This window comes from Oceanisphaera sp., assembly GCF_048268965.1.
GTDB lineage: Bacteria > Pseudomonadota > Gammaproteobacteria > Enterobacterales > Aeromonadaceae > Oceanimonas.
Genome location: NZ_JBLWUK010000024.1, coordinates 1 through 55,418 on the forward strand (window position 1 = coordinate 1; position 55,418 = coordinate 55,418).

A 55,418-nucleotide genomic window follows, 5' to 3' on the forward strand; every position below is an offset into this window, starting at 1 on the left:
GTGTCGGTGGAGGAGGCCCTTTATCCGACCTTTATAGAGCAAGAAAATAGATCTGCTATTTAATCTGTTTGGTATCAGTTGCCATAAAAAAAGGCCGCGCTCTGTATGAGTGCGGCCTTTGTGTTTCAGCTTTTAACCGATGACATTAGGTCATCAAACGCGCCAGCCATAACCGGGCGTACATGCCGGGCAGGGTGGTGATGCCGGCGGTGGCGAAACGCAGTTGTCCTTTATGCGCCACCATTAAAGTAGGGGTGACGCTAATGGCCAGGGTTTGCCCCAGTCGGTGATCCGCATCGTTGATCACGCTGAAGTCGTAGCCTTTTTCCCGCACATACCCGGCCACCTTGGCATCCTGTCCCGAGGCCAACGCTATGCTGACGACCGGGGCGCCCACCATATCCACCATGGGCGACACCACACGGCATACGCCACACCAGGTGGCCCACACGTACACCAATACCGGTTGCTCCTGGCTGAGAGCATCCAAATCCAGCGTATCGCCGTTTAACGTGGTCATGGTGCCCAGGGCGGCAACCTCGGTGGGCAAGTCTTTACTGCGCCACAGGTCCACCGCGGTGACGATGACCATGATCACCAGCAGGTACACCAACCCCTTGCCTAGTTTTCTTCCTTTAGTCGCCGTCATTATTTCGCCTCATCCAGAGCGTCAATCACCTTGCTGGTGGTCAGTAACACCTCCAGCGCCTTGCCTTGGGGCAAGCCTGGGCCAAACACCTGATTAAAAGGAATGCCGGCTCTTTGGTTGGCATGCAGATAATCGGTAATGGCGGCATCGGGGCGGGTCCAGTCACCACGCATCAGCACCATGTCGTCTGCCTGCAGGGCAGAGTACACGGGGTCGCGCAGCGTCACGCCTATCTTGTTGGCCTGACAGGTAATACACCAGTCTGCGGTGACATCGATGAAGACGCGGTTACCGGCGGCCACTTCTTGCGCGATGCGATCCGCATCCAAGGGCTGCCAGTTCAGCTCGTCCTTCACCGGGTTGACCCAGTGCGACTGGGTGAACAGCGCAACCGTACCGGCGCCGGCGCCCAGCAGCAGCAGGCCCGCCACCCCAAAGATCAGACCGCGAGCGCCCGCATGGCGCAGCAGTGCCCACAGGGAGATCACAACCAGCAGCACGGCCAGGGTCAGGGTCATGCCATGGCCCAGGGTGTAGGTCAGCAGCGATAACAGCCACAAGCTGGTGGCCAGCATCATGAGGCCAAACAGCCATTTTACCTTTACCATCCAGGCGCCGGGCTTGGGCAGGGCACCGATCACCCCGGGGAACAGGGCGAGCAGCAGCCAGGGCATGGCCATGCCCAATCCCAGGCCGGTGAAGATGGCAATCAGCACCAGGGGCGAAGAGGCCAGCGCCACCGCGACCGCGGTTCCCAGAAATGGCGCACTGCACGGGGTGGCCAGCAGAGTGGCGAACATGCCTTGCAGCAGGTGGCCACCTCTACCATGACTGGGTCGGGTCGCCAGCCAGGTGTTGAGCCGGGTGGGCAGGCGCAGCTCGAACAAGCCAAATAAATTCAGTGTAAACAAGGCGGTGACCAGCAGCATAAAGCCGATAAACGCCGGTTGTTGAAACTGAATGCCCCACCCCAGCTGGGCGCCGGACCAGGTGAGGATCAGCATAAAGGCGGCCAGCGCCCAGAAGGACAGCATGATGCCCAGGGCAGACCACAGCAAGGAAGGACGCACCTCGGCGCGCGAGCGCTGACCCAGTAGCAGGCCGTTTAACTTCAGCCCCAGTACCGGCAGCACGCAAGGCATGATATTGAGCACCAGGCCGCCCAGCAGGGCATACAGTAATACCCAGCCCAGTGACGGCATGGCAGCCGTTTCTGGTGCCAGCGTGCCGGGCGTGATGGTTGCGGTCAGCTCTTCGGCCAGACCTTCATCGATGGCGGTGATCACCACCGCTTGCTGGTCAAGATTCAGTTCGTCATCCCAGCTGCCCACCTTGAAACGAGCGTGCAGCTGCTCATTGTTAATAGATAGCCTGGGTTGACTGAAAATAGCCTCGTCGAGCTCATCGACATAAATAGCCGGCTGTTGCCAACCGCGTTCATTATTCAGGGTGATCTCAAGCTGCTTGCTGGCTGCATCCCACACCAGTGACTCGGCACTCACCAGACTGGCAGGGCGGGGTACTCTTGCCACCGCCTGCTGGTAATGATGATTAAGGGTTTCGTCGCTGGCCATGGCCGGCTGCAGTGGCAACTGCAGCTGATAGTCGGTTAACACACAGATGGTGGTGCAGCTGGGCAGGGTCAGCCTGGCGTTGAAGGTCACGGGTTGAGCTGCGTCGGCTGGCGCGAGTTGCAGGGGAAAGTCCACTTCATGCTGGTAACCTAGGGTTTCTATGCCCAGCAAGGTAAAGCGCTCGGGTACCGGCCACTGCCAGTTTACGCTCTGGATATTGTCCGAGGCTTGCCAGTCGAGACGCGGCGCTATACCGCCTTCGCCAGGGGAGCGCCAGTAGGTTTTCCAGTCATCCGTCAGGCGCACCTGTAACAGGGCGGGATAATAATGGTTGGCCGCATCATAAGGGCCGGTTTGTAGCAGGCGCACCTGCACCGGCGGATGCTCGGGGGCTTGCTGCCAGCCGGTCTGTTGCAAACCGGGATCGGCCGCAAACAGCGTCAGGGGGGCACACAGCAATACTATCAATAGGGTAAAAAGTCTGGTCACAAATAAGTCTCCGATAAATAAACGCAAGTAGCAGTCCATACAGGCGTCAATCTCATTCTCGGAACACGCACAGCACCAGATGTCGGCGTCGACCGGCGAACGAGGGGGGAGGAGGGAAACGGCGGCAGTAACGGCTCAGTTGCGGGAGCAATAACCATAAAGAGAGCAAGAGTAAAATGGCGAATACTATCGGTTCGAGCTGGCTCCACACCTTGCTTAATAGCTGTTCCGACAAGCTGCAGCGCTCGTTATCTTCCGCCTTGCTCGAATCTGAACTGCTGACGGAAAGTGACAGTGGGCCGCTCTCCGAGGCGGAAGAAGCCTGAACGGCATGGCTGTCATGAGCCGCATAGGGGCAGGCTGTCGACAGGCCCATGCGCTGGCCCAGGCACAAACTGACGACCAATGCGACCAGCATCAGCGCCAACCAGGCCGGCTGGCGTGGCATTAACCGACTGCCAGCCACAGTGCCACACCCAGCATCAGGCTACCGGCGATGCGGTTCAGGAGCTGAACTTTTCCCTTTTGCTGCAAGACCCGGCTCAGGGTACGACCGCCGCTGGCATACAGCAGCATGCAGGTAAATTCGAGGGACAGGATAATGGAGACCAGGATCAGCAGCTGGCCGGCAAGGGGCGCCTGATTGTCGATAAAGGGCGGCAGCAGGGCGATAAAAAATGCCCAGCCTTTCGGGTTGGCAATGGCGGTAATAAAGCCCTGACTCACCAGGGTTCGTGCCGGAATATGGCGCGGGCCGGCATCCACCGGACTTAACGCCAGCTTGCCTCTCGAGCGCCACAGCTGAATGCCCAGCCACGCCAGGTATAGTCCGCCACCGTACTTGAGCAGCTGAAACAGGGTTGGGTATTGCAGCATGATGGCGGCCACCCCCATCACGGCCAGACAGGCTACCAGGCCCACGCCAACCAGCTCGCCCAGCATCATCCACAGGGTGCGGCGCACGCCGACCGTCATGCCCAGCGACAGGGCCAGCGTCATGCACATGCCCGGGGTGACGGATACAAAGAAAAAGGTGGGAATAAACACCATTAAGACTGCGTAGCTAATAGCACACCTACCTGTGGTTTGGGCTGAGGTTACGTATGTTGGCTGTCATTGTAGGCCAAATGCCGGATGATAGGCTATGGCTTTTTGTGCAGGGGAACGAGTGACGGGGGAATACCGCCTCCAATCCTGTTTTGCCACGGAATACACGGATGAAGCGCGAAAGGACCAGAGCGACAGTGCCTGTCTCCTGTCAGATCCTGCCAACGATCTTTTTCGGTATTCATCTTAATCTTTCAGTGGGTTCCGTGGATTCCGTGGCAAATATGTTTTGACCTTATTGGTGAGTCGACTTTTCAGTTAATCGCTGAAACGGGGGCTGAACACGAAGCGCCCGGGGGCGATCGACATGGCGACCGGCGCCTTGCTGAGCCAGGAATAACGGCTGTCGTCCAGGCGGTACACGGGTTGATTCTCCAGTACCGAGCGGATCAGCTGCATCATGCCACCGGAGGCGGCCGTCATGTCACCCTTGTAGCCAAAGGCGTCGACCTTGCTTTGCAGCAGGTTTAAATCGCGCAAAAATATTGCATTCTGTGTGCGGTCATAAACCGGGCGGCCTTCAATGGCCAGTTCGAGCTGGGCCGGAAAGCGGGCGATAAGGGCATTGATCGCGGTTTCCCCTGTCAGGTTGAGCCGCACCACATCGCGACTATCGGGACCGATCTGCAAGTCCAGTTTGTCGATCCGGGTTTCTACCAGCCCCTGGGTCAGGCGCGGTGCTTCCTGCTCCAGCAGGGTATAGAGCGACTTTTCAATTTCGCTTTCCGACACGCTGTACTGGCTAATGCTGGCACAGGCACTCAACAGCAAGGCACTCAGGGTAATGAGAACGGGTTTGAACATCACGGGCTTGAACATAAGTACCTCTGATTTAAAACGGGTGAGGTGTAAGAGGTGAGAAGTAACCCTGTCACTTCCGGGGGCGGCTTTTCACCTCCCTCTTTACGTCTTGCTCCTCACGGCTTTTATCGTAATAACTGATCCAGCTGGTTGGCAAAGGCTTGGCGATCGGCGGGGCTGAGTGTAGGTGGTCCGCCGGTCTGCACACCGCTGGCGCGCAGGGTGTCCATAAAGTCGCGCATGGTCAGCTTGGCCCGAATGGTACCGGTGTCAAACTTTTCGCCGCGAGGGCTGAGTACCAGGGCGCCTTTTTCCAGGGCTTCGGCCGCCAGAGGAATATCGGCGGTGATCAGAATTTCACCGGGTTGGATGCGAACCACAATTTCATCGTCGGCCACATCAAACCCCTTGGGCACCTGCAACTGTTTGATCAGCGTCGAGCCCGGCAGAGGCAGCGGGTGATTGGCCACCATGGTGAGTGGCGTCTGGGTGCGCTCGGCGGCCCGAAACAGAATATCGCGGATCACCTTGGGGCAAGCGTCGGCATCGACCCAAATATGCATCAGTTATGTCGCCCCAGCTTTTTCTTGCGGGCAAAGGCATCCTGCAGCTCACGGGGTTCAACTAGCACGCCGCTGGCATCCGGGGTGGGAAACACCGCCACCAGTAATTCATCGTCTTCCATGCCCGGTACCCAGCGAGCCTGCCATACCTTCAGGGTAATGGCTTCTGGCTTGCACTGGCTCCAGTCGTCGACTGCCCATTCTTTGGCATAATCGGCGTGTGGCCACACGGGAATGCAGTCTTCTTCATCGTCTGAGGTCAGCATCATGCAGCCGTGCTCGTCGGTTAAAATCCATAATTCTTCGTGCTGGCTCACCTTGTTAACGAAGTGATTGAAACGTTCGTCATCACCCAGGGTTTGCGCGGCGGCTTTGTCGGCATCGGTCAGAATATAGCTCATGATTGTTCTCATACAGGGGATCTGTTCGCATATTCCCATTGCATGACCGGTGTTGTCCAGTGGCAGGGCAGATCCGGTCATGCCGATGCAGACAGTGCAAGGAGGTATCACTCGTTTGCTAGCTCTATATTTCGACGAATACACTGCTTTGGTGCCAATTTACGGCTTTATGACAAACAATTGCCAGATAGCGCCAATTGAACGTTTACAGTCGGCCCTCGCTCGGGATAGATTAAAACCAGTATTTTCGACATATAGTGAGCCAGGGGCTCAAACATTGTAAGCAGGGTTGCTCATGCATTTTCAAACCGACGATATCCGTATTGATAAAATCAAAGAATTGTTGCCACCAATAGCGGTGCTGGAAAAATATCCAGCCACCGCCAAGGCCTCGGCCACCGTCTTTGAGTCGCGCCAGGCTATTCATCGTATTCTGGTGGGCGAGGATGATCGTCTGCTGGTGGTGATTGGTCCTTGTTCCATTCACAATACCGAGGCCGCCATCGAGTATGGCAAGAAACTCAAAGTGCTGCGTGATCGGTATGCCGACCGTCTGGAAGTGGTGATGCGGGTCTATTTTGAAAAGCCGCGCACCACTGTGGGCTGGAAGGGGCTGATCAATGACCCTCACCTGGACAACAGCTTTCAAATCAACGATGGCTTGCGCATCGGTCGCAAGTTGCTGCTGGATCTCAACGACCTGGGCCTGCCTACCGCCAGTGAGTTTCTCGACATGATCACGCCACAGTATATGGCGGACTTGATGAGCTGGGGAGCCATTGGCGCCCGCACTACCGAATCTCAGGTGCATCGCGAGCTGGCATCGGGGCTGTCGTGCCCGGTCGGCTTCAAGAATGGCACCGACGGCACCATCAAGGTGGCGGCCGACGCCATTGGCGCCGCCAGTGCCGCACACCATTTTCTGTCGGTCACCAAGCTGGGACATTCCGCCATAGTGCAAACGGCGGGTAATCCCGACTGCCACATCATTTTACGAGGGGGCCGCGAGCCCAACTACAGTGCCGAGCATGTGGACGCCGTATGCACCGCACTGGCAAAAGCCGATCTGCCACAAAAAGTCATGATCGACTTCAGCCATGCCAACAGCAGCAAGCAGTATCAGCGCCAGATGGTGGTCGCCGAGGATGTGAGCGCTCAGCTGGCCGCCGGACAGCAGGCGATTATGGGCGTCATGGTAGAAAGCCACCTGGTTGAAGGTCGTCAGGATCTTGTAGAAGGCCGTGAGCTGACCTATGGCCAGAGCATCACCGATGCCTGCATTGGCTGGGATGATACCGAAACCCTGCTGGCGCAGCTGGCCGACGCCGTTACCGCTCGTCGCCAGGCTTAATCACTTCTCATCCGTCACCCATAAAAAAGGAGCCGCAAGGCTCCTTTTCTGTATCTGACTGGCGTAAGGCTGATTTAACCGTAAAAGGGGTAGGTGTAACGCAACATCTGCAGATGAGGTGTTTTTCACCTCCCCCTTTACTCTTTGCCCCTCACGTAAGGGTTACTTAACTTCTATCCCCTGGGCTTGCAGATCCGCATGATAAGAGGAGCGCACGAAGGGGCCGCAGGCGGCGTGGCTAAAGCCGATGCTGTCGGCAAACTCTTTTAGCTCGTCAAACTCGGCTGGCGGCACATAGCGTTTCACCGGCAGGTGATGACGGCTTGGCTGCAGATACTGGCCCAGGGTCAGCATGGTCACGTTATGGTCACGCAGATCCTGGAGTACCTCGGCGACTTCTTCGTTGGTTTCACCCAGGCCCATCATCACGCCAGACTTGGTGGCGACCTGAGGGTGCATTTCTTTGAAGCGGCGCAGCAGCTCCAGCGACCACTTATAGTCGGCACCCGGGCGCGCCACGCGATACAGACGCGGGGCGGTTTCCAGGTTGTGGTTGAACACGTCCGGCGGCGTATCTTTAAAGATTTCCAGCGCCCTGTCCATGCGACCACGGAAGTCGGGGGTCAGGATCTCGATCTTGGTGTTCGGGCTTTGCTCGCGAATGGCGCGAATGCAGTCAACAAAGTGCTGGGCACCGCCGTCGCGCAAATCGTCCCGGTCAACCGAGGTGATCACCACATATTTGAGCCCCAGCTCCTTGATGGTTTTGGCCAGCTTGGCCGGCTCTTCCGGGTCGACGGCCAGCGGGCGACCGTGGGCCACATCGCAGAACGGGCAGCGGCGGGTACAAATAGCACCCAGTATCATGAAGGTCGCGGTACCGTGGTTAAAGCACTCGGGCAGGTTGGGGCAAGAGGCTTCTTCGCATACCGAATGCAGGTTGTTCTCCCGCATGATACTTTTCAGTTCCTGTATGCGATGATTACTGGGAGGAAGTTTGATCTTCATCCAGTCCGGCTTACGTAGCACTTCTTCGTCTGCCTCCGGCATGAATTTGACCGGGATAAGAGCCATTTTATCAGCGTCACGTAATTTTACGCCGGGCTCGACGCGTACAGGTTTGTTCATAATTTCAGCTTCTCTGTGGTGTAGTAGAGATGTTGATACCCAAGCTGTTCTGCCAGCTTGGGTACCAGTCGGGACTGAGCTTCGTCAAGTGTTTGTGGGCCACCCAGCGCACAGCATTGTGTCATGGCCATGCCGGCATAGCCGCAGGGATTGATCCGTAAAAAAGGCGTCAGATCCATGTTCACGTTTAACGCCAGGCCATGAAAAGTGCAGCCTCTTCGCACTCTTAGCCCCAGGGAGGCAATTTTACTGTCTGCCACATAGACGCCCGGGGCATCGGGTTTGGCATAGGCTTCTATCTGGTACTCTGCCAGCAGACCTATGATGGCATTCTCCATGCTGGTCACCAGATGGCGAACCCCCAGTTTTTTTCGGCGCACGTCCAGCAACATATACAACACCAGCTGCCCGGGGCCATGATAGGTAACCTGGCCGCCTCTGTCGGTCTGCACCAGCGGAATATCACCCACATTGAGGATATGCTCTGACTTGCCAGCCTGGCCCTGGGTAAACACGGGCAGGTGCTCAACCAGCCAGAGCTCATCCTGGGTGTCCTGGTCACGCTGGTCGGTAAAGGCCTGCATGGTGTGCCAGACATGCTCGTAAGAGGCTTCACCCCAGTGTCTGACGATTAATTTGTCCTGCGCCATGGTGCTTGTCCTAGAGTACGTACTTGACCAGTTCCAGCTCACCCAGCTTTTGATACAGGGTTTCAATATGTTCTTTGCTGTTGACCGTGACCTGTACCGTGACCGCGTGGTAAGTGCCCTTGCTGCTGGGGCGCACCTGAGGGCTGTAATCCCCCGGCGCATGCTCTTGCAGCACTTCGACTACCATATCGGGCAGGCGTTCATCGGCGAGTCCCAGTATCTTGAAGGGAAAACGGCAAGGAAACTCAAGGTACTCATCAAATTTGGTGTTTAATTGGCTATTCATAGCAACCTTTACAACATGCAGTCATTAAAATGGGTGAAAATGCGTTTGCAACCCAGATCACATTTTTACCATAAAATCGGCGGCGCTTAAACCAGCAAATGGATAAGGCCGGGTCGACCGCTATTAAAAAGCCGGAAGCAAGCTTCCGGCCTGTGGCTTATCGGCCAGGACTTTGTATCAGCTGAACAGGTCTTTTACCAGCAGCTTGATGTAGTCGATCAGGCGGCTGAAAATGCCCCCCTGTTCAACGTCTTCCAGTGCCACCAGCGGCAGGGTGACCACATCCTTATCGTCCAGCTTAAGATGGAGCGTGCCGACACGCTCACCTTTGGCCAGCGGGGCACGCAGTGCTTTATCCAGGGTGAAATCGGCTTGCAGGCTTTGTGCCTGGCCGCGGGGAATGGTCACCGAAACGGCCTTGTCTACGCCAAGCGCCACCGTGTCTTTATCACCCATCCAGATTTGCTGATCCATCAACTTGCTGCCCGCCTGGTAAGGGGTCAGAGTCTGGTAGAAGCGAAAACCGTAGGTCAGCAGCTTCTTGCTTTCCGATGCGCGTACCCGCTCGCTACTGGCGCCGATGACCACGGCAATCAGACGCATGTCTTCCTTGGTGGCAGAAGACACCAGGTTGTACCCCACTGCATTGACGTGGCCGGTTTTCATGCCGTCGACCTGCAGTGAATTGTCCCACAACAAGGAGTTGCGGTTATGCTGAGTGATGCCGTTATAGGTAAACGACTTTTCGGAGTAAATTTTATACTCTTCGGGAACATCGCGGATCAAGGCCTGGCCCAGCAAGGCCATGTCATGGGCGGTGGTGTACATTTCGTCGCTGTGCAAGCCGTGCGGGGTAACGAAGTGACTGTTGTTCATTCCCAGGCGAGCCGCCCAGGCATTCATCAGGTCGGCAAACGAATTGACGCTGCCGGCCAGGTGCTCGGCCACCGCGACCGAGGCATCGTTACCGGACTGAATGATAATGCCCCGGTTCAGCTGGTCTATGCTGACTTCTTTGCCGACTTCCAGAAACATCACCGACGATCCGGGAAAGTTCTGCGCCCAGGCGGCTTCGCTGATGGTCACCATGTCGTCACGCTTGACCTTACCTTCCTGCAGGGCCTGGCCCAGTATATAGGAGGTCATCATCTTGGTCAGACTGGCCGGCGGCAGCTTTTCATCGGCATTATGAGAAACCAGTATCTGACCGCTGGCATAGTCCATCAGTACATAAGACTTGGCCGCAATGGAGGGGGCTTCCGGGATCATGGGGGCCAGCGTTTGCGCCTGGCTCGAAAAAGACACCACGGCGGCGAGCAAAAAAGTGGGGAGAATGTTAACCATGCGCATACGTCTATGAAAACCTTGTATTTAAAGAGGCAAATATTGCCGATGATAAGTTAAAAAAGCCGATCAGTTAATAAAATATGCCTGCTCATAGCCATCGGCAACCAGTCGAGACAGGGTTGCCTGTGTTTTGTTGCCGGGGATGGGGCCCATCTGCAGGCGGTACCACTCGGCCTTGCGCTCAACGCGGGCGGGAAAGCCATACTCCTTGCTTAGCTGGGTGGCAAGTTCCCTGGCTTTTTCGCCTGAGCGGATGGCCAGCAGCTGGATGACTTTGCCATTCCCCTTGCCGGTTTGGGCCAGTTGTTGCTCCTGGCCGCTGGGGGCGAGCTTGATCAACTCTATTTTAACCGGCGCTGTGCCGGTGTTCAGCATACCCAGCTTATAGGCGGCCGCATAGGACAAGTCGATCACCCGACCTCCGTGGAAGGGGCCACGATCGTTCACCCGCACTATCACCTGCTTGCCGTTTTCCTGGTTGGTGACCCGCACAAACGAGGGCAGGGGCAGGTTTTTATGGGCCGCCGTCATGGTGTACATATCGTACACCTCGCCGTTAGAGGTATGGTAACCGTGAAACTTGGCGCCATACCAGGAGGCCAGGCCTTCGTCCTGATAGCTCTCTACGTCTTGCCAGACCTCATAGTCCTGACCCCAGACATTGTAATCCTTGTTGCCTTGACGGGTATAGGGTTCGTAACGGGGAATGGCATCCTTCACGTGATCCAGGTTGGGCGCCACCGCGGGGGCCTTGTCCTGGCGCAGGCTATAACGGCCGCCGGCGGTTTCCCGATCGTAGCTGTCATCCTGTGTTTGCTGCTGCTCAGGCGTTGGCTGACTGCTGCATGCCGCCAGCACCAGGGCTGCCAGTGGCAAAAGAGGTTTAAAGAGACTGTTCATAGGCCTGCTTGAGTTGTTCGCTGAGTTGATAGACCGCCATGGCGTATAAAGGGCTGTGATTATAGCGGGTAATCACATAGAAGTTATGTCTAACGACCCAATATTCCGGGCCTTCGGCGCCATCCAGTCGAATAAGCTTGACCGGCGTATCGGCATTCAGCTCTTTTTCGAGGACGACACCGGCCGCCACCAGCTCTGCCCAGCTGTGATTAAGCGCGAGAGCCGGGTTCAGCAAGGCCTCGGCAGCCTCGGTATTGGTCACCTTGGCGGGGTAGGCGATATCTTCACCTGGCTGCCATTTATGTTCGTAAAAATAGTTGGCGACACTGCCAATGGCATCATCGACTTTAAAGAGGTTGCGCTCGCCGTCAGAGTCGAAGTCCACGGCGTAGTGACGATAGCTGGAGGAAATAAACTGGCCCATGCCCATGGCACCGGCGTAGGAGCCTTTGGGTTCATCCAGCGGCCAGCCTTGCTCTTTGGCCAGCTCCAGGTAGTGGCCAAACTCGGAGCGGAAGAACTCCCCTCTGGGCGGGTAATGAAACCCCAGGGTATAAAGCGCATCCAGCACCTTGTGGCTGCCCATGTTGGCGCCATAAAAGGTTTCTACGCCGATAATGGCGGTAATGATTTCTGCGGGGATCTGCAGCTGCTGCTCGGCACTGGCCAGCAACTCCTGGTGTTGCTGCATGAATGCCACCCCTTGCTGCAGCCGTTTCTCGGTCAGGAATATGGGCCGATACTGGTGCCAGGGCTTGGCTTCGGCCGGACGGGTCATGGCATCAATAATTGACTGCTGGTAGCTGGCCTGGGCCAGCGCCTCGTTCAACTCGGCGATGGGGAGGTCAAACTTGCCAGCCAGTCCGTCGAGCCAGGCTTGTTGTTCAGGACTGGTATCTGCGGCCAGCACCGAGGTGGAGAGCAATAAGCCGGCAGAAAGAAGAGCAAGACGCATTCGATAATCCTTTTATTTAGCCAACAGGCGCTTGTGGGTATGCACAGACATCAGGATGCCAAATCCGGCCATGAGAGTCACCATGGAGGTGCCGCCGTAACTGATTAACGGTAGGGGGACTCCAACCACGGGTAACAAGCCGCTGACCATGCCGATGTTAACAAATACATAGACAAAAAAAGTGAGGGTGAGGGCGCCGCCCAGCAGACGAGGAAAGGCTCCTTGTGCCTGCATCGAAATGTAAAGACCGCGCCAGATTATAAAGAGGTACAGCAGCATCAACAGGCACACGCCGACCAGGCCAAACTCCTCACTTAAAACGGAAAAAATAAAGTCGGTATGGCGCTCGGGCAGAAACTCCAGTTGCGACTGGGTGCCCTGCAGCCAGCCTTTTCCCCAGAGGCCGCCGGAGCCAATGGCGATCTTGGACTGAATGATATGATAACCCGCGCCCAGAGGATCACTTTCCGGGTTAAGCAGAGTCAAGACCCGTCGCTTCTGGTAGTCGTGCATCAGAAAGTACCATAACGGCGGCAAAAAGGCGGCGAGGGCCACCAGGGCTGCCAGGATCAGGCGCCAGGACATGCCGGCCAGAAAAATCACGAAAATGCCCGATGACGCCACCAGCAAGGCGGTGCCCAGGTCGGGCTGGCGGGCAATCAAGAGCGTGGGGATCATGACCAGCCCCAGCGCCAGAAACACCCGCAGCAGGCTCGGGGGCAAGGGGTAGCGGCTGATATAGGTGGCGATCATCATCGGCATCACCAGCTTCATGATTTCGGAAGGCTGAAAGCGAAAGGATCCCAGTTCGAGCCAGCGCTGGGCCCCCTTGCCCACATCGCCGACCATGAGCACCAGCACCAGCAGCACCCCGCCTAAAATAAACACCGAGGGCGCCCAGCGGGCATAAAAGCCCGGTGGTAGCTGGGCCAGCGCCATCATGACCACCAGCGCCATACCAACGCGTATTCCCTGGCGGATCAGGGAGTCCATGTCTTCCCCCGTGGCAGAGTACAGAATGGCCAGGCTGGCGCTCAGCAGGGTCAGCAGGGCCAGCAGCAGGGGCCAGTCCAGATGCAGTATCTCCCACAATGGGCGACGGTGCTGATGGTTACTCATCGGTTTGCTCCTGAGGGTCTGGAGTAGGGAGTGAGTCGGGGATCATGTAGAGATCGAGCAAGGAGCGCGCCACGGGGGCCGCGTTAGAGCTGCCGCCACCGGCATTTTCCAATACCACGGACACCACTACCTCGGGATCTTCATAGGGCGCATAGCCGATAAAGAGGGCATTGTCTCGCAGGTGCTCCTTGGTATCGGCGTGACTATATTGCTGGTTTTCCGCCAGGCCGAACACCTGTGCCGTGCCCGATTTGCCGGCCGCCGTGTAAGGGGTACCGGCAAAGGCGCGTCTGGCGGTGCCTTCTCTGCCGTTTACCACTCTGTGCATGCCGGTGAGTGCCACGTTCCAGTAGCTGTCCTGCTTGAGCGTGATGGGTGCATCCTTGCTGATGGGCATGGGAATGATGCCGTTCGGGCCGCCAATGCCATGCAGCAGACGTGGGTGTATGGTTTCGCCATGATCCACCAGGATGGCGGTGGCACGCGCCAGCTGCAGTGGCGTGGCCGTCCAGTATCCCTGACCGATGCCAACCGATATGGTATCCCCCTGGTACCAGGGTTGTTTGTGCCGGGCCTGCTTCCAGTCGCGCGAGGGCAGGGTGCCGCTGGCTTCTTCGCGCAGATCGATACCGGAAAACCGACCGAAACCAAAGCGACCCATGTAGTCGTTGATGTTGTCGATGCCGACTCGGTAGGCCAGATCATAGAAAAAGGTATCCGCCGAAATTTCAATCGCTCGATACACATCCATCCAGCCGTGACCCCAACGGCGCCAATCACGAAATTTTCGTTTGGTATTGGGGATCTGGAAATAAGGGCCGCCAAAGAAGCGGGTGTTGGGGGTAAAGGCCCCTTCATTCAGCCCCATGACGGCGAGCATGGGCTTGACGGTGGAGGCCGGGGCATAAATGCCCTGACTGGCACGGTTGATTAAGGGGCGGTCGGGGTTATTGAGCAGTGCCCGATATTCCGGGCCGCTAATGCCGTGCACAAACAAATTCGGGTCGTAACTGGGGCTGGAGATCAGCGCCAGTACCTTGCCGTCTTTGGGGGTCATGATCACCGCCGCGCCACGCCGGTTGGCCATCAGCTTCTGGGCTTTCAGCTGCAGGGCAACGTCGACATTGAGGTAGATATCGCTGCCCGGTATCGGTGGCTGATATTTCAGGGTGCGAATAACGCGGCCCCGGTTATTGACCTCCACTTCCTGATAGCCGGTCTGGCCATGCAGCACGTCTTCGTAATAGCGCTCGACACCCAGCTTGCCGATGTCGCGGGTGGCGGCGTAGTTGGCCAGCTTGTTGTCTTCTTTGAGCCGTGCCACGTCCTTGTCGTTAATGCGGGCCACATAGCCGATAACATGGGTAAAGGTGTCGCGATAGGGATAAAAGCGTTTCAGGTAGGCTTCAATGGCCGCACCCGGATATTTGTGCTGATTGATGCTGAAGCGGGCTACCTGATGTTCGTCAAGGCGATTGACCAGCACCACGGGCGTAAAGCGACGCTGGCGGCGCACTTCGGTAAAAAAACGGCTTTTAACGCTTGGGTCGAGTTCGAGCAGGGCAATCAGCTCGTCGACGGTCTGATCCAGATCCTGAACCTGTTCGGGGGTGATTTCGAGGCTGTAGATAGGGCGGTTTTCTGCCAGCAGGATGCCGTTGCGATCATAAATCAGGCCGCGAGTGGGGGCCACGGGCAACACCTTGATCCGGTTGTCGTTGGAGCGGGTTTGATAAGTCTGGTGTTCGGTAATCTGCAGGTGGTAGAGGTTGGCAACCAGTACCCCCATCAATACCACTATGCCCATGAAGGCAATCACGGCACGGCGCCAGTACAAGGATGACTCGGCGCCATGATCGCGCATCTTTACCCGAGACTTGGCCATGATTATTCCCGGTGGTAAGGATGGTTGTTATTGATGCTCCAGGCACGGTACAGGCTTTCTGCTGCCACGACACGCACCAGCGGGTGTGGCAGCGTCAGTGGCGACAAAGACCAGGATTGCTCGGCTGCCGCCTTACAGGCCGGGGCCAGGCCTTCGGGGCCACCAATTAAAATGGCCACATCCCGGCCGTCCAGCTGCCAGCGAGTCAACTCGGTGGCCAGCTGGGGCGTGGTCCAGGGACGGCCGGGAATATCAAGCGTAACCAGACGGGCCGATTTGGACACGGCCGCCAGCATTTGCTCCCCTTCGCGCTGCAAAATGCGCTCTATATCGGCATTTTTACCGCGTTTTCCCGCCGATATTTCTATCAGCTCCAGGGGTAAATCCCGGGGGAAGCGTCGTTGATATTCCTGAAAGCCGGTAGTGACCCAGGCGGGCATTTTGGTGCCCACAGCCACCAGTTGCAGCTTCATCAGGCCGAGGCTCCAACAGCGGTGCCGCCCCAGAGTTTTTCCAGCTGGTAGAAGTCGCGGGTTTCTTCCTGCATCACATGGATGATGACGTCGCCCAGATCGACCAGTACCCACTCGCCGGCGTCTTTACCCTGCAGGCTGAGAAAGTTCAGGCCTGCATGGCGGGCTTCGGCGGCGACGCTTTCGGCAATGGCGTTAACATGGCGGCTGGAGTTGCCGGAGCACACTATCATGCAGTCGGTAATGGTCGACTTGCCGGTAACGTCCAGCACTTGTATATCACGGGCTTTGCTGTCGTCGAGCTTGTCGACGATAAAGGCGTACAGTTCTTGACCTTGCAAGGGGGGCTCTCCTCAATAAAAAATGACGGCAGATTATAACACGGGCGATTGATAGAGTCCCTTTTCTCGAATGTAGTCCGCGACCGGTTCAGGCAACAGATATTGCGGATTGTTCCCCTGCTGGATGTGATGGCGGATCTGTGTGGAGGAGATATCCAGCTCCGGGTTGTCGAACAGGTAGATGCAACCGGCCAGACGACGCTGTAATTGCTCGCTGTCCCGAGTGCCGCGAGCCTGGTACAGCGCGCTGATGGTCGGGTTGAACTGAGGCTGCCAGCCGGGCCTGTGGCTGACCACCAGGTGCGCGTACTCCAGCAGCTCCTGCCAGCGGTGCCAGCGATCCAGGCTACACAGAGAGTCCATGCCCATCAAAAAACATAACGGCGTATCCGGCAGCTCTCGGCGCAATTCAATCAGGGTTTCCACCGTATAAGAGGGGCGATCCCGCTTCAGCTCGCGGGCATCGACCGTGAGCCCCGGGGTTTGTGCAGCTGCCAGCCGTACCATGGCCAGCCGATGCGCGGGGGCGCTGTCGGGGCTGGCCCTGTGAGGGGGAATATAATTGGGCAGCAGACGCACCTCGGCCAGCTCCAGTTGCTCCAGCAGCTGAATGGCCGGGCGCAAGTGACCGATATGCACAGGGTCAAAGGTGCCACCCAGCAGGCCAATGGCTTTTTTCATTGCACAGATCCTACGTTAACAGTGAAGGGTGAAGAGGAAAGGCTCAACACTAAAAACATTCTCGCCACGGAATCCACGGAACCCACAGAAAAATTAAGATGAGATAAGAGCAAAAAATTATTGGGTTACGATTTTATACATCACACCGCTTTCCTGACTCAGGTCAGGATCCGTGGTGATGATATTGTAGGGTCCAATTCATTGGACCAAAAGCCATAGCACAGTTCAAAAAAGGCGGTTGAACTCGCCCCTCACCCCTCACCCCTCACCCCTCACCCCTCACATCTCACATCTAACCCATCACGGCTCTATCACCATTAACCGCTCGTCGAGAAAGCCGACACAAATACTGTACAGCCAGCGCCAGGCTTCATCGTCATCAAAGGCGGCCACGGCCCGGTCGGCGGCGGCGAGCATGGTTTGCAGTTGCTGCAGTTTTGCCAGTGGTACCCGTGCCAGTGCCGACTGCATCAGGCTCTGACGGCTGGACCACACATGCAGGCTGGCGGCCAGCTGCTGAAACGACTGCCCGCTTTGCACGCCCAGCTGTAACTGCTGCAGGGTGCTCAGCTCTCGGGCCAGCAGGTGACACAGCATGCCGGCTTCTATGCCTTCCTGGCGTAGCTGCAACAAAATGCGGCAGGCGCGTTTAACCTTGCCCTGCAGCAAGGGATCGAACAGCTGAAACGGGTTGAACTGATGGTGAGGCTGCACCAGCCGTTGCAAGCGCTGCAGCGTTAAGGGCTGCGGCAGCTTCTGCAATGCCAGCTTTTCTATTTCCCCGTTCACCGCCAGCAGATTGCCTTCAAAGGCATAGGCCAGCCATTGCAGGGCTTCGGGCTCGGCGCTCAGGCCATGTTGTTGCAGGCGCTGAGCCAGCCAGCGGCCAAAGTGCCGGGCATCGGGCGTCACCACGGGGATCACCGGGCCGGCGGCAGATAATGCCTTGAACCAGGCGCCTTTTTGCTGTTGCTGATTCAGCTTGGGGCCGGTGATCAGCAAGAGTAAATCCGGGTGACATTGCTTGAGTAATTCGCGCAGCCGCTCCGAGGCGGTTTTATCCAGTTTTTCGGGCAGGTGCAGCTCGATAATCTGCCGTTGACTGAACAGGCTCAGGGTTTGGCTGGCAGAGAATATCTCGTCCCAGTCCAGCCCAGAGTCGGCATCGAAGCGTTGGCGGTCGTCAAACCCCTGTGCTCTTGCCGCCTGGCGCAGGGCGTCCAGCGCTTCCTGCTTTAACAGCGGCTCTTCACCATAAATAAAATAGCAGGGAGCCAGCCCTGCCTGCAGGTGTTTTGCCAGTTGTTCGGGGTACAGACGCATTAGAAGGAAAGTCGATTGAGCTGACGCACGATTTGCTCGGCGGCTTCATGTTCCATTTGCTCGCGCAGCTGAAACTGCTCACGGCTGGAGGCCAGTGCCTGAGCCGACTTGTCAAGAAAGCTGCGGTTGAAGGTAACGTTGAATACCTGACGAGGCTGGTCCGGCATATCCAGGGTAAAACGGGTGCCAAAGCGGGTCGCGTATTCCAGTGCATCGGCGCGGTTGTTGACCGAGGCCACGCTGTTGCTCTGGCCCAGGCCGGAGATGGTCAGCACGGGCGTCAGCGCACTGGGCTCGACCAGTTGGGCTCCGGCCCGTTGTAACCGGGCAGACACCAGACGATAGAACTGGCTTTTGTCGTCGCCCACCAGGGCTAAACGTTGCAGCTCGGGAGCCAGGTTGTCGCCCCCCCTAAGCTGAAAGCCACAACCGACCAACAGCAGGGTGAGCAATACCAGTACGCCAGCTTTTATTCGAGTGAGCATGAAAACTCCTTTAAATGTCGAAGTGAGGGGCGAAGCGTGAGGAGTGAGGTGTAATCCCTCACGCCTGACTCCTCACCCCTCACGTTTCTTAGTTAGCGACTATGTTCAGCAGCTTGCCGGGCACATAAATAACCTTGCGTACGGTTTTGCCATCGAGGTGACGCGCCACGTTTTCGTCCGCTTGCGCGGTGGCGTCCACTTCATCCTTGCTGGCATCGGCGGGCACGGTTATTTTACCTCTGACCTTGCCGTTCACCTGTACTACCACCAGCTTTTCGTCTTCCACCAGGGCCTGGGCGTCGACCACAGGCCAGGGGGCATGGTCGATATCGCTATGACCCAGCGCCTGCCAGAGTTCAACACAGGTATGCGGTATGATGGGGTGCAGCATCACTGTGATGGCTTCCAGGGCTTCTTGCAGCAGGGCACGGTTTTGCGCATCCGCCATGTCGGCCTTGGTCAGCTTGTTCATCAGCTCCATCACGGCGGCAATGGCGGTGTTGAAGGTTTGACGACGGCCTATGTCATCACTCACCTTGTTGATGGTTTTGTGCACGTCACGGCGCAGCGCCTTTTGCGCGTTGTTCAAGCCGCTCACATCCAAGGCGGCAGCCGGGCCGTGAGACTGATGCTCAAACACCAGACGCCACAAGCGTTTAATAAAGCGTTGTGCGCCTTCTACACCGGAGTCGGACCATTCCAGCGTCATGTCCGCCGGAGAGGCAAACATCATGAACAGACGGACCGTATCGGCACCGTACTTGTCGATCATCACCTGAGGATCGATGCCGTTGTTCTTGGACTTCGACATCTTGGTCATGCCGGTGTGCACCAGCTCATGGCCGTCTTTGTCCTGGGCACTTTTCACGCGGCCTTTCTCGTCGCGCTCCAGGGTGACATCCAGCGGGCTGACCCAGGTGCGGGCACCTTTCTCGTCGGTGTGGTAGAAGGCGTCGGCCAGGACCATGCCCTGACACAACAGGCGCTTGAAGGGCTCGTCGGACTCGACCAGACCGGTGTCGCGCAGCAGCTTGTGGAAGAAACGCGCATACAGCAGATGCATACAGGCGTGCTCTATGCCACCAATATACTGGTCGACGGGCAGCCAGTAGTTGGCTTTTTCCGGATCCAGCATGCCCTGATCGTAATCCGGGCTGCAGTAGCGGGCGTAGTACCAGGACGACTCCATGAAGGTGTCGAAGGTGTCGGTTTCACGCAGCGCCGGCTGGCCGTTGTAGGTGGTTTTGGCCCACTCGGGATCGGCCTTGATCGGGCTTTGAATGCCGTCCATCACCACGTCTTCCGGCAGTACTACCGGCAAGTCTGCTTCGGGTACGCCGACTACTGAGCCGTCTTCCAGGTTGAGCATGGGAATGGGCGCGCCCCAGTAACGCTGGCGGCTCACACCCCAGTCACGCAGGCGATAGTTAACGGTGCGCTCGCCGAGCTTGTTCTCGATCAGCTTGTCGGCAATGGCATTAAACGCCTGCTCGAAGTTCATGCCGTCGAACTCGCCGGAGTTGAACAGTATGCCTGGCTCGGTATAGGCCTCGCTGCTGATATCCAGTTCGCTGCCGTCGGCGGGCTTGATCACGGGGGTGATCTCCAGGCCGTACTGGCTGGCAAATTCGTAGTCACGCTGATCGTGGGCCGGTACCGCCATTACGGCGCCGGAGCCGTAATCCATCAACACGAAGTTGGCAACCCAGATGGGAACCTGTTTGCCGGTCAGCGGGTGCACGGCGTAAAAGCCGGTGGCCATGCCTTTCTTGTCCATGGTGGCCATGTCGGCCTCGGCCACTTTATTGTTGTGCTTGCACTCGTCGATAAAGGCGGCCAGTGCCGGATTATCGGCAGCGGCTTTGGCGGCCAATGGGTGACCGGCGGCAATCCCCACATAGGTCACCCCAAACAGGGTGTCGGGGCGGGTGGTATAGACGTCGAACAACTGGTCCTGCTCGGCAACGGCAAAGCTCAGGGTCACGCCTTCGCTGCGGCCAATCCAGTTACGCTGCATGGCTTTAACCTGCTCGGGCCATTCGTCCAGGTTATCCAGATCGCGCAGCAGCTCGTCGGCGTAGTCGGTGATCTTGATAAACCACTGGGGAATCTCTTTACGTTCAACCGGGGTATCACAACGCCAGCAGCAGCCTTCGTTCACCTGCTCGTTGGCCAGTACGGTTTCGTCGTTGGGGCACCAGTTAACCGATGAGGTCTTCTTGTATACCAGCCCCTTTTCGTACAACTTGGTAAAAAACCATTGCTCCCAGCGGTAATACTCGGGGGTACAGGTGGCAAACTCCCGGTCCCAGTCGTAACCAAAACCCAGGCGCTTGAGCTGGTTTTTCATGTAGTCGATGTTTTCGTAGGTCCAGGGCGCCGGCGCCGTCTTGTTATTGATGGCGGCGTTCTCGGCAGGCAGGCCAAAGGCGTCCCAACCTATGGGTTGCAACACATTTTTACCTTGCAGCCGTTGATAGCGAGAGATAACGTCACCTATGGTGTAGTTACGTACATGCCCCATGTGCAGTCGGCCCGAAGGGTAAGGAAACATGGATAGGCAATAGAACTTGTCTTTACCCGGCTGTTCGGTGGCCTTGAAGGTCTGCTGTTCTGCCCACAAGCGTTGCACCTTGGGCTCTATATCTTGGGGAATGTATTGCTCTTGCATTAGTGACATCCGGATCTGTGAAATGGGTGATAAACCACGGCGATAAATCGCAATAGAATACCCTAGGGGGCGAAAGGCAACAATAGCTACCCCTTTGGTGCTCACTATCATAGGGGAGATCGAGCATGGATAACCACGATCACAAAAAGAAAAAAGGCTACGACGCTTTCGTTGACGAGCTGCACAAACGCTGGAAAGAAAGCGAAGACACCAGCATTAAAGAGCTGGTTGAAACCACGCAAGCCTATATGGAAGCGGCCAGTGACCTGACCAAAGACGAGCTGGCGCTGATTGCAGAATATGTAAAACGGGATCTGGTGGAGCTGGAAGACAGCGGCGATGAATTTCGGGACAGCCTGTTTTATCGGCGCATTAAGGCGACTATCTGGGGCTGGCTGGCTGACATTACCGATAAAAGCCAGCTGGAGTGGCACGAGCTGGCCACGGAATTAACCCACCACGGCGAGTATCAGGCCGGTGAAGTCGTCGGCCCCGGCCGCTACGACTGCACCCTGTGCGCCCACTCCCACGAGGTCACCCACCCGGAGGTATTAACCACCTGCCTGGAGTGCAACCACCGCAACTTCATCCGCCGACCTTTGGCGGTTTGAGTAATAGCCGTACGCTATACGCCGTACGTTAGAGCAAAAACACCGAATCGATAAGACTCGGTGTTTTTTCGTACAGCGTATAACGTTTAACGTACGGCGTTAACTTCTTGCCTTCATCCGCAGGTTTTCTTTTGCTGCCAGCTGTTGCTGGCGCCCGCGATGTTGCCGTTGGCCCAGAATGACACCCACCAGAACGCTGAACACCAGCCAGACGGCCAAAGGCGTGCTGCCAAAGCGCGCATAGGGGGTCAGGCCGGTCATGCCGGTGACCTCGGTACTGAGTACGCCGGGTTCAAACTGCGGCAGACTGTCGACGATGCGGCCTTTTTCATCGGTCACCAGGGTCACGCCGTTATTGGTGGCCCGGATCAGCGGCCGCCCCAGTTCGAGGGCGCGCATGCGCGCAATCTGCTGATGTTGCCAGGGGCCGATCGACTGACCGAACCAGGTATCGTTCGACAAGGTCAGCAAATAGTCGGTGTCGGGCTTCATGTTGCTGCGCACCAGACTGGGAAATGCCACTTCATAGCAGATAGCCACGCTCAGGTTGCGGCCAGCGGCGTTCAGATCCGGCTGGCCGGCCTCGCCACGGGAGAAAGAGGACATTGGCAGGTCGAAGAAGGGCGCCAGTGGTCGCAACAAGTCGCCAAAGGGAACAAACTCGCCCACCGGCACCAGTTGTTGCTTGTAATAGCGATTGCTGTGTTCCAGCTCGTAAGGAATGGCATTACGGCCCAGGGTGATCACGGAGTTATAGACATCCCCCGAACTGGGCTGCGACACCAGCCCGGTGATCAGACTCTGGTTGCGCTCGCGCATCAGCAGGTCGACTTGCTGCAGCCAGGGCGCCAGCTGTTGCTCGGAGGCGGGCAGGGCAGACTCGGGCCAGATCACCACATCGACCTGGCGCTGGGGCAGGGTCAGGCCCAGGTAGCGCTCCAGGCTTAATTCAAGCTGGCCCGGAACCCACTTCAGCGACTGTTCGATATTGCCCTGAATCAAGGCAAAGCGGCTGGTCTGGGTGGGCGTCACCCAGTGTATAAAGCCGCTGCCGAACGCCGCCGCCCATAATATGATGGCGGCAAACCCCGGCCACCAGGACCAGCCGGGGCGGCGCCGTACCACCAGCCAGAGGGCACCTGCCGAAAACGTCAGCAACCAGCTGATGCCCTGCACCCCGAGAATGGGGGCCAGGCCGGCCAGCGGACCTTCCAGCTGGCTGTACCCGAACCATAACCAGGGAAAGCCGGTGAGAACCCAGCCGCGCAGCCAGTCGGCCAGTATCAGCAGAGCAGGCAGCACCAGCAAGGCCCGCCAGCGAGGGGTGGGAGCCAGTCGTTGTGCCAGCCCGACCGCCGCCGCGGTATACAGGCTGAGGTAGGCGGCCAGCAGCGCGACCAGTAAAAAGGCGGCCAGCAAGGGCAGGCCGCCAAACAGAGTCATGCTGTTGTGGATCCACCACAAGCCGGGCAGATAGAGTCCCATCGCCCAGATAAAGCCGCGTCTGGCTGCCTGTCCGGGAGTCAGCTTCTGGGTCACGGCATACAGGCCGAACAGAGACAGAATCGCCAATGGCCAGTAATCGAACGGACTGAAGGCTAAAACGCCAAGAGCCCCGCTCAGCAGGGCCCCAAGGCTAGGTAGATAATGGCGCACGTTTATATGGTTTCCGAAGTGGAGGTTTCCTGATTGTTCGGTAGCTTAACCTGTAACTGCAGCAAACGTCGACGATCGGCGTGGGCCACCTTGAAAATAAAGCCGTTGATTTCAAGCTGCTCGCCCTTGGCGGGCAAGTGGCCAAAGGCATGCATCACCAGGCCGCCCACGGTATCGGCTTCTTCATCGCTGAAGTCGGTTTGAAAGAACTCGTTAAAGTCTTCGATATCGGTGAGTGCGGCCACCGCATATACCCGCGACGTAATCTGACGGATTTCGGCACTTTCTTCGGCATCGTATTCATCTTCAATGTCGCCAACGATCAGCTCCAGAATATCCTCTATGGTCACCAGGCCCGAAACACCACCAAATTCATCGACCACTATGGCCATGTGGTAACGTTGCTGACGAAACTCTTTGAGCAGCTTGTCGACACGCTTGCTTTCGGGTACCACCACGGCGGGGCGCAATACCTTGTCGATAGAGAAGTCTTCATCGGTGAGGGCGAAGCCGTACTGCAGCAAATCCTTGGCCAGCAGTATGCCCTCTATGTGATCCTTGTCTTCGTTCACGACCGGAAAACGCGAGTGGGTCGACTCTATGATCATGGGCAGAAAATAAGAAACCGGTTGGGACTTTTCGACCGTGACCATTTGCGAGCGAGGGATCATGATGTCCCGTACTCGCAATTCGCTGACATCGAGCACTCCTTCAATCATGTCTTTGGTGTCTTGATCGATCAGCTCGCGCTGACTGGCATCCATGATCACTTCCACCAGTTCTTCACGGTTCTTCGGTTCGCCCTGAAAAAGCTGCCCCAGCTTCTCGAGCCAGTTTTTCTTGCTGGACGAACCGTTTTCTGAGTTCGAATTATCGTCGCTCATTGATCTTGTTTAACCTTCATCATCTAGATAGGGATTGTCCATGCCGAGTGTTGCCAGGATGGCAATTTCTCTGGCTTCCATAATTTCGGCTTCATCATCCTTAATATGGTCGAAGCCGAGTAAATGCAAGCAGCCATGTACCACCATGTGGGCCCAGTGGGCTTCCAGGGGTTTATGTTGTTCGTTTGCTTCGCGCTCTACGACCTGGCGACAGATAACCAGGTCGCCCAGTAGCGGTAACGCTATGCCCGGGGGAGCTTCGAAGGGAAACGACAGCACATTGGTCGGTTTGTCCTGGCCGCGATAATCATAGTTAAGTTCGCGGCTTTCGGCCTCGTCAACCAGGCGTATGGTCAGTTCGGTTTCATCCCGTTCATTGCCCAGAGTGGCGACGAGCCAGCTTTCCAGCTGCTGCTGGTCGGGCAGGCCGGGGGCGTCATCACAGGCAATTTGCAGATCCAGCCACAAGGTCATGATGGGTTCTCGCTGCTGTTTTGAAGTTGCTTCTGCTGGGTATCGAAGGCTTCATAGGCGCGGACGATGCGTGCCACCACCGGGTGGCGCACCACATCTTCGGCACGAAAGAAATCAAAGGACAGCCCTTCAACACCGCTCAAAACCTCAATGGCGTGCCGCAAGCCCGACTTGGCATTACGCGGTAAGTCGATCTGGGTAATGTCGCCGGTGATCACCGCCCGGGAGTTAAAGCCGATACGGGTCAGAAACATCTTCATCTGCTCGACCGTGGTGTTCTGGCTTTCGTCGAGAATGATAAAGGCATCGTTCAGGGTGCGGCCACGCATATAGGCCAGGGGGGCCACCTCAATCACGTTGCGCTCGATCAGCTTTTCAACCCGCTCGAAACCCAGCATCTCGAACAGGGCGTCGTACAGGGGGCGCAGGTAGGGGTCGACCTTCTGGCTTAAATCGCCGGGCAAAAAGCCCAGTTTTTCGCCGGCCTCTACCGCCGGACGCGTCAGCAGAATTCGGCGTACTTCCTGGCGTTCCAGGGCATCCACCGCCGCCGCCACCGCCAGATAGGTCTTACCGGTACCGGCCGGACCTATGCCAAAGGTGATGTCGTGGCTAAGGATGTGGGCCACATAATGAGCCTGGTTGGGCGTACGGGGCTTGATCAGACCCCGCTTGGTCTTGATCACCACTTCCTTGCCGTACTGATAGCCCACATGGGGCTGGGCGTCCTGTTCGAGCACCCGGCTGCCCTTGATGGCCAGGTGAATGTCATCCGGGGTGATATCAGGCACAGCCTGGCCGCGCACCGACTGGGTTTCCACATAGAGATGCTGCAGCAAGTCGGCACCGACCTTGACCAGATTGGTGGGGCCGACCAGTTTGAAATGCTGATTGTGGTAATTGATTTCTATTCCGAGGCGGCGCTCCAGCTGTTTGATGTTGTCATCAAACGGGCCACAGAGGCTGGCCAGACGTTGACCATCGGCGGGCTGTAGTTCAAGTTCCAGAGTAGTGACGGCAGGTGTCAAAATAACTCCTATTGTTGGTTATTAATTACAGGTGAGGAGTAAATGGCGAGGCGACAGGGCTCACCCTTAGCGACGCACGCTTTACTCCTCACACTTTACGCCTTGTACCTCACCGGTGAATCAAGGGGTAAAGGTGGCCACACCTACTTCGTCGGCGACGCCATCGGGTCGACGGACCAGTATGCTCTTGGGCGACACTTGTACGCGCAGGCCCATTTCCTCTTCGCCGCGCAAGAATTTACCACGCAGGCTGTTGGGCATGGCTTCGGTGATTTCCACGTCGGCAAAGCCGCCAATCAGCGAATGCGGACCTTCAAAATTCACCACCCGGTTATTTTCGGTACGGCCACGCAGTTCCATCGGGTTCATCTTCGAGGGACCTTCTACCAGAATACGCTGTGTGGTGCCCATCATCTGCCGGCTGATCAGCTGCGCCTGATTGTTGATCTGGGTTTGCAGGCGATAGAGACGTTCTTTTTTCTCTTCCAGCGGTACATCGTCCGGCAGGTCGGCGGCCGGCGTTCCGGGGCGGGCGCTGAAAATAAAGCTGAAGCTCATGTCAAAGCCCACATCTTCTATCAGCTTCATGGTGCGTTCGAAGTCGTCGGCATCTTCGCCGGGGAAACCGATGATGAAGTCGGAGCTGATGGTAATGTCCGGGCGAGCCGCGCGCAGCTTGCGGATCTTGGACTTGTATTCCAGAGCGGTGTGCGGGCGCTTCATCAGCGTTAATATGCGGTCCGAGCCACTTTGTACCGGCAGGTGCAGGAAGCTGACCAGCTCGGGCGTGTCCTTGTAGACCTCTATGATATCGTCGGTAAACTCGATCGGGTGGCTGGTGGTATAGCGAATGCGGTCGATGCCATCGATGGACGCGACCAGGCGCAGCAGCTCGGCAAAGCTGCAGATTTCATCGTCATGAGTGGCACCGCGATAGCCGTTGACGTTCTGGCCCAGCAGGTTCACTTCTCGTACGCCCTGATCGGCCAGCTGGGCGATTTCATACAGCACATCGTCCAGCGGGCGACTGACTTCTTCGCCACGGGTATAGGGCACCACACAAAAAGAGCAGTACTTGGAGCAACCTTCCATGATGGACACGAAGGCGGTCGCTCCCTCGGCACGGGGTTCGGGCAAGTTGTCGAACTTTTCAATTTCGGGAAAAGCCACATCCACCTGAGCGCCGTTGCCTTCCAGCACGGATTTGATCATGGTTGGCAGTCGGTGCAGGGTTTGCGGACCAAATACCAGATCGACGAAGGGCGCACGGGCACGAATGGCATCGCCTTCTTGAGACGCCACGCAACCGCCCACGCCGATCACCAGTTTCGGGTTGGCGACTTTCAGTGGCCGCCAGCGCCCAAGCTGGTGAAACACTTTCTCTTGTGCTTTCTCGCGAATGGAACAGGTATTGAGCAATAGCACGTCGGCTTGCTCGGGGTCTTCGGTCAGCTCGTAGCCATGGGTGGCGTCCAGCAGATCGGCCATCTTGGATGAATCGTATTCATTCATCTGACAGCCCCAGGTTTTAATATGAAGTTTTTTGCTCATGGCACTCTTTAAATCACGGCAAGGGGACATGGGATCAGGTGTTGGATTCTACTCTCTTAAAGCGCCAGTGACCAGATAATATCCAGATTGCCGACCGGGTTAACAACAACAGATTCTCGCCGAAATAGCGCACCATTTGCGGTAGAATGGTCGAAAAATCGCGAGGTTAGCCATGGAACATTGTGATATTGCTATTGTAGGCGGCGGTATGGTCGGCGCCCTGGCTGCGGCCTTGCTGGCGCCAACGGGCCTGAATATTCGAGTGATAGAGGCCAGAGCGCCCGAGGCGTTTGCCGCCGAACAGGCCCCCGATCTGCGGGTGTCGGCGCTGAGTGCCGCCTCGGTGCGCCTGTTGCAACAAGCGGAGGCCTGGCCGCATATTCTGGCCATGCGGGCCTGGCCCTATCAACGCCTGGAAGCCTGTGAGTGGCAGGGGTTTCATACCCGGTTTGATGCCGGGGAGCTGGGAAGCGACTATCTGGGCTACATGATTGAAAACCGCATTATTCAATCCGGTTTGTGGCAGGCGTTGGCGCTGTGGCCCAATGTACGGCTCGACTGCCCCAACGGCTTGAATGCCTTGCAGCAAACCGATGCCGGTGCCGAGCTGACCCTGACCGAGGGGCAGCGTTTGCAGGCCAGGCTGGTGCTGGCCTGTGACGGTGGCGAGTCACTCACGCGCCAGTTGGCCGGCATTGGTGTCACGGCCTGGGATTACGACCAGCACTGCATGTTGATCGGAATAGAAGCCGACGATCTGGAGTCGGACACCACCTGGCAGCATTTTACGGCCAGCGGCCCCCGGGCATTTTTGCCCATGGGACCACGGCAGGGTTCTTTGGTCTGGTATGACCAAAAGGCTCGTATTAAAGCGCTGACGGCGCTGGACAATACCGCTCTGGCCGAACAGGTCAAGGCACACTTTCCCCCGCGGATGAGCAACCTTTCGGTGTTGAACAAAGGCAGCTTCGCGCTGCGCCGTCGTCACGCCAACCAGTATGTAAAGGGGGCCGTGGTGCTGCTGGGCGATGCGGCCCACACCATTAACCCGCTGGCGGGGCAGGGGGTCAACCTGGGCTTCAAGGATGTGGCGCGTTTAAGCGAGCTGATCCACCAGGGGCTTGAGGCCAGACTGGACTTTGCCGCTCCCGAGCGTCTGGCCCGTTATCAGCGCAGTCGTCGGCCCGACAACCTGCTGATGCAGACGGCCATGGATCTCTGTTATCACACCTTCAGCAATAACCATCTGCCGCTCAAGGTATTACGCAACCTGGGCCTGAAAGCCGCCGAGCACAGCGGACCGCTGAAGAAACGCGTCATGAAATATGCGATGGGGCTGTGAACAGGGCGTGGGGTGTGAAGAAAATCGTAAGGCGTAAGGCGTAAGGCGTAAGGCGTAAGGCGTAAGGCGTAAGGCGTAAGGCGTAAGGCGTAAGGCGTAAGGCGTAAAGCATGAAGGGAAAAACATGCCCCGTGCTGACGACTTATAGCCAGCGGCTTGCATAGTATTGCTGGCAAGCGATCGCTAAATTCTGTACAATTTCGCGCCCTTGTGGGCTCTGGTCAGTAAGCGTGAGGCAACCGAAATGAGTGAAACTAAAGTAAACCTGCTGGATCTGGATCGTGACGGCATGCGAGCCTTCTTTAACGAGATGGGCGAAAAACCGTTCCGTGCCGATCAGGTGATGAAATGGATCTATCACTTCGGTTGTGACGACTTTGAGCAGATGACCAACATCAACAAGGTGTTGCGTGCCAAGTTGCAGCAAAAAGCGGAGATCCGCGCCCCCGACATTACCGTCGAGAAAATATCGGACGATGGCACCATCAAATGGGCCATGCAGGTGGGCGACCAGGAAGTAGAAACCGTTTATATTCCCGACGGCGACCGTGCCACCCTGTGTGTCTCTTCTCAGGTAGGCTGTGCGCTGGACTGTAAATTCTGCTCCACGGCGCAGCAGGGCTTTAACCGTAACCTCAAGGTGTCGGAAATAATTGGCCAGGTATGGCGAGCCGCCAGTCGGGTCGGCTTTGTCCGTGACTCTGGCCGCAAACCCATTACCAATGTGGTGATGATGGGCATGGGGGAGCCGCTGCTTAACCTGAACAATGTCGTACCGGCCATGCGCCTGATGCTGGAAGACTTCGGTTTCGGGCTGTCGAAGCGTCGCGTGACCCTGTCTACGTCCGGTGTGGTGCCGGCACTGGATAAAATGGGCGACATGATTGACGTGGCACTGGCGGTCTCGCTCCATGCGCCAAATGACGAGCTGCGCTCCCGCATCATGCCGATCAACGACAAATACAACATCGCCACCCTGCTCGAGAGCGTGCGCAACTACATCTCCAAGTCCAATGCCAATAACGGCAAGGTGACCATAGAGTATGTATTGCTCGATCATGTGAACGACGATATGCAGCATGCCCACGAGCTGGCCGAATTATTGAAAGACCTGCCTTGCAAGATCAACCTGATCCCGTTCAATCCCTTCCCGGGCAACGATTATGGAAAGCCGAGCAACAGCCGTATCGATCGCTTTAACAAGGTACTGATGCAATACGGTAATACGGTCACTATTCGCAAAACCCGAGGCGACGACATCGATGCCGCCTGTGGCCAGCTGGTGGGCGATGTCATCGATCGCACCAAGCGCACCATGAAAAAACGGATGATGCAGGAACAAAATATCTCCGTCACCATGGTTTAAGAGCCAATTGAGTTAAACAAAGAAATGTGAGCCTTTGTTTGTTGTCACCCAGCGTTGAGGGCGTGATGATAAGGCAACCAGATTGTCGAGCGAGTGCCATACTCTTTATGGCAGCTGACGTCCGGTTAGCCCAAGGCGACATTTTCGTGATGTGCCGGAACGTTTTGGCGAACTGGCTGTCAGGGTTTAGAAGGCAGTGGTGTCACCTGACAATGTTAACGATAATGGGCATGTGCTGGAGCATGCTGCCTGTTATCACCAGCGGCACACACCCAGCCACAACGTTTATGGTTAACAGTGCGTACGGCAGCAACATCAGGTCATGAGGACCAGGCTAAACAGGCCGGTGTTAACCCGATACGCTTATTCCCAGATTCAGAACAGGCTAGGCGATTGTTATTAAATGAGTATAAATGAAGCAGATTCACAGCCACAGGCTGAACCCCTAGTTACGTCTGGGCCTGGTGCCCTGTTGCGTAAAAGCCGTGAAGCCAAAGGCTGGACTCAGGCCGAGGTCGCCCGCAGGCTCAACCTGCGCGTAGCGGTTATCGAGGCTATCGATAACGATCATCACAAGGCCGGGGTTGCACTCACCTTTTTACGAGGCTACGTGAAAGCCTATGCCAAGGTGGTGGGAGTACCCGAAGCTCAGGCGGTCGCGGCATTCGATGCCATGAGCGTTGCGCAAGCCCCCACCGATATCCCCATGAAAAGCTTCTCGAAAAAGACCCGCCAGCAAGCGAGTGACAAATGGCTGAAACGCATCAGCTGGCTGGTATTCACGGGTCTGGTGGCCTCACTGGTTTACTGGTGGTGGCAGGATGGTGGTGCCCAGCAAATGGGCCACGACCTGGCGCCGATCAGCGAACAAGGCGCGCCGCTGGAAGATACCCTGGCACAGCCCGAGCCGTCACCGGCGTTAAGCCAGGAATCCGGCGAGTTGGCGCCGTTGGAACCCATGCCGGCTCCCATCGCCAATGAGGATGCCAATATAGCACCAATTGAAAGCGACAGTGTCGAGCCGGCTCTGGCAGCCGAGCCTGAGCCACAGCCCGAGCCCGCTCCCGAGCCAGTCGCCAACCCCCGCTTACTGACCATGAGCTTTACCGATGATTGCTGGATAAAAGTGACCGACAGTCGTGGCCAGGTGCTCAGTGAGGGCTTGAAGAAGGCCCAGCAGACGCTCTCCCTCGAAGGCGAACCTCCGTTTCGCCTGATCCTGGGCGTGCCTGGTGCCGCCAGCGTCGAGTACATGAACCAAAAGGTGGACTTGTCCTCCTTTAGCGCCGGTCGGGCCGCCCGACTGACAGTTCCAAAAACCTGATTAAAGCAAGAGTAAATAATGTCCTTACATGACTCTCCCATCGTTCGTCGTCAATCCAAACAAATCCGCGTTGGTTCCGTGCTGGTAGGAGGCGATGCCCCCATCAGTGTACAGACCATGACCAATACGCTGACGACCGATGTCGAGGCGACGCTGGCCCAGATCCGGGCGGTAGAGAAAGCGGGGGCCGACATAGTGCGGGTCTCGGTTCCTACCATGGAAGCGGCAGAAGCCTTCAAGCTGATTCGCGCCGGTACCCGCATGCCGCTGGTCGCCGACATTCATTTTGATTATCGTATTGCCCTGCAGGTGGCCGAATACGGTGCCGACTGCCTGCGCATCAACCCGGGCAACATAGGCCGGGAAGACCGGGTGCGTGCCGTGGTCGATTGCGCACGCGATAAGGGCATTCCCATTCGTATTGGTGTGAATGGCGGCTCGCTGGAAAAGGATCTGCAGGAAAAGTACGGTGAACCCACGCCGGCCGCCCTGGTGGAGTCGGCGCTGCGACACGTCGATATTCTCGACCGGCTGAACTTTGACCAGTTCAAGGTCAGCGTCAAGGCGTCCGATGTGTTTCTGGCAGTCGGTGCCTATCGAGAGCTGGCTCGCCAGATTGAGCAGCCTCTGCACCTGGGCATTACCGAAGCCGGTGGCTTTCGCGCCGGGGCGGTTAAATCTGCCATTGGTCTGGGTATGCTGTTGGCCGAGGGCATTGGTGACACACTGCGTATTTCTCTGGCCGCCGATCCGGTAGAAGAAATCAAAGTGGGCTTCGATATTCTCAAATCGTTGCGCATTCGCTCCCGCGGCATCAACTTTATCGCCTGTCCCTCCTGCTCGCGTCAGGAGTTCGATGTGATCAGCACGGTCAACGAGCTGGAAAGCCGTCTTGAAGATATCGTGGTGCCCATGGACGTGTCCATTATTGGCTGTGTGGTCAATGGCCCCGGCGAAGCGCTGATCTCCGATCTGGGACTGGCCGGCGCCCAGCGCAAGAGTGCACTGTACGATGACGGCGAGCGCGTGGGCAGGCTGGATAACCTCACTCTGGTCGACACGCTGGAAAGCCGCATTCGCGCCAAGGTGGCCATGATGGACCCCAAGGCCCGCATTCCGGTGCAGGACAAAGACTGATACCGGGTCTTGATGCCATTCGTGTTAGGCAGTAAGCCTTACTGATTATTTTAAGCCGTTAAACATAGAGATATTTTCGTGGCCAAACAGATTCAAGCAATTCGTGGAATGAATGACTGCCTGCCGGAACAGACTCCGGCCTGGCAACAAGCCGAAGCGGTATTACGCAACCTGATGCAGGGCTATGGCTATGCCGAGGTGCGGATGCCGATCATGGAATCGACCGGCCTGTTTCGGCGCGCCATCGGCGAAGTGACCGATGTGGTCGAAAAAGAGATGTACAGTTTTGATGATCGCAATGGCGACAGCATGACCCTGCGCCCCGAAGGCACCGCCGGTTGTGTGCGTGCCGGCATCGAGCATGGCCTGCTGTACAATCAGGAACGCCGTATGTGGTACATGGGCCCCATGTTTCGCTACGAGCGCCCGCAAAAAGGCCGTTATCGCCAGTTTCATCAGTTTGGGGTAGAGGTGTTTGGCCTGCAGGGCCCGGACATCGACGCCGAGCTGATCATGCTGACCGCCCGGTTATGGCGCCAGCTGGGAGTGAGCGAACATCTTACCCTGCAGCTGAACAGCCTGGGCCAGCCCGAAGAGCGCGCCGAGTACCGTCAGGCACTCATCACTTATCTGGAGCAGTATCACGACCAGCTGGATGAAGACAGCCAGCGCCGTTTGTATACCAATCCGTTGCGGGTACTCGACAGCAAAAATCCCCAGGTACAGGCCCTGCTGCAGGATGCTCCGGTGCTGAGTGATTACTTTGGCGAGCAAACCCGGGCGCACTTTACCGGCCTGACTGACTTGCTGACGGCGGCGGGCATCGCCTTCGAAATCAACCCGCGCCTGGTACGGGGCCTGGACTACTACAACCTGACGGTCTTCGAGTGGGTCACCGACAGCCTGGGTGCCCAGGGTACCGTCTGTGGCGGTGGTCGTTACGATGGTCTGGTAGAACAGTTGGGTGGCCAGGCCACGCCTGCCGTGGGTTTTGCCATGGGTATGGAGCGACTGGTACTGCTGCTGGAAACCCTCGACAAGGTAGCAGCTCAGCCGGCCCTGGCAGATGTGTATATTGCCATGATGGGTGAAGCCAGCCAGGTGGCGGGGTTTGCGCTTGCCGAACAGCTGCGTGATCAGGTACCCGGCTTGAGCGTCATGAGTCACTGTGGTGGCGGTAATTTCAAGAAACAGCTGAAGCGGGCCGACAAGAGCGGTGCCGGCATGGCGCTGATCCTGGGCGAAGACGAGATCGCCCGGGGTGAGGTGACGGTTAAATATTTACGTGGTCAGGGCGAGCAACAGACTCTGGCAATTAATGACATGATTGAACAGCTGAAAAAGGTGGTCTGAGTGGAATTTAATAGCACGGAAGAACAGCAGATAGAAACGCTCAAACGCTGGTGGGCCGAGTATGGCAAGTCGATATTGCTGGGGGCCGTGATTGGTCTGGGTGGTCTGTTTGGCTGGCGTTATTATCAGGATCATCAGTTGGAAACCCGCGCCGCCGGTGCCGAGCACTTTGCTGCCATTAGCAGCGATCTGGTGAGCAAGGGCCCCGATGCCTTTGCTGCTGCCGCAGATTTTGTCGAGCAGAACAAGGGTAATAATTATGGTGAGCTGGCCGCACTACTGCTGGCGGCTGAAGCGGTAAAAGCCAACCAGTTGCCGCTGGCGCAGCAGCAGCTGGAGCTGGCACTCGAAGGCAGCAAAGACGTGACCCTGAGCGATACCATTCGCCTGCGTCTGGCTCGGGTGCTGCTGGCACAGGACAAGACAGACGAAGCCCAGACTCACCTGAACAATATTAGTGCCGATGCCTTTGCCGCTCAGCGCAGTGAAGTTCAGGGTGATTTATACATGGCCCAGGACAAGCAGGGGGATGCGAGGGACGCGTATCGCGCCGCCCGGGATGCAGGAGGGTTAACCGATAATCCGAGCCTGCGACTGAAGCTGGATAATCTGGCCATCACCACCGAAGTGGGTAAGGAAGCATGAGCATGCGCAAACAATGGTCCTTGTTACCCCTGGTGCTGGCGCTGGGCTTGAGCGCCTGCTCCAGTCCGTCGGACCTGGTTCAGGTGAGCCCCTTACCCGATGTCGATGATACCCTGAATGCCAAAGCGCGCTGGTCGGCCACTGTGGGTAAGGGCGTCGGCGACTTTTACTCTCAATTGACACCGGTTGTCGAAGGGGAGCGTATTTTTGCCGCGTCGCGGGACGGGGTACTGGCTGCCTATGATCGCAACAGCGGCAAGCGCCAGTGGCTGCAGCGTCTGGATAAACTGGCTATCAATGACAATCAGCGCAGCCCCCGTATTTCCGGCGGTTTGACCGCGGCTTATGGCAACCTGTATTTTGGCTCCGAAAACGGCCTGGTGTATGCGGTTGCCCAGTCTGACGGTGAGCTGCTGTGGACCCGGGAAGTCCCCGGAGAAGTGCTGGCCGCTCCTGCCGTCGACGAGGGCAAGGTGGTGGTACACACCAGTGCCGGCAATCTGGTGGCTCTGGACTCGACCAGTGGCGAGCTGCAATGGCAGCTGCGTAATGAACAGCCCAGCCTGACCCTGCGCAGCATGGCCACTCCGGTAACCGTGGGCGGCGCCGTGCTCTATGGCCGGGCCGACGGGCGTCTTGGGGTGGCCTTGTTGCAAAATGGCCAGCCGGTGCGAGATACCCGTATTGCCAGCCCTCGTGGGGCGACCGAGCTGGAGCGCATGGTGGATGTAGCCGCCAAACCGGTGATTTTGGGCGATATTCTCTTCACTATCGCTTATAATGGTCAGCTAACTGCTCATCAGTTGATTTCGGGGCAAGAATTGTGGAAGCGCCAGTACCAGGGCTCTCAGGATCTGAGTACCGACGGACGCCTGCTCTATATCAGCGATAGCCGCAGCCATTTGTTTGCGGTGGATGCGCGCAGTGGTATGGAAGTATGGTCGAATACCGAGCTGGAAAATCGTCAGCTAACCGCGTCGGCGGTGTTCGGTGATTATCTGGTGGCAGGTGATGCACAAGGTTATCTGTATTGGTTCGACCGCCAGAGTGGCGTGCTTGAATCACTGCAGCGCATCGACAGCAAAGGGTTGTATATAGCGCCTTTGGTGGTTGGCGATACGCTTTATGTGCAAAGCCGTAGCGGCGATCTGGTGGCCATAGGCCAGCCCTGATCCCGGCATAAGTACACCACCGGCTCCTGATCCACGATCAGGAGCCGTTATTGTTTTTTGGAGACTGATTTTATGATGCCAGTAGTGGCTCTGGTGGGCCGCCCCAACGTGGGCAAATCCACTCTATTCAACCGCTTGACCCGAACCCGAGACGCTTTGGTGGCAAACTTTCCCGGTTTGACCCGAGATCGTAAGTATGGCCAGGCCAAAATTGGCGAGCTGGAATTTATCGTGGTCGATACCGGCGGTATCGACGGCACCGAAGAAGGTATAGAACTGAAAATGGCGGCACAGTCATTGGCTGCTATCGATGAAGCCGATGTAGTGCTGTTTATGGTCGATGGTCGAGCCGGATTGAGCTCGGCCGATGAAGCGATTGCCGCTCACCTGCGTCGTTGCCAGAAACAAACCTTGCTGGTGGTGAACAAAACCGATGGCATCGATGCCGATTCGGCCGTCAGCGAGTTTTATCAGCTGGGTCTGGGAGAAGTCTACCCCATTGCCGCCACCCATGGCCGTGGCGTACTCAGCCTGCTGGAAACCGCATTGGCCCCTCAACTGGAAGAGCTGGCCGCCGAGCAGGAAAAACTGGCTGCCGCCGAAGATGCCGAGTTAGGTGAGACACCTGAGTCGGGTGAGTTCGATTTTGATCATCTGGATGAAGATCAGCTGCAGGACATGCTGGAAGCCATGGATCAGGCTGACGAAGAAGACGCACAGCAGTTCAAGGACCTGCCCATCAAGCTGGCGATAGTCGGCCGGCCCAACGTGGGGAAATCCACGCTGACCAACCGCATTCTGGGTGAAGACAGGGTGGTGGTGTACGACATGCCAGGCACCACCCGGGATTCCATTTACATTCCCATGCGCCGGGATGAGCAGGACTATATCCTGATTGATACCGCCGGCGTGCGTCGCCGTGGCCGGGTACATGAAACCGTGGAAAAGTTTTCGGTTATCAAGACCCTCAAAGCCATCGAAGATGCCAACGTGGTGCTGCTGGTGCTGGATGCCCAGGAGGGGATTTCCGATCAGGACCTGAGCCTGTTGGGCTTTGTACTCAATGCGGGTCGCAGTATCGTGCTGGCAGTCAACAAGTGGGACGGCCTGAAAGAGGATGTTAAGGAAGACATCAAGCGCGAGCTGGATCGTCGCCTGGGCTTTATCGACTTTGCCCGTCTGCACTTTATTTCCGCCTTGCACGGCAGTGGTGTTGGCAATCTGTTTGGCTCGGTTACCGAAGCCTACGAGTCAGCGACCAAGCGGGTGAATACCTCCATGCTGACCCGCATCATGATGATGGCCCAGGACGATCATCAGCCGCCTCTGGTACGCGGCCGACGGGTCAAGCTGAAATATGCCCATGCGGGCGGTTATAACCCGCCCCGCATCATAGTGCATGGTAATCAGGTGAAAGACTTGCCCGAGTCGTACAAGCGATACCTGATCAACTATTTCCGTCGTTCGCTGCAGGTCATGGGCACGCCCATTCGTGTGGAGTTCAACGAAGGGGAGAACCCGTACGAGGGCATCAAGAACAAGTTGACCGAAACCCAGATGCGCAAGCGCAAGCGCATGATGCGCTTCAACAAGAAAAAGTAATCAACCAGAACGCCGGCCCAGCCGGCGTTTTTATTAGGTGCGTGAGGAGTGAAAAATCATTTCGCCCCTACAGATTTCAGCTTTGAGCCTTTCTTCCAGCTTTCCGTTGTTAATCGTCTAAGATTAAGAGGAATGCAGTGTAGCTCTCGCTATCGGTTTTAAGGTGTGGAGGAGCATATGTACAAGTCGTTACTGGTTGCGGTTGATGGCTCTGAACAAGCGGAAAAAGCGCTCATGCTGGCATGTCGCCTGGCCCGGGCTGATGAGGCCCAGTTGCATATAGTACATGCACCAGAGGTGCTGTCGCATCCGGCTATCCTGATCTGGGGCATGGGGGCTATCGCCATGAAAGATAGCCCGGAAGAGCTGGAAAAAACCGGCAATAAAATAGTGAAGCGTGCGGCACTTGAAGCGGGAGAGCTGGGGGTCACCCGGGTTCAGACTCATGTCGTTCGTGGCGAGCCGGCCCGTGCCATTATTCACGAAGCCGAGAAGCTGGGTGCCGATGTGATTGTGATGGGGTGCCGGGGTTTGGGGAACCTGTCGGGGCTGATGATGGGCAGTGTGTCGCACAAGGTGAGCCACAGTGCCAAGTGCGGGGTTATCACGGTACGTTAATCTGTTTTTCTGAGGGCAACTTTTTGCCGAGCGACGTGCTGCGCTGTAGCGCATTACCCCGTCAAGGCTGAGTCTTCCCGGGCGGTGTTAGCGCGCGGATTCAAGAGCGGCCTGCTCGGCCAGAAAATAGGCATTGTTACGGCGCAGTATTTTGCGCCGTACGTCCTGCATCAGAATCTTTCGGCGAGGGGACCAGGTGGCGGCTTTGCGCTGTTTCAATAAAGGGCGTCTTCGTTTCAGCATAGGATTCCTTCGTTACTGTTGTGGTGGCTATTCGGGTCGACAGACCCTCATCTGCCCGCCGCGAAAAAAGCAGCAGTAATAATTAAATACCAGCTTGTGCGGCTCGGGTAAAGTAACATTTTTGTTAAATATCAGAATCTGCATGCAGGCTCTCGTGCTGTGCGGTCAGGCCGGTATCCGTGCGCGTATTGTCCTGCCACTGCAAGCTCTGATAATACTGGCGAATATTGTTAACGAACTGTTTGGTTTCGCGGCCTCTGGCGTAGCCGTAACGGGTTTGTCGGTACCAGTGGGGCTGGTGCAACAGTGGCAGGTTGGCTTTAACTTGAGTCCAGGAGTCGGGATCCTGTTGACGGAGTCGGGTGAGGCGGCGCACATCCAGTACATGGCCCAGACCTATGTTATAGGCGGCCAGTGCAAACCAGATACGTTCGTCATCGGGAATGGAGGCGGGCAGACGTCCCAGAATCGAGGTCAGATACTGAGCTCCACCGCGAATACTTTGCTCCGGATCCAGGCGATTGGTTACCCCTACCTCGGCGGCCGTGTCTTCGGTCAGCATCATCATGCCACGCACCCCGGTATAGGATTTGGCCTGTGGATCCCAGTGCGACTCCTGGTAGCTGATTGCTGCCAGCAGCCGCCAGTCCAGCTCGCCGGCATGGCGCTCGAACAGTGGGCGATATTGCGGCAGCAGCTTGTCTAGGCGTTGTAAAAAAGTGCGGGTATCGACATAGTCAAAGCTTTGCACATGGCCAAAGTATTTTTCATGCAGGCGGGCCAGCTGTCCGCTGTCATGTTGCTGGTTAAAAAAGTCCAGCATGCCGGCCAGTAGCGTATCGTCATCGTTTCTGGCCAGCATCCAGGCCACCGGCTGCGGCTCCCCCAGGGTAAAGGCGGCTTGAATGTTAGGGTAGTAACGCTGTGTTCTGGCCAGCAGAATATCGGCCACCAGGGTGTAATCTGCCTTGCCTTCCGCGACTTGGCGCAACAGATCTTCTGCATCGGTGTCGCGGCGGGTTTCCCACTGTAGTTCGGGCAACTCCTGCTGCAGCTGATATAACCACTCGGCCTGGCTGGAGCCGGCCAGTACCCATACATTGCCCTTTATCTCGGTCGGGCTCTTGGGGCGGGCTGTGCCTTTGCGATAAACCAGGGTCTGCTCAATGTGATAGTAGCCCGGGCCAAAGCGGTATTGCTGGCGTCGTTGTTCCGTGCTGATCATGCCGGCAGCGAGCATGTCCACTTTTCCACTATCCAGCAGTGCAAACAGCTCGTTCAGGCTGTAAGCGGGTACCATGTGCAGCGTGACCGAGAGCGAGTCGGCAAACTGTTGTGCCAGTTCATAGTCCAGACCTTCTTCCTGGCCATCGCGCAAAAAATAATGCAGCGGGTGATACAAGGTTCCCACGCGCAGCACGCCACGATCTGTTATCTGCTTGAGCTGGGGAGGGGTACCCGCGTCAAGCCTGCAACCGCTGACGGCCAGCAGGCTCAATAGCATTAAAGGTTTAAGCAGCAATATTATCAGGTGCAAGGGCAGATCCTCATTTCAGGCAGTCGTCATTTTATAGCAGATGTTGCAGGCATCGTCAGCCGGGACACGATTGTCGGCTTTTTATGGCATGTCTTCGCTTGTCGGGAACGCCAGGAAAGATGCATCTACAGACGCCTGGTGTCGTGTTGTCGGCTCAGCAAGCGGGGTGTACTTAAATGAACGTCGACAGAGCAGGGGGGGAAACCTATAATACCGTCAACTTCTCTACCCCCCATTCACTCACGCTTTGAGAATTGCCATTATGGAAATACTGAGAGGCTCACCAGCCTTATCTGGTTTCAGAACTCAAGCCCTGGTTCGCCAGGCTCAGCAACAGAACTTGCCACTGACTGCCATTGCAACCGAATACGTACATTTTGTTTCCCTGAGCGCCACCCTCGAGGCCGATGGAGTAGACACCTTAAGCCGGTTACTCGACAGCCCGGCCCAGGGCATTACGCCACCTCAAGACAGCCTGCTGGTATTGGTTACGCCCCGTCCGGGCACACTATCACCCTGGTCGACCAAAGCCACCGATATTGCACGCAACTGCGGCCTGAGTCAGGTAAAACGCATTGAGCGGGGTATCAGCTACTACCTGAGCTTCGAGCGTACCCCTACCGATGCCGAGCTTGAGGCCATCAAGGCCATGCTGTTTGACCGCATGACCGAGATCACGCTGAATGAACTGGAACACGCCAGCTGTTTGTTTGCCGAGGCCGAGCCGGCTCCGGTGGCTGTGGTGGATATTTTGGCCGGCGGTCGTGACGCTCTCGTCGAGGCGAATCAGCGCCTGGGACTGGCACTGGCAGAAGATGAAATCGATTATCTGTATGACGGCTTTACCGGATTGGGTCGTAACCCCAACGATATCGAACTGTACATGTTCGCCCAGGCCAACTCCGAGCATTGTCGCCACAAGATCTTTAACGCCGACTGGACCATAGACGGCGTAGAGCAGCCCAAGTCGCTGTTCAAGATGATCAAAAACACCCATGAGCAGGTGCCGGAGCATGTGTTATCTGCCTATAAAGACAACGCCGCCGTCATGAGTGGCTCGGCAGCGGGGCGCTTCTTTGCCAGCCCCGAGTCCGGCGAATATCGCTATCACCAAGAAGATATTCATATCCTGATGAAGGTGGAAACGCACAACCACCCAACCGCTATCTCCCCTTATGCGGGGGCTGCTACCGGCTCCGGCGGCGAAATCCGCGATGAAGGCGCCACCGGGCGGGGTTCCAAGCCGAAAGCCGGCCTGGTCGGTTTCAGTGTCTCCAACCTGAAAATCCCGGGCTACCCGCGCCCCTGGGAGCACGACTTCGGCAAGCCCGAGCGCATCGTCAGCGCCCTGGATATCATGATCGATGGTCCGCTGGGGGGCGCTGCCTTCAACAACGAGTTTGGGCGTCCTGCGCTGCTGGGTTACTTCCGTACCTTTGAAGAGAAAGTCTCCAGCTTCAACGGCGAAGAAGTGCGCGGCTATCACAAGCCCATCATGCTGGCCGGTGGCCTGGGCAATATTCGTGGCGAGCACGTGCAAAAAGGCGAGATCACCGTCGGCGCCAAGCTGATTGTATTGGGTGGCCCTGCCATGAACATAGGTCTGGGGGGCGGTGCCGCTTCCAGCATGACCTCTGGCCAGTCCTGTGAAGATCTGGACTTTGCCTCCGTACAGCGTGACAACCCGGAAATGGAACGCCGCTGTCAGGAAGTCATCGACCGTTGCTGGGCCATGGGCGACAACAACCCCATCCAGTTTATTCACGATGTCGGCGCGGGCGGTTTGTCCAACGCCATGCCGGAGCTGGTCAGCGACGGTGGCCGGGGCGGCCGCTTCGAGCTGCGTGATATTCCCAACGATGAGCCGGGCATGAGCCCGCTGCAAATCTGGTGTAACGAGTCGCAAGAGCGATACGTGATGTCGGTGGCCAACGATCGCTTGGCCGAGTTTGAAGCCATCTGTCGTCGTGAACGCGCGCCCTTTGCCGTGATTGGTGAAGCCACCGCCGAACCCCACCTGAGCCTGAACGACAGCCACTTCGACAACCAGCCGATAGACATGCCGCTGGAAGTACTGCTGGGCAAAGCGCCCAAGATGCAGCGTGACGCGACGACCGCGCAACACCAGAGCCCGGCGCTGAATCTAGAGGGTGTCGATCTGAAAGACGCCGCCGAGCGCGTGATGACGCTGCCCACGGTTGCCGATAAAGGTTTCCTGATCACCATAGGTGACAGAAGCGTTACCGGACTGGTGGCGCGGGACCAAATGGTCGGCCCCTGGCAGGTGCCCGTTGCCGACTGTGCCGTGACGGCCGCGGCCTTCGACACCTATGCCGGTGAAGCCATGTCGATGGGTGAGCGCACGCCGGTTGCCCTGCTGGACTATGCCGCCTCGGCACGACTGGCGGTCGCCGAAGCCATTACCAATATTGCCGCCACCAATATTGGCGAGCTCAAGCACATTAAACTGTCTGCCAACTGGATGGCGGCTGCTGGCCACCCGGGCGAAGACGCCGGCTTGTATGAAGCGGTCAAGGCGGTGGGTGAAGAACTCTGCCCCGAGCTGGAACTGACCATTCCGGTGGGCAAAGACTCCATGTCGATGAAAACCAGCTGGCAGGAAAACGGTGAAGACAAGTCGGTGACGGCGCCTCTGTCACTGGTGATCACCGCCTTTGCCCGCGTAGAGGATGTGCGGGATACGGTTACCCCCTGGTTGCGTTGTGATCAGGGTGACACCAATCTGATCCTGGTGGACCTGGGTAACGGTAAAAATCGCCTGGGTGCCTCGGCTCTGGCTCAGGTCTATCGCCAGCTGGGTGATGTACCGGCCGACCTGGATAGCCCGGCGCAGCTGAAAAACTTCTTCTATGCCATGCAGACGCTGGTAGCCGATAAGAAACTGCTGGCCTATCACGACAAGGGCGATGGCGGTTTGTTTGCCACCCTGGCGGAAATGGCATTCGCCGGCAATACCGGTCTGGATATCGAACTCGACCTGCTGGGTGCCGACCACCTGGCCGTGTTGTTCAACGAAGAGCTGGGCGCGGTACTGCAGGTACGACAGGAAGATAAGGAAGCGGTGCTGACCTGTCTGGCCGGACATGGCCTGGCTGCGTGCAGCCATGTGATTGGCAAGCCAAACCAGGACGATCAGCTGCGTTTCTTCTTTGCCGGCAAAGAAGTCTATATGGAATCCCGCACCGAGCTGCGCCGTCTCTGGTCTGAAACCAGCTACCAGATGCAGGCGCTGCGCGACAACCCCGAGTGTGCCGAGGCCGAATATGCGGCCAAGCTGGAAGCCGACAATCCCGGATTATCGGTTGCGCTCAGCTTCGATCCCAAAGAAGACATAGCCGCGCCCTTTATTGCCAAAGGCGTGCATCCGCGCATGGCCATCCTGCGCGAGCAGGGCGTCAACTCCCATGTGGAAATGGCCGCCGCCTTCGACCGCGCCGGATTTGCGGCGGTAGACGTGCACATGAGCGATTTGCAAAGTGGCCGTTACCGGTTGGATGAATTTGCCGGTATGGTCGCCTGTGGTGGCTTTTCTTACGGTGACGTCTTGGGTGCCGGCGGTGGCTGGGCCAAGTCGGTGCTGTTTAACGAGGCGTTGCGTGCGCAGTTTGAAGCCTTCTTCGCCCGTGAAGACAGCTTTGCCCTGGGCGTCTGTAACGGTTGCCAGATGCTATCGCAGCTGCGCGACTTGATCCCGGGTGCGGCGCACTGGCCGGACTTTGTCCGCAACCGCTCGGAGCGCTTTGAAGCCCGCTTCAGCCTGGTGGAAGTTCAAGAGTCGCCCAGCCTGTTCCTGTCCGGCATGGCCGGTTCACGCCTGCCTATCGCGGTCTCTCATGGTGAAGGTCAGGTACAAACCCTGAATGCGGATATCAATGCCATTGAAGCCAGTGGCACTGTGGCGCTGCGCTTCGTGGATCATCACGGTCAGGCAACAGAGCGTTATCCGTTTAACCCCAACGGCTCGGCCAACGGTATTACCGGCCTGAGCAGTCAGGATGGACGGGTCACCATCATGATGCCCCACCCAGAGCGCGTGTTCCGCACCGTGGCCAACTCCTGGCACCCGGATGGCTGGGGTGAAGATGGCGGCTGGATGCGAATTTTCCGTAATGCACGGAAAAATCTCGGCTAAATTTGCAACTTGCTTCTAATAATGAAAAAGCCCACAGCAATGTGGGCTTTTTATTTGTCGTTTGAGTCTATATGATGACGCAGAATTTAAAACAGGCGCGGCAAGCCAGTCGCCGTTCAATAGCAACAGAGCCATTAACGAAATGTGCGGATACCATTCATTCAACGAGTAGACCACGAATATGGATCACAGTAACTTGTTATGGGCAGCTCCCACCGCCTGGCATCAGGCCAGTGGCGACCGCCTGAGGGAGCTTGCCGCCAAGTCACTCAATCTGACCCGGCAGATCATGCAGTATATCCGAGAAGGTATAGTGATCATGGATGCCCGTGGTCGAGTGCTCGAGGTCAACCCGGCGTTTTGTGATCTTTGCGAGCTGGATGAAGCCCAGCTGCATAATCAGCATATCACCAACATCAATGGTAACTTGCACCGGCGGCGCTATTACCGAGACATCTGGCAACGATTACAACAGCAGGAGCACTGGCAGGGCGAAGTGCAGCATTATAATCGCCAGGGCGAGCTGGTAACGCATTGGTTGATGTTGTCTCTGGTGAAGAATAGCCAGGGCCGCGTCGAGCACATCATTGGCGTGCTGAATGACGTCAGTCAGTTACGACAGTCGGAAGAGCGACTCAGTTTTCTCGCTCACCATGATGCGCTGACCGGCGCGGCGAACCGGACATTTTTGCTCAGCTGGTTTGGCAAGTTAAAGACCACCTTGGTCAAAAACGAGCGGTTGGCGCTGCTGTTTATCGACCTGGACCGCTTTAAACCGATCAACGATAACTTCGGCCATGGTGTGGGCGACCAGGTGCTTAAAGAGCTGGCCAGGCGATTACAGACCCAGGTCGATGCCAATGAGTTGGTGGCGCGCATCGGTGGCGATGAGTTTGTGATGATTTGGCGTGGCACCCTGTCTCACGACCGTTTGCTGAGCAAGGCCGAACAATTGCTCGGCCAGCTTAAAGTACCGGTCCGGGTAGGCAATTACGAGTTGACGGTCGGAGCCAGTATCGGCATCAGCTTTTATCCCGAGCATGGCGAGGATATTGAAAGTCTGCTGCGCTATGCCGACACCGCCATGTATCAAGCCAAGCGCTACAGCCCCAATAATATCTGCCTGTTCGATCAGGTGCAGCATGCCCAGTTGCAAGCCCAGCAACGACTCACCACCGACTTTCAGCAAGCCATTGCCGATAAACAGTTTTATTTGCAATATCAGCCGATGTTGTCTTGCGATGGTACTGAACTGCTGAGTATTGAGGCCTTGTTACGCTGGCAACATCCCGAACTGGGCGTCTTGTATCCGGATCAGTTTTTGTCGGCGGCCAGCGCTGCCGGCTCCCTGTATCTCCTGGCCGAATGGGTTTTTATTGAAGCGGCGCAACAGCTACGTGACTGGCAGCAACGCTGGCACTGGCAGGGGAGCATCAGCATCAACCTCAGCGGGCTGGAGCTGGAACAGCTGAAGGTGGAGCCGATGATGGCACTGCTGCAGCAACAGGGGGTGAATCCGGGCGACTTCATACTGGAGCTGTGCAGCGACTATTTAATGCGTCGCAGCGAATCACTCAGCGAGGTATTGGAAAAGCTGAGAGCGGCGGGGATCCAGGTTTACCTGAACAATGTGGGGAGAGGCCGTTTCAATTTTGGCAAGTTCAACCAGCTACCCATCGACGGTATCAAGCTGGATCGCAGCCTGCTTTCGGCGCAGAGCAGCGTGTTTGAGCAGTCCGTTGTTCGCTCCTTGTTGCTCTTGTCCGACGCGCTGAATATCAAGGTAGTGGCTTGCGGGGTGGAAACCCACGAACAGTGGCAGTTTTTGCGCCAGCATGGCTGTCATGGCGTTCAGGGGCGGCTGCTGGCGCCGCCGATGCGTGCCACCGAGCTGGAAGCCCACCTGTGGACAGCAAGCTGACAAGTTCTGTCCGGCTACTCAATGCCGCGTAGCGATATCTGGCCGGGGGCGATCTCCAGGCTGACCGCCTCGTTTTTGAGCTGACGCTGCAGCGGGTCTTGTTCATCCAGGGTATAAACCGGGTATTGCGACAGGTAATTGGTGACTGTCTGCAACAAGATGGGCAGGATAAAGCTGGCCTGCGGTGAGCTGTTGGCTTGATTGAGACTGTAGTTCAACAGGTCGAACTCGTCGAGAAACAGCGCGCCCTGTTCGCTGTCATAGCGGGGTCTGGCACTGAAATCACCCGTGATGTCCCAGCGATAATGCTGCTGCCCCTGAGTAACGGAAATCAAGGCCTGCCCCTGCACCCTGGCCTTGTCCGGTGCCTGGCGGCCCAACTCCACTTTTACATCCTGCATTTGCACCGCCGCCGATAGCCATTGACCCAGGCCAATGGGAAACTCTTTACCCAGTTGTTGGCTCAGCTCTCGATTGAGCTGCTGTTCGGTAAGCGTCAGGGTTTGTGCCGCAGTCAGTGCGCTCATGCTAAATGCGATTAAAAACACTATAATTTTCATCGGTCTGTATCCATTCATGAATTTTCTGTACCTTATCTAGGGTTTAGTCTGCACCGTCCCGCTTTAAAGGAGCAAGGTATTTTTGAGTGATTATCTTTCTACGCTGCTCGGCTGGCTGATATTTGCCATTCATACCAGCCTGGTGATCGGGGTGACCTTCAGGGTCGTCATGAAACGTCGCCCCGTGGGGGTCTCTCTGGCCTGGCTGGCGCTTATTTATGCCATTCCCATCCTGGGGGTCGCCACGTATATTTTGTTGGGTGAAGTCCGGTTGGGCCGCAAGCGAGGTGACAGAGCCAAGGCCATGTATCGCCCCTACGCCGACTGGATAAACGTGCTGGTTGCCCGCTTTCCCGGCCAGAAGTTTGATGTCAGCGAACCGGCCCGGCCCATTTATGAGTTGGTAAAGGCCAGGCTCAACATGCCGATGCTGAGCGGTAATGGCATGACGCTGTTACAACAACCAGACGATATTCTGACGGCGTTGCAGGACGATATTCGAGCGGCACGCAGCTCCTGCTATCTGGAGTTCTATATCTGGTATGCCGGTGGACGAGCCGATGATATAGCCTTTGAATTGATGGCGGCGGCCCGCCGTGGCGTCGACTGTCGGGTGTTGCTGGACTCGGTTGGCAGCGCCGACTTCTTTCGCAGCCACTGGCCAAGTCGGCTGCGGGACGCGGGTGTCAAGGTGATAGAAGTGTTGCCAGTGGGGGCGTTCAGAATATTATTCGAACGTCAGGATTTGCGGATGCACCGCAAGCTGGTGGTCATCGACGATGATGTTGCCTACACCGGCTCCATGAACCTGGTCGATCCCACCTGCTTCAAGCAACATGCCGGTGTGGGGCAATGGGTCGATATCATGCTGCGCATTCGCGGGCCCATAGTGCCGATCTTCTGGTCGCTGTTTGTCTGGGACTGGGAAATGGAAACCGGAGAGCGGTTGCTGGAGCAGCTGGAGTATCACCCCATCAGCTGCCTCGATAATCAGCTTAAACTGCAGCTATTGCCTTCCGGCCCCTTTATGGGGGGCGATGCCATTCAGCAAAGTCTGCTGACCGCCATTTATCAGGCGCGGCGCCGACTGGTGTTGATCACCCCTTATTTCGTCCCCGATGATCCGCTGGTGGCTGCACTCTGTTCGGCGGCCGATCGGGGGGTTGAGGTGCAGCTGGTATTGCCGGCTAAAAATGATTCCCGCATGGTCAACTATGCCTGTAACGCCTTCTTCGATGAGCTGTTACAGGCAGGAGTGGAAATACACCTGTACGGTGCCGGTCTGCTGCACACCAAGTGTGTGCTGGTCGATCATCAGTTTGCACTGGTGGGCACGGTGAACCTGGACAAGCGCAGCCTGTGGTTGAACTTCGAGATGACGCTGCTGATAGACGATGGCCAGGCGATGGGGGAATTATTGCAGCTGGCCGACGGTTACCTGAGCGATGCCAGGCCGGTATCCTGGCTGGTGTGGCGCAAGCGCCCCTTGCGGCAGCGGGTACTGGAAAACCTCTTCTACCTGTTGAGCCCTCTGCTTTAAGAGCGTGTGAAGGGAGGAGGAGGCGTGAAGGGTGAGGTGTGAGGCGTGAAGGGTTTACTTGTTCCCCTCACGCTTTCTCTTCACCCTTCACACGGTACTCGGCATTACTGCCTGTAATGCTTGAGGAAGCGGGCCAGTCGGCCGATGGCATCTTCCAGCACTTCGACCCGGGGCAGGGTAACCAGGCGGAAGTGATCCGGAGTGGGCCAGTTAAAGCCGGTGCCCTGTACGATCAGCATCTTTTCTTGCAGCAAGAGGTCGTACACCATCTTTTGATCGTCCTTGATGTTGTAGACCTTGGGATCCAGCCGCGGGAACAGATAAATCGCCCCCTTGGGTTTAACACAATACACGCCGGGAATATCGTTCAGCAGCTGCCAGGCCAGATCTCGTTGCTGGCGCAAGCGACCGCCGGGCAACACCAGCTCATTAATGCTTTGATAGCCGCCCAGGGCCGCCTGAATGCAGTGCTGCATGGGCACGTTGGCGCACAGCCGCATCGATGACAGCATTTCCAGCCCTTCGATGTAGCCTTTGGCCTGGTGTTTGGGCCCGCTGATCATCATCCAGCCCTGGCGAAAGCCGGCGGCCCGATAACTCTTGGACAAGCCGTTGAAGGTGGCCACCAGCACATCGTCACACAGGGTGCACACCGAATGGTGGGCGACATCGTCATACAAGATCTTGTCGTAAATTTCGTCGGCAAAGATAATCAGCTTGTTCTGGCGTGCAACTTCAATGACCTCCAGCAAAAACTCGCTGCCATACACGGCCCCGGTGGGGTTGTTGGGGTTGATCAGCACTATGCCCTTGGTGCGAGGGGTGATTTTGGACTTGATGTCATCCAGATCCGGGTACCAGTCGGCTTGCTCGTCGCATTGATAATGCACGGCCTTGCCGCCCGACAGGGTGACGGCGGCCGTCCACAGCGGGTAATCCGGTGACGGCACCAGAATTTCGTCGCCGTTATTGAGCAAGGCCTGCATCGCCATCACGATCAGCTCGGATACGCCGTTACCAATGTAGATGTCTTCCAGATCGCAGGTACGCAGCCCCTTTTGCTGGTAATACTGCATGACGGCCTTGCGGGCCGAAAACAGGCCTTTAGACTCGCAGTAGCCCTGGCTGGTGGGCATGTTCACTATGGCGTCTTTGAGCAGCTCTTCCGGCGCGTCGAAACCGAAGCTGGCCGGGTTGCCAATGTTGAGCTTGAGAATGCGATGGCCTTCGTCTTCCAGGCGGCGGGCTTCTTTGTGAACCGGACCGCGGATGTCATAGCAGACGTTGTCCAGCTTGTGGGATTTATCTAGGGAGTACATAAGTGCAAACGGCCTCGGAATAAGCGCCAGCCCGGGCTGTCACCGAGCGGCAAGCAGCCCGGGGCAGAAATATGCCCGCATCGCAGCAAGATGCCATTTGGGAGCCACAGGCCGGTAAAGTCTAGTGATAGCGACCATGATAGACTTTGTGAACAAGATGAAAAGGGGTAAGCGGTGGATTGTGAAGAAAAAAGTAACCAGTGATGAAGTGTGAAGGGGAAGTGATGAAGGTAAAGAGTGGAGGGGACTGCACAGAAGCAGCCCGGTATGGCGGGTAAAGCGTCGCGCTGTTGGTCTTCGCTTCCCCCTTACCCGCCGCGCCTTACCGTTTTACTGATACAGGCCTAAATGTGCCTTGGCGTGGGCTTCAAACTCGGTGTAACCGCCGATATGCTCCTGATCGAGAAAAATCTGTGGCACGGTTTCAACCGGCTTGCCGACGGTTTTCTCCAGATCTTCTCTGGAAATGCCTTCGGCATGAATGTCGATATAACGGTAGTTGAAATCGTCACGTTCTTCGGTCAGCTTTTCTGCCAGCTCTTTAGCTCGAACACAAAAAGGGCAACCGGGACGACCAAAAATCACTGCAAACATAAGCTCTCTCCTGACTCGTTGATAAGGCACAGTATAAAGACGGTGCACGACTAATAGAAATCGTTATTTCTTGGCTTGTTGATAGGCATCACCTATTGACTGCCGGGAGCTTGCTGAAAAACCGCCGCCTCTAGCCATTCACGCTCGAAGCGTCGGGCGGGCCACTCTCCCTGACCGGCGGCGATGTTCTGTTCGTGCCGGGGGCTGATCGACAGGCCATTTTGCAGCAACACAAAGGCTTTACGTTGTCCGGTATCGGTATCAATAAAGCCCGCCAGGTTTTGTACATGGGCGATGGTGCCGGTTTTGGCCATGATCTTGCCTTTAAGGGCCGAGTTTTGCACGCTGCGTCGATAACGCAAGGTACCGGTTTCACCACTTATCGGTAACAGTTCCATCAGCCAGCTGGCGCGGGGGTCTTGAGCCATGACCAGCAGCACGGCCAGCAAGTCCTGGCCGCGCACCAGGTTATGGGCTGACAAGCCAGAACCATCGGCAAGCCAGGAGGGGCCCAGGTCGATATTGGCTTGTTGCAGCAAAATGTCACGTACCGCCTGAGTGCCATTGCGAAAGCTGCCCGGTTGCTGAAAGTGCTCGGCTCCCAGGGTGCGCAACAGGCTGTCGGTATAGAGATTATCGGAATGTTCCAGAATGTTCCGGCTCAGCTCTTTCAGCGTGGGGGAGCCATGGCTGGCCAGGGATGGCCAGTCGGCCGCTGCGATATGGCTGGCCTTAATGCCCCCCGAGATGCGAATGCCGGCCTGCTTGAGTGCCCAGCGGGTTAAGTCTTCGCCCCAGGCATCCACATCCTGAATGGCAAAACGCAGGGGCCAGGGCTCTTTGCGCGGGCCAATACAGCCAGTCAGGCGATATTGGTTAGGCGGCGTCATGTCTACCTCCAGCGAGCAAAACTGCTGTTTTTGCTCGGCCTGGCTCAGCACCTCGACCTGGGCGCTAACCGTGACGGGTTGATGAGCGGGCACAGTGGCCCGGGCCGGTTGCCCCGAGCGCGCATACAGGGCGCCCTGCACGCAGTTTCTATCCAGAATCAAGGCGGACACCGGGGAGGTGTAACACACACTCAAGTCATTCCATGACCAGCCATCACCACGGTGATAGCCACTAAACCGCTGTTGATTCAGCAGCACATTACCGCTAACGCTGCGCACGCCCGAACGATTCAGCAGCGCGAGCAATTGCTCCCGGGTCAACGAGGGGTCGCCGACAAAATCGATCAGCAAGTCGCCCACCAGTTTATCGCCTTGCAGCTTGCCGCGATAGCGCACCTGGGTTTGATAGCGCCAGTCCGGCCCCAGTGCCAGGGCGCCGGCCAGGGTGGTAATCAACTTTTGGGTTGAAGCGGGCTTTAACAACAGCTGGGCATTGTGGCTGGACTCGATTTTTCCTGTGCTGGCATCGGCCAGCAGCCAGGCGGCCTGGCCATGGGCCGGTGGCGTGCTGGCAGCAACAGAAACATGCATCACAAGGGCGGTCAGGCCAAGGATAAAACGGATCATAATACTCTTTGTTTATAATGAATGGGCAGTACGAAACCGACCCTGATAATCGAATAAGGTTTCTTTTATCTGCCAGCGGCGTTTGTGCTGGCGGGCGATCACAAAGTCCGGGTGGCGAAAACGCTCGGCACTGGCCACCACCTCGGCCAGCGAGTCAAACGCGGGCTCCAGGCCCGGAGCGGGCCAGTGAGGCCGTACAAACTCCAGAAAAAATCGCCCCTTATTACCTTTCTGATCGAAAGCATACCATTGCTGCAGCTCGGTGCCATCCTCATCGTAATAGGTGACCTTGAGGGCGGGGCCAAACTTGCCACTGGCTTCGGCCAGGCTCAGGCCGGCGCAGCGCAGCACCAGGGCATCTTTCAGTGCCAGCGCTTCTTTCAGCTTTTTATCCGGGTCGACCAGCAGGTGGCCGCAGTCGTTACATTGTCTGGCTGCAATGTCATTTTCAGCCAGGCATTGCGGACAGGACTTGAATCGAAAGCGATACCCGCAGGGTTCCCCCAAGGTGCCTTCGTCGTCGCTTTCAAACAGGCCCTGGCAGCGGCGGCCAAAGTGCTCCAGCACCTGGCCCTGGTCATCGGTCTTGCCCCAGAAGATATTGGCAAAGCCACAGGCGGGGCACAGCACCTGTACCTGGGTGGTGTCGGGGTTGGGGCGAGGTTCACCCACATCGGGGGCAAAAATATCCATGTTATTGCCCGCATAATCCAGTACCAGGCAGTCGGTTTTATCCGGGCTCAACCTCAGCCCCCGGCCAATAATCTGCTGATAAAGCGCCACCGATTGAGTAGGGCGCAGCAATGCAATCACATCAACATGGGGGGCATCGAAGCCGGTGGTCAACACTGAGACGTTAACCAGAAACTTGAGCTCACGCGCCTTGAAGCGGCGAATAATGTCATCGCGATCCGCCCCCGGGGTGTCGCCGGTGATCAGCGCGGTTTGTGCCGCCGGCAGCAGGCTGGCCACTTCGCCGGCGTGGCGCACCGTACTGGCAAAGATCATTACTCCGACCCGCTCTGCGGCATAGTCCTGAATTTGTTGCACTATGTGCGGGGTGACTCTGGGCTGACGGGCCAGCTCTTTTTCCAGTGCCTGCTCGGTAAACAGTCCCTGTTCGTACAGCCGCGAAAAGTCGTAGTGCACTATGGGGGCGTCTATCAACTGCGGTGGGCATAAGTAGCCCTGCTTGATCATCAGCCGCAGTGGCAACTCAAAAATACACTGTTTAAAAAAACGCGCCCCATAGCTGCGGATCATGCCGTGATAATGAGTCTGATAAATCCAGCCCAGCCCCAGTCGATAGGGGGTGGCGGTCAGCCCCAGCACCTTGAGGTGTGGGTTAGACTGGCGCAGATGGTTGATTACCTGCAGGTACTGGCTGTTTTCGTCATCGGAGACGCGATGGCACTCATCAATTACCACCAGGCTGAAGTTTGAAAAGGCGGCCAGGTTGCGCGCTACCGATTGCACCGAGCCAAACACCACCTGGGTATGGGCCTCTTTTTTCCCCAGACCGGCAGAAAAAATAGCCGCCTGCTGGCCATAACTCTGGTATTTGCCATGGTTTTGCTCCACCAGCTCTTTCACGTGCGCCAACACCAAGACCCGCCCCCGAGCCAGGCGTGCCAGCTCGGCGATCACCAGGCTTTTGCCGGCCCCGGTAGGCAGCACCAGCACCGCCGGATCATGGTGGCGACGAAAGTATGCCAGGGTGCGATTGACCGCCTCCTGCTGATAGGGGCGAAGGGTAAACATGGGGTGTCCTTGAGCGCAGTAAGCCAACAAGCGAGTAGTGTGCTAATAAACAGATAAAATATCAAAGCGGAAAACAAAGCAGGGAGCTGAGAGTCTGTCTTTAGTCACAAGTCAGTCGTGCACAGAGGCAGTAGGATTGCCTCCGCCAGCGCGCTAAGCCGCATCCCTGCGACGCTCGGCAAATGCCTTCCCTGGCATTTGACGGTTGGCTCCGACAATTCCTACTGCCTCTTCAGAGGAGACGGAGCCGTCTGTTGATAGCGCCAACAGGCAACTCGGCACCAACGGGAAGGCAGAGGGTATCTGCTCAACCGACCATCCACACCAAGGCCAATAAATGCTCCTGCCATATTGCCATTCCTGCCCTCCCTAGCGGTCAGATAGCGCGGTTTGAGCCTAGAGGGGGTGAGCTTGCCTCGCCGTGACGAGCTGTTTTAACCTGACCGAATATCCAGTGAATATTCGCAGCAGGTTAAAACAGTGAGTATCTCGTCCCACGGCGTGTCGGAGGAGCAGTGCCCTCTGCCTGACAAGCCACACTCATTGCAAAAATATCAACAAGCAGTTGTGACTAAGAGACAGGCTTTGCGCCTTCCCGCTTTGTTCCTCACCTCACATTTGCGTTAGAATAAGGTATCTTTAGGGTCTGTTGACCTTTCGAGATGATTTTTGCAGCAGTTTGTGGCGCCTTTATACAAGGCAGCGCTTATGCCATGTAGTCACTCTACATAAATAAGCGATAACGCAGTAGAAAGATGCCACAAGCGCTGCCCTGCGGGTTCGGCTAAACGCGTTTTTCTCTTTGTTGAGAGATGCTTGCTTAGAATGACTAGGCTACACACCTCTCGCCGCGATAAAAACGCGTTTAACTCGAACAAAATTTAACCGCGAACGGTCAACAGACCCTAACATCTATTTAAGAATAACCGAGGCAAACATCTCTATGATCATCAAACCCAAGGTCCGTGGCTTTATCTGTACCACTACCCATCCCGTTGGTTGTGAGGCGAATGTGCGTGAGCAAATCGCTTACGTTAAAGCCAAAGGCCAGCTCAAGCAGGGCCCTAAAAAGGTACTGGTGATCGGTGCATCTACCGGTTACGGCCTGGCGTCTCGCATTAATGCCGCCTTTGGCAGCGATGCAGCCACCATTGGTGTTTTCTTTGAAAAACCGGCCACCGAGAAAAAAACCGGCTCCGCCGGCTGGTATAACGCGGCCGCCTTCGACAAGGCAGCCAAAGAAGCCGGCCTGTATGCCAAAAGCATCAACGGTGACGCCTTTTCCAATGCCTGTCGTGATCAGGTGATTGAGCTGATCAAGCAGGATTTGGGTCAGATTGATTTGGTTGTTTACTCTCTGGCATCACCGGTACGCAAAATGCCGGATACCGGTGAAGTGGTGCGCTCTGCACTCAAGCCCATAGGTGAAGCCTACAAATCGACCGCCCTGGATACCAACAAGGACGTTCTGGTTGAAGCCGTGGTAGAACCGGCCAACGAGCAGGAAATAGCCGACACCATCCAGGTCATGGGTGGTCAGGACTGGGAACTGTGGATGAATGCGTTGGCCGACGCCGGTGTACTGGCCGACGGTGCCAAGTCGGTTGCCTATTCCTACATAGGTACCGATTTAACCTGGCCTATCTACTGGCACGGCACTCTGGGCAAGGCCAAGGAAGATCTGGATCGCGCCGCTCATGCCATCGATGCCAAGCTTAAGGCCAAAGGCGGTAACGCTCACGTTGCCGTGCTCAAGTCTGTGGTTACCCAGGCTTCTGCCGCCATTCCGGTGATGCCGCTGTATATTTCCATGGCCTTCAAGGTAATGAAAGAGCAGGGCATTCACGAAGGTTGCATCGAGCAAATCCAGCGCCTGTTTAGCGAGCGTCTGTACAGCGGTGACGCCGTCCAGGTTGACGAGCAGAATCGTCTGCGTCTGGATGACTGGGAGCTGCGTGACGAAGTACAAAATGCCTGCCGCGAGATCTGGGCTCAGGTACAGGATGACAATATTTACCAGTTGACCGACTATCAGGGCTATAAAGACGAGTTTTTACGCTTGTTTGGCTTTGGTCTGGCCGGCGTAGACTACGATGCCGATGTGGATCCGCAAGTGAACTTCGAGGTGATTGAACTGGCGTAATTGGCCAGAGAGTCTGCAAAAGCCCGGTTGAGCCACTCAACCGGGCTTTTTTTGTCTTGCACGATTGAATATTGTGAGGGGAAAAGCGTCAAGAGTGAAGAGGACGACATAATACCAATCTAAGTAAAAACATGATCTATTTTAAAGCTGAGTACCAGAGGAAACAGAGTCAGCTCCCACGACACGCC

General features: G+C 56.8%; 48 protein-coding genes. 15 read left to right on the top strand and 33 right to left on the bottom strand.

Going from position 1 to position 55,418, the window contains the following annotated elements; genetic code table 11:
• Positions 1-145: 145 nt before the first annotated feature.
• The 7 genes from ACN0VL_RS11185 to ACN0VL_RS11215 all read right to left on the bottom strand — a co-directional run bounded on the left by ACN0VL_RS11185 (position 146) and on the right by ACN0VL_RS11215 (position 5,584).
• Positions 146-649, bottom strand: coding sequence for a protein disulfide oxidoreductase (locus ACN0VL_RS11185; protein ID WP_417617375.1), 504 nt, complete (start codon positions 647-649; stop codon positions 146-148).
• Positions 649-2,712, bottom strand: a complete 2,064-nt coding sequence (locus tag ACN0VL_RS11190) for a protein-disulfide reductase DsbD family protein (RefSeq protein ID WP_417617377.1) — start codon at positions 2,710-2,712, stop codon at positions 649-651. The genes ACN0VL_RS11185 and ACN0VL_RS11190 overlap by 1 nt, the downstream gene beginning before the upstream one ends.
• A 52-nt stretch (positions 2,713-2,764) precedes the next feature.
• Positions 2,765-3,160 (bottom strand): hypothetical protein, encoded by a 396-nt coding sequence (locus tag ACN0VL_RS11195; RefSeq protein ID WP_417617379.1) that lies wholly within the window; start codon positions 3,158-3,160, stop codon positions 2,765-2,767.
• Positions 3,160-3,762 (bottom strand): LysE family translocator, encoded by a 603-nt coding sequence (locus ACN0VL_RS11200; protein ID WP_417617381.1) that lies wholly within the window; start codon positions 3,760-3,762, stop codon positions 3,160-3,162. Before ACN0VL_RS11200 ends, ACN0VL_RS11195 begins: the two co-directional genes overlap by 1 nt.
• A 315-nt stretch (positions 3,763-4,077) precedes the next feature.
• Entirely contained in the window at positions 4,078-4,638 is a 561-nt protein-coding gene (locus tag ACN0VL_RS11205; protein WP_417617383.1) for a DUF1439 domain-containing protein, read from the bottom strand.
• Positions 4,639-4,745: 107 nt separating this feature from the next.
• On the bottom strand, positions 4,746-5,183 hold the full coding sequence (locus tag ACN0VL_RS11210) for a YaiI/YqxD family protein (RefSeq protein WP_417617385.1): 438 nt from the start codon (positions 5,181-5,183) through the stop codon (positions 4,746-4,748).
• Positions 5,183-5,584 (bottom strand): DUF2750 domain-containing protein, encoded by a 402-nt coding sequence (locus tag ACN0VL_RS11215; protein ID WP_417617387.1) that lies wholly within the window; start codon positions 5,582-5,584, stop codon positions 5,183-5,185. Before ACN0VL_RS11215 ends, ACN0VL_RS11210 begins: the two co-directional genes overlap by 1 nt.
• 295 nt (positions 5,585-5,879) lie before the next feature.
• On the opposite strand from ACN0VL_RS11215, the gene aroG reads away from it, so the two are divergent.
• Positions 5,880-6,935, top strand: coding sequence for a 3-deoxy-7-phosphoheptulonate synthase AroG (gene aroG, locus ACN0VL_RS11220; RefSeq protein ID WP_417617389.1), 1,056 nt, complete (start codon positions 5,880-5,882; stop codon positions 6,933-6,935).
• A 162-nt stretch (positions 6,936-7,097) separates the two neighbouring features.
• On the opposite strand, the gene lipA is transcribed toward aroG, so the two are convergent.
• From lipA to leuS, 14 genes are all read right to left on the bottom strand, one after another.
• A complete protein-coding gene (lipA, locus tag ACN0VL_RS11225; protein WP_417617390.1) occupies positions 7,098-8,063 on the bottom strand; it encodes a lipoyl synthase in 966 nt (321 codons plus the stop codon).
• Positions 8,060-8,713 carry a lipoyl(octanoyl) transferase LipB gene (gene lipB / locus ACN0VL_RS11230; RefSeq protein ID WP_417617392.1) on the bottom strand — a complete coding sequence of 218 codons (654 nt, stop codon included), beginning with the start codon at positions 8,711-8,713 and terminating at the stop codon, positions 8,060-8,062. Before lipB ends, lipA begins: the two co-directional genes overlap by 4 nt.
• A 10-nt stretch (positions 8,714-8,723) precedes the next feature.
• Positions 8,724-8,999 (bottom strand): DUF493 family protein YbeD, encoded by a 276-nt coding sequence (gene ybeD, locus ACN0VL_RS11235; protein WP_417617394.1) that lies wholly within the window; start codon positions 8,997-8,999, stop codon positions 8,724-8,726.
• Between the two features lie 177 nt (positions 9,000-9,176).
• Positions 9,177-10,349, bottom strand: coding sequence for a serine hydrolase (locus ACN0VL_RS11240; RefSeq protein WP_417617396.1), 1,173 nt, complete (start codon positions 10,347-10,349; stop codon positions 9,177-9,179).
• A 63-nt stretch (positions 10,350-10,412) separates the two neighbouring features.
• On the bottom strand, positions 10,413-11,246 hold the full coding sequence (locus tag ACN0VL_RS11245) for a septal ring lytic transglycosylase RlpA family protein (RefSeq protein ID WP_417617398.1): 834 nt from the start codon (positions 11,244-11,246) through the stop codon (positions 10,413-10,415).
• Entirely contained in the window at positions 11,230-12,201 is a 972-nt protein-coding gene (gene mltB, locus ACN0VL_RS11250) for a lytic murein transglycosylase B (RefSeq protein WP_417617399.1), read from the bottom strand. The genes ACN0VL_RS11245 and mltB overlap by 17 nt, the downstream gene beginning before the upstream one ends.
• Positions 12,202-12,213: 12 nt before the next feature.
• A complete protein-coding gene (gene rodA / locus ACN0VL_RS11255) occupies positions 12,214-13,320 on the bottom strand; it encodes a rod shape-determining protein RodA (protein ID WP_417617401.1) in 1,107 nt (368 codons plus the stop codon).
• A complete protein-coding gene (gene mrdA / locus ACN0VL_RS11260; protein WP_417617403.1) occupies positions 13,313-15,205 on the bottom strand; it encodes a penicillin-binding protein 2 in 1,893 nt (630 codons plus the stop codon). Before mrdA ends, rodA begins: the two co-directional genes overlap by 8 nt.
• Positions 15,206-15,207: 2 nt before the next feature.
• Positions 15,208-15,678, bottom strand: coding sequence for a 23S rRNA (pseudouridine(1915)-N(3))-methyltransferase RlmH (rlmH, locus tag ACN0VL_RS11265; RefSeq protein ID WP_188628337.1), 471 nt, complete (start codon positions 15,676-15,678; stop codon positions 15,208-15,210).
• Positions 15,678-16,019 carry a ribosome silencing factor gene (gene rsfS, locus ACN0VL_RS11270; protein WP_417617405.1) on the bottom strand — a complete coding sequence of 114 codons (342 nt, stop codon included), beginning with the start codon at positions 16,017-16,019 and terminating at the stop codon, positions 15,678-15,680. Before rsfS ends, rlmH begins: the two co-directional genes overlap by 1 nt.
• 33 nt (positions 16,020-16,052) lie before the next feature.
• A complete protein-coding gene (gene nadD, locus ACN0VL_RS11275) occupies positions 16,053-16,700 on the bottom strand; it encodes a nicotinate-nucleotide adenylyltransferase (RefSeq protein ID WP_417617407.1) in 648 nt (215 codons plus the stop codon).
• Positions 16,701-17,000: 300 nt separating this feature from the next.
• Entirely contained in the window at positions 17,001-18,023 is a 1,023-nt protein-coding gene (holA, locus tag ACN0VL_RS11280; protein ID WP_417617409.1) for a DNA polymerase III subunit delta, read from the bottom strand.
• On the bottom strand, positions 18,023-18,508 hold the full coding sequence (lptE, locus tag ACN0VL_RS11285) for an LPS assembly lipoprotein LptE (RefSeq protein ID WP_417617411.1): 486 nt from the start codon (positions 18,506-18,508) through the stop codon (positions 18,023-18,025). The genes holA and lptE overlap by 1 nt, the downstream gene beginning before the upstream one ends.
• A gap of 88 nt (positions 18,509-18,596) precedes the next feature.
• Complete coding sequence (gene leuS / locus ACN0VL_RS11290; RefSeq protein WP_417617413.1) at positions 18,597-21,179, bottom strand: leucine--tRNA ligase; 2,583 nt, start codon at positions 21,177-21,179, stop codon at positions 18,597-18,599.
• A gap of 125 nt (positions 21,180-21,304) precedes the next feature.
• On the opposite strand from leuS, the gene ACN0VL_RS11295 reads away from it, so the two are divergent.
• Entirely contained in the window at positions 21,305-21,790 is a 486-nt protein-coding gene (locus tag ACN0VL_RS11295) for a zinc ribbon-containing protein (RefSeq protein ID WP_417617415.1), read from the top strand.
• A gap of 99 nt (positions 21,791-21,889) precedes the next feature.
• On the opposite strand, the gene lnt is transcribed toward ACN0VL_RS11295, so the two are convergent.
• From lnt to miaB, 5 genes are all read right to left on the bottom strand, one after another.
• Positions 21,890-23,446, bottom strand: coding sequence for an apolipoprotein N-acyltransferase (lnt, locus tag ACN0VL_RS11300; RefSeq protein ID WP_417617417.1), 1,557 nt, complete (start codon positions 23,444-23,446; stop codon positions 21,890-21,892).
• 2 nt (positions 23,447-23,448) lie between these two features.
• Entirely contained in the window at positions 23,449-24,330 is an 882-nt protein-coding gene (gene corC / locus ACN0VL_RS11305; protein WP_417617420.1) for a CNNM family magnesium/cobalt transport protein CorC, read from the bottom strand.
• Positions 24,331-24,339: 9 nt separating this feature from the next.
• A complete protein-coding gene (ybeY, locus tag ACN0VL_RS11310; RefSeq protein ID WP_417617422.1) occupies positions 24,340-24,804 on the bottom strand; it encodes an rRNA maturation RNase YbeY in 465 nt (154 codons plus the stop codon).
• On the bottom strand, positions 24,801-25,832 hold the full coding sequence (locus tag ACN0VL_RS11315; protein WP_417617424.1) for a PhoH family protein: 1,032 nt from the start codon (positions 25,830-25,832) through the stop codon (positions 24,801-24,803). Before ACN0VL_RS11315 ends, ybeY begins: the two co-directional genes overlap by 4 nt.
• Before the next feature lie 120 nt (positions 25,833-25,952).
• On the bottom strand, positions 25,953-27,383 hold the full coding sequence (gene miaB / locus ACN0VL_RS11320) for a tRNA (N6-isopentenyl adenosine(37)-C2)-methylthiotransferase MiaB (RefSeq protein WP_417617426.1): 1,431 nt from the start codon (positions 27,381-27,383) through the stop codon (positions 25,953-25,955).
• A gap of 172 nt (positions 27,384-27,555) precedes the next feature.
• Here miaB and ACN0VL_RS11325 point away from each other — a divergent pair, with 172 nt between their 5' ends.
• From ACN0VL_RS11325 to ACN0VL_RS11365, 9 genes are all read left to right on the top strand, one after another.
• Positions 27,556-28,725, top strand: a complete 1,170-nt coding sequence (locus tag ACN0VL_RS11325; protein WP_417617428.1) for an FAD-dependent monooxygenase — start codon at positions 27,556-27,558, stop codon at positions 28,723-28,725.
• A 244-nt stretch (positions 28,726-28,969) separates the two neighbouring features.
• Positions 28,970-30,091, top strand: coding sequence for a bifunctional tRNA (adenosine(37)-C2)-methyltransferase TrmG/ribosomal RNA large subunit methyltransferase RlmN (locus ACN0VL_RS11330; RefSeq protein ID WP_417617430.1), 1,122 nt, complete (start codon positions 28,970-28,972; stop codon positions 30,089-30,091).
• Positions 30,092-30,494: 403 nt separating this feature from the next.
• Positions 30,495-31,415, top strand: a complete 921-nt coding sequence (locus ACN0VL_RS11335; protein WP_417617432.1) for a RodZ domain-containing protein — start codon at positions 30,495-30,497, stop codon at positions 31,413-31,415.
• A gap of 18 nt (positions 31,416-31,433) precedes the next feature.
• On the top strand, positions 31,434-32,552 hold the full coding sequence (gene ispG / locus ACN0VL_RS11340; RefSeq protein WP_417617434.1) for a flavodoxin-dependent (E)-4-hydroxy-3-methylbut-2-enyl-diphosphate synthase: 1,119 nt from the start codon (positions 31,434-31,436) through the stop codon (positions 32,550-32,552).
• Positions 32,553-32,630: 78 nt separating this feature from the next.
• Positions 32,631-33,905 (top strand): histidine--tRNA ligase, encoded by a 1,275-nt coding sequence (gene hisS / locus ACN0VL_RS11345; RefSeq protein ID WP_417617436.1) that lies wholly within the window; start codon positions 32,631-32,633, stop codon positions 33,903-33,905.
• The gene (locus ACN0VL_RS11350; protein WP_417617437.1) at positions 33,906-34,550 is read left to right on the top strand and encodes a YfgM family protein; all 645 of its coding nucleotides are present in this window, start codon (positions 33,906-33,908) and stop codon (positions 34,548-34,550) included. It abuts the gene before it with no gap.
• A gap of 2 nt (positions 34,551-34,552) precedes the next feature.
• A complete protein-coding gene (bamB, locus tag ACN0VL_RS11355; RefSeq protein WP_417617439.1) occupies positions 34,553-35,722 on the top strand; it encodes an outer membrane protein assembly factor BamB in 1,170 nt (389 codons plus the stop codon).
• Positions 35,723-35,794: 72 nt separating this feature from the next.
• Positions 35,795-37,324 carry a ribosome biogenesis GTPase Der gene (gene der, locus ACN0VL_RS11360; protein ID WP_417617441.1) on the top strand — a complete coding sequence of 510 codons (1,530 nt, stop codon included), beginning with the start codon at positions 35,795-35,797 and terminating at the stop codon, positions 37,322-37,324.
• A 177-nt stretch (positions 37,325-37,501) separates the two neighbouring features.
• Positions 37,502-37,942, top strand: coding sequence for a universal stress protein (locus ACN0VL_RS11365; RefSeq protein ID WP_417617443.1), 441 nt, complete (start codon positions 37,502-37,504; stop codon positions 37,940-37,942).
• 87 nt (positions 37,943-38,029) lie between these two features.
• On the opposite strand, the gene ACN0VL_RS11370 is transcribed toward ACN0VL_RS11365, so the two are convergent.
• The gene (locus ACN0VL_RS11370; protein ID WP_417617445.1) at positions 38,030-38,185 is read right to left on the bottom strand and encodes a hypothetical protein; all 156 of its coding nucleotides are present in this window, start codon (positions 38,183-38,185) and stop codon (positions 38,030-38,032) included.
• Between the two features lie 124 nt (positions 38,186-38,309).
• Positions 38,310-39,722: a membrane-bound lytic murein transglycosylase MltF gene (gene mltF, locus ACN0VL_RS11375; protein ID WP_417617447.1), complete on the bottom strand. Its 1,413-nt coding sequence runs from the start codon at positions 39,720-39,722 to the stop codon at positions 38,310-38,312.
• A gap of 262 nt (positions 39,723-39,984) precedes the next feature.
• On the opposite strand from mltF, the gene purL reads away from it, so the two are divergent.
• Both purL and ACN0VL_RS11385 read left to right on the top strand, forming a co-directional pair.
• Complete coding sequence (gene purL / locus ACN0VL_RS11380) at positions 39,985-43,875, top strand: phosphoribosylformylglycinamidine synthase (RefSeq protein WP_417617449.1); 3,891 nt, start codon at positions 39,985-39,987, stop codon at positions 43,873-43,875.
• A 181-nt stretch (positions 43,876-44,056) separates the two neighbouring features.
• Positions 44,057-45,796, top strand: a complete 1,740-nt coding sequence (locus ACN0VL_RS11385; RefSeq protein ID WP_417617451.1) for a putative bifunctional diguanylate cyclase/phosphodiesterase — start codon at positions 44,057-44,059, stop codon at positions 45,794-45,796.
• A gap of 14 nt (positions 45,797-45,810) precedes the next feature.
• On the opposite strand, the gene ACN0VL_RS11390 is transcribed toward ACN0VL_RS11385, so the two are convergent.
• Positions 45,811-46,356: a DUF1439 domain-containing protein gene (locus ACN0VL_RS11390; RefSeq protein WP_417617453.1), complete on the bottom strand. Its 546-nt coding sequence runs from the start codon at positions 46,354-46,356 to the stop codon at positions 45,811-45,813.
• A gap of 82 nt (positions 46,357-46,438) precedes the next feature.
• On the opposite strand from ACN0VL_RS11390, the gene cls reads away from it, so the two are divergent.
• On the top strand, positions 46,439-47,896 hold the full coding sequence (gene cls / locus ACN0VL_RS11395) for a cardiolipin synthase (RefSeq protein WP_417617455.1): 1,458 nt from the start codon (positions 46,439-46,441) through the stop codon (positions 47,894-47,896).
• A 104-nt stretch (positions 47,897-48,000) separates the two neighbouring features.
• Here the strand turns inward: cls and ACN0VL_RS11400 are convergent, their stop codons facing one another.
• The 4 genes from ACN0VL_RS11400 to ACN0VL_RS11415 form a co-directional block, all read right to left on the bottom strand.
• A complete protein-coding gene (locus ACN0VL_RS11400) occupies positions 48,001-49,215 on the bottom strand; it encodes a pyridoxal phosphate-dependent aminotransferase (RefSeq protein WP_417617457.1) in 1,215 nt (404 codons plus the stop codon).
• Between the two features lie 330 nt (positions 49,216-49,545).
• Positions 49,546-49,809, bottom strand: coding sequence for a GrxA family glutaredoxin (locus ACN0VL_RS11405; RefSeq protein ID WP_417617459.1), 264 nt, complete (start codon positions 49,807-49,809; stop codon positions 49,546-49,548).
• A gap of 92 nt (positions 49,810-49,901) precedes the next feature.
• Entirely contained in the window at positions 49,902-51,326 is a 1,425-nt protein-coding gene (dacB, locus tag ACN0VL_RS11410; protein WP_417617461.1) for a D-alanyl-D-alanine carboxypeptidase/D-alanyl-D-alanine-endopeptidase, read from the bottom strand.
• Between the two features lie 12 nt (positions 51,327-51,338).
• The gene (locus ACN0VL_RS11415) at positions 51,339-53,087 is read right to left on the bottom strand and encodes a DEAD/DEAH box helicase (RefSeq protein ID WP_417617463.1); all 1,749 of its coding nucleotides are present in this window, start codon (positions 53,085-53,087) and stop codon (positions 51,339-51,341) included.
• A gap of 943 nt (positions 53,088-54,030) precedes the next feature.
• Between ACN0VL_RS11415 and fabV the strand changes: the two genes are divergently transcribed.
• Entirely contained in the window at positions 54,031-55,230 is a 1,200-nt protein-coding gene (gene fabV / locus ACN0VL_RS11420; RefSeq protein WP_417617465.1) for an enoyl-ACP reductase FabV, read from the top strand.
• Positions 55,231-55,418: the final 188 nt, after the last annotated feature.

Bases quoted from the DNA above. Each gene is read 5' to 3' on its own strand.
- ACN0VL_RS11185 (WP_417617375.1), bottom strand. From the start codon at position 649: ATGACGGCGACTAAAGGAAGAAAACTAGGCAAGGGGTTGGTGTACCTG.
- ACN0VL_RS11195 (WP_417617379.1), bottom strand. From the start codon at position 3,160: ATGCCACGCCAGCCGGCCTGGTTGGCGCTGATGCTGGTCGCATTGGTC.
- ACN0VL_RS11200 (WP_417617381.1), bottom strand. From the start codon at position 3,762: ATGGTGTTTATTCCCACCTTTTTCTTTGTATCCGTCACCCCGGGCATG.
- ACN0VL_RS11205 (WP_417617383.1), bottom strand. From the start codon at position 4,638: ATGTTCAAGCCCGTGATGTTCAAACCCGTTCTCATTACCCTGAGTGCC.
- ACN0VL_RS11210 (WP_417617385.1), bottom strand. From the start codon at position 5,183: ATGCATATTTGGGTCGATGCCGACGCTTGCCCCAAGGTGATCCGCGAT.
- ACN0VL_RS11215 (WP_417617387.1), bottom strand. From the start codon at position 5,584: ATGAGCTATATTCTGACCGATGCCGACAAAGCCGCCGCGCAAACCCTG.
- aroG (WP_417617389.1), top strand. From the start codon at position 5,880: ATGCATTTTCAAACCGACGATATCCGTATTGATAAAATCAAAGAATTG.
- lipA (WP_417617390.1), bottom strand. From the start codon at position 8,063: ATGAACAAACCTGTACGCGTCGAGCCCGGCGTAAAATTACGTGACGCT.
- lipB (WP_417617392.1), bottom strand. From the start codon at position 8,713: ATGGCGCAGGACAAATTAATCGTCAGACACTGGGGTGAAGCCTCTTAC.
- ybeD (WP_417617394.1), bottom strand. From the start codon at position 8,999: ATGAATAGCCAATTAAACACCAAATTTGATGAGTACCTTGAGTTTCCT.
- ACN0VL_RS11240 (WP_417617396.1), bottom strand. From the start codon at position 10,349: ATGCGCATGGTTAACATTCTCCCCACTTTTTTGCTCGCCGCCGTGGTG.
- ACN0VL_RS11245 (WP_417617398.1), bottom strand. From the start codon at position 11,246: ATGAACAGTCTCTTTAAACCTCTTTTGCCACTGGCAGCCCTGGTGCTG.
- mltB (WP_417617399.1), bottom strand. From the start codon at position 12,201: ATGCGTCTTGCTCTTCTTTCTGCCGGCTTATTGCTCTCCACCTCGGTG.
- rodA (WP_417617401.1), bottom strand. From the start codon at position 13,320: ATGAGTAACCATCAGCACCGTCGCCCATTGTGGGAGATACTGCATCTG.
- mrdA (WP_417617403.1), bottom strand. From the start codon at position 15,205: ATGGCCAAGTCTCGGGTAAAGATGCGCGATCATGGCGCCGAGTCATCC.
- rlmH (WP_188628337.1), bottom strand. From the start codon at position 15,678: ATGAAGCTGCAACTGGTGGCTGTGGGCACCAAAATGCCCGCCTGGGTC.
- nadD (WP_417617407.1), bottom strand. From the start codon at position 16,700: ATGAAAAAAGCCATTGGCCTGCTGGGTGGCACCTTTGACCCTGTGCAT.
- holA (WP_417617409.1), bottom strand. From the start codon at position 18,023: ATGCGTCTGTACCCCGAACAACTGGCAAAACACCTGCAGGCAGGGCTG.
- lptE (WP_417617411.1), bottom strand. From the start codon at position 18,508: ATGCTCACTCGAATAAAAGCTGGCGTACTGGTATTGCTCACCCTGCTG.
- leuS (WP_417617413.1), bottom strand. From the start codon at position 21,179: ATGCAAGAGCAATACATTCCCCAAGATATAGAGCCCAAGGTGCAACGC.
- ACN0VL_RS11295 (WP_417617415.1), top strand. From the start codon at position 21,305: ATGGATAACCACGATCACAAAAAGAAAAAAGGCTACGACGCTTTCGTT.
- corC (WP_417617420.1), bottom strand. From the start codon at position 24,330: ATGAGCGACGATAATTCGAACTCAGAAAACGGTTCGTCCAGCAAGAAA.
- ybeY (WP_417617422.1), bottom strand. From the start codon at position 24,804: ATGACCTTGTGGCTGGATCTGCAAATTGCCTGTGATGACGCCCCCGGC.
- miaB (WP_417617426.1), bottom strand. From the start codon at position 27,383: ATGAGCAAAAAACTTCATATTAAAACCTGGGGCTGTCAGATGAATGAA.
- ACN0VL_RS11325 (WP_417617428.1), top strand. From the start codon at position 27,556: ATGGAACATTGTGATATTGCTATTGTAGGCGGCGGTATGGTCGGCGCC.
- ACN0VL_RS11330 (WP_417617430.1), top strand. From the start codon at position 28,970: ATGAGTGAAACTAAAGTAAACCTGCTGGATCTGGATCGTGACGGCATG.
- ACN0VL_RS11335 (WP_417617432.1), top strand. From the start codon at position 30,495: ATGAGTATAAATGAAGCAGATTCACAGCCACAGGCTGAACCCCTAGTT.
- ispG (WP_417617434.1), top strand. From the start codon at position 31,434: ATGTCCTTACATGACTCTCCCATCGTTCGTCGTCAATCCAAACAAATC.
- bamB (WP_417617439.1), top strand. From the start codon at position 34,553: ATGCGCAAACAATGGTCCTTGTTACCCCTGGTGCTGGCGCTGGGCTTG.
- der (WP_417617441.1), top strand. From the start codon at position 35,795: ATGATGCCAGTAGTGGCTCTGGTGGGCCGCCCCAACGTGGGCAAATCC.
- ACN0VL_RS11365 (WP_417617443.1), top strand. From the start codon at position 37,502: ATGTACAAGTCGTTACTGGTTGCGGTTGATGGCTCTGAACAAGCGGAA.
- ACN0VL_RS11370 (WP_417617445.1), bottom strand. From the start codon at position 38,185: ATGCTGAAACGAAGACGCCCTTTATTGAAACAGCGCAAAGCCGCCACC.
- purL (WP_417617449.1), top strand. From the start codon at position 39,985: ATGGAAATACTGAGAGGCTCACCAGCCTTATCTGGTTTCAGAACTCAA.
- ACN0VL_RS11385 (WP_417617451.1), top strand. From the start codon at position 44,057: ATGGATCACAGTAACTTGTTATGGGCAGCTCCCACCGCCTGGCATCAG.
- ACN0VL_RS11390 (WP_417617453.1), bottom strand. From the start codon at position 46,356: ATGAAAATTATAGTGTTTTTAATCGCATTTAGCATGAGCGCACTGACT.
- ACN0VL_RS11400 (WP_417617457.1), bottom strand. From the start codon at position 49,215: ATGTACTCCCTAGATAAATCCCACAAGCTGGACAACGTCTGCTATGAC.
- ACN0VL_RS11405 (WP_417617459.1), bottom strand. From the start codon at position 49,809: ATGTTTGCAGTGATTTTTGGTCGTCCCGGTTGCCCTTTTTGTGTTCGA.
- dacB (WP_417617461.1), bottom strand. From the start codon at position 51,326: ATGATCCGTTTTATCCTTGGCCTGACCGCCCTTGTGATGCATGTTTCT.
- ACN0VL_RS11415 (WP_417617463.1), bottom strand. From the start codon at position 53,087: ATGTTTACCCTTCGCCCCTATCAGCAGGAGGCGGTCAATCGCACCCTG.
- fabV (WP_417617465.1), top strand. From the start codon at position 54,031: ATGATCATCAAACCCAAGGTCCGTGGCTTTATCTGTACCACTACCCAT.